We start from the raw sequence: 54777 nt of genomic DNA, 5'->3' as shown, positions 1-54777 counted from the left end.
GTCTTTGTCCGTATCGGCGCGTCGGCGCCGAGTTGTGTCCTCGCCCGAAGGCGGGCGAGGACTTGCCCCCACACAACGCCCTCCGATTTTGTCACAGCACCCCGGAAGTCAACGGCTGCGCCGTTCCCCTCCACGGACGGCCAAGCGGCCGCCCGCTCCGGTGACTGCCGGGGACCCCGCTGTGGCCAAAACCGGGGTCGTTGCGCATGGGGCGCTCGACAGTCTCAAGGAATGGTCCAATGACCCGCTTCAACACCTCATCCTCCGCCTTCACCCCGATCTCCGACTCCGCCCTGGGCAACCTGTCAGCCTCCATCGAGGAAGGCGGTCCGCTTCCGACGGAAGACGCCCTGGCCCAGCTCGGGCGCGCGCTCATGACCGAGCTTCTGGACGTGATCTCCGACACAGCCTTGGAGGACTTCCAGACGATCCTCGGAGAAGCCCTGATCGGCGCCTTCCATTCGGCCGCCGGGCGGATCGAACGCGACGCGGATAGGGCGCGCGATACGATGCGATCGCTCGACCGGGACTTCGACGGATCGGAAGCGGCCGACGTCGAACTGCAGGACGCCACGGCCAAAGCCCGGGCAGGCGATGCGGCGACGCAGGCCTGCGAACTGATCCGGGACGCGGCGTCGCAAACCTGGACGGTCGCGACCGGAGAGGTCTGGACGGCCTGGCGCGGCAGCCGGCGCGGCACGCATCTGACGGCCGCCCAGCTGGAGGCGAAACAGGCGATCCGGGCGATCCGCAACCGGCGTGCGGGGGAGGCGGATCCGGGCGGTCCGGTCATCGCCTTCAGAGGGGCTCCGACGGCGGATACCCCGGAAGACGCCGGGCGGATCTTCGACGCCCTGAACTGGGCGAAACAGGAGTGGCCCGACATGGCCCTGGCGACGACCGGGGCGAAGGGCTCCGAGAAGCTGGCGATCAAATGGGCCCAGCAGAAGGGGGTGAAGCTGATCCTCGCCCGGGCGGATTTCGACACCCACGGCAAGGCGGCTCCCTTCCGGGCGAACGACGAACTGATCGCGCTCGAGCCTGAGGTCTGCCTCACCCTGGTGCATTCGGTGGATCGGGCGCGGGCGGACCAGCGGCCGTTCGGACCGGCGCTCAACCTCGGACAGAAGGCAATGGAATCCGGGCTGCGGCATGTCCCCATCCGGGCGCGCGCGGCCTGATCGATCGAGACTGCCATCAACGACCCGCTCGGCTTCGGCCGGGCGGGTTTTTGTTTGTCGTCCGGGGCGTTCGAGCGATCGAAGACGACGCCCCAGGGACGACCAGGCGATGGACCGGCGATGCGATGATGAGGTTTGGTCCGACGTGCGAACGTATGACGGCGGTGTCCGGAAATCTGCGAAAAGGGGCTTAGGGCAAGATAAAAGAGGGTGTTGGGCGGTCCGGGTTTTTCGTAGTCTGTCAGCAGGTTAGCGGCGCGCTTGAGGGTGTTGGACGACTTGCGGTGAGTTGTCGGTCCTGGGCGGCGTCGGCGGCCTGGTGGGAGGCGTCGAATGCTGATCCGTGAAGCCATCCAGTCGCGTCTGTCGGCCGGCGCCGGTCAGGACCCGGAGGCGGTCCAGGTCCGACTTCCGCTGTCCCTCAAACCCGATCGGGTGAACGTCCGCACCGGGCTGTTGCGACGACTGGCCAGCTCGCGGGCGTTCGCGCTGGGGGATCGGTCAGGGGTGCTCAGGGCGGCGCAGGGACGCTCGGGCCGGGCCTTTCGTCTGGACGTTCGTCAGCGGGTCATCGTCAAGGCGCTGGTGTCCCGGCACATCGGCAAGGGCGCCGAGCGGGCGGCGGCCCTGGCGGCGCATGTGAGCTATCTCGGACGCTCGGGAGCCGGGGTCGAAGGCGCGCGGCCGGAGTTCTTCGACCGGGAGACGGACGATGTTCGGCCGGTGGTCGAGACCGGGGGCTGGAGCGAGGACCGGCACCATTTCCGCTTCATCATCTCGCCGGAGCACGGCGACCGGATCGGGGATCTGAAGGGCTATGCCCGCGAGGTCATGGGGCGGGTGTCGGCGGACCTGGGGGAGCCGAATCTGAAATGGGTGGCGACCTGCCATTACGACACCGACCAGCCGCACGCCCATGTGTTGGTGCGGGGTCGGCGAGGCGACGGGCGGGACCTGGTCATCCCGCGCGACTACATCGGCTACGGCTTCCGGGCGCGGGCGCAGGAGGTGGCGCAGGAGCGGCTCGGCGACCTGTCCCGGGTGGAGGCGGAACTGCGTATCTGGAAGGAGACCGGGGCGGACCGGTTCACCGGCTTCGACCGGCGGCTGCTGGCGGCGGCGGATGCGAACGGGACGGTCGAGGATGGCGTGGGCGTCAATGACGCCTGGGCGGCGCTGACCCGGGGGCGGCTGCGCCATCTGGAGGGGCTGGGTTTCGCGGTGAGGACGGGACGGCGTTACCAGCTCGACGGAGAGATGGAGACGAAGCTGCGGACGCTACAGGCGCGGCGCGACATTATCCGGACGCTGAACCAGCGACGGCTGGAGGGGGCGAGGGAGGTGCGGCCGCTCGGGACGGAGCGAGTGCGCGGGGTGGTGGTGAAGAGCGGGTTTCACGACGAGGCGGGTGCGGCGCCGTTCGTGGTGGTGAAGGATGCGGGCGGGGTCGAGCACTATGCGCGGGTGAGGGCGGGAGACGCCGCGAGGATGGGGAGCAGGATCGCGCTGGAGCCGATGGCGAACGGGTTGGCGCAGGTCGTGGCGGGACGGGGAGCGGACCTGGGTCGTTAGGGCGCTTTTTGACTCAAAGCAGTCGTCGGTTAGGACTGGTTTAGGGGTTGGACCGCGCGGTCTGGCTGGTCCCCTCTCCAACGGGCCGGCGCCAGGGCCAAGGAAGTCGCGTCATCACGGCCGTCGCGGGGGTGAGTCGGTTCAGTCCGCGATCAGCGCATAGCCCGCCTGTTGACGGTGGACCACGGTCATCAGGGCGGCGAGGTCGACGGTGACCCCGGGCGCGAGGTCCTCCTCGACCACTCGATTGCCGACCATGGCCTGACCGCAGATGCGAACTTCGACACCGGCGGCGATCAGGGCCCGGATCAAGGCGCTGTTGGGATTGGCCGTGCCCTTGCCCCGTGCGGCCCAGGCCGGGTCCGACAACACCGACAGGGTGGCCGCGCCGTGCACCACGACCACGACCTGGCGGTGGTCGGCGTCGACCCCGCCGGCGGCCAGCATGTTGATCAGACGCGCAACGCGATCGAGGCCCCGATTCGGGCCATCATCGGGGCCGCCCTGGGAGACGTCGAAAACCACCTTGTAGACCCGGTCGGGATCGGGCTGTTCGCCCGCTTCGGGCAGGGGCGTAAAGCCGCCGTATCCGGGAACGACCTGGGCGAAGGCGGGGGAGACGGTCACGGCCGCGGCAAAGGCGAGGGCGAGAAGCAGTGCTTTCATCGGGGGGCTCCGGGGCGAAGGAATATCGACTCTCAGACAATGAGAACGCTGGACGGCAGGTCGGTCTCGCCCGGCACATGATCGACGAACCATTGCTGGAGGGCGGAGACGCTATCGACGTCCAGGGTTCGCCGGTCCCGCCCATAGCGTCTGGGCACGCCTTGGCTGGTGACGAAGGCGACCGGGTAGTCAGCTTGCGGATCGACGGGGCGATCTCCGACCAGCAGCCGGTCGATGCGCGCGCCCTTCGGATTCTCAAGCTTGGCGAAGACGGTCAGGCCGCGGCATCGTTTGATGTAACCCCCCATCTGTTCAAACGGGTCCGCGGCGAAGGTGCGCTCCAGGTTGTCTTCCATCATGGCGATGAGCTCGCCGCCGGTGAGGGTGACGCGGGAGATGGACGGGTTCATGGGCACGATGTTGTAGAGGTCACCCAGGGTCACCGGTCCAGGCGCCACCGGCGCGCCGTATCGCCAGCCGTTGGAAAAGGCGATCTCCGTCCCCGCCGTCCCGGCCACCGCGGCCAGGAGCACATCGTCCATCGGCGCGCTGGCCATGGCGTAGCGATGCAGGGGGATGGCGGTGCGGCCGACCACGCGCGCCATGGCTTTGCGCTCGGGCGCCAGAGCCGCGCGGACGAGCGTTTCGAGGCTGGCGTCTGTGGGTCCGTCATCAACCGGGATCAGGTGGTGGCGGTTCAGCGAGACCCGTCCATCGGCGACGTCCAAGTCCAGCCGACCGACATAGGCTCCGTGACAACCCGACTGGATGATCAGGGTGTCGCCGACCCGCGCCGGCTCATGCAGCCGGTTGTGGGTATGGCCGCTGAGGATCACGTCGAGGCCCAGAAGCTCCGACGCCAGCTTGAGGTCCTGCGGGAGTCCCAGGTGGGACAGCAGGACCACGAGATCGACCTGCTCCCGCCGCAGGATCGCCAGCTGCTCGCGCGCCTGGGCCGCGCCCAGTTCGAAGCGCATGCCCTCCGAGAAGGCCGGCGGCATGGTCTTATCGACGATCGGACAGGCCAGGCCGATCACCCCGATCCGCAACCCGCCCCGCTCGAAGACCCGGCGGCCCTCAAACAGGAGATCGCCGGTGGCCTTGCGGAACACATTGGCAGCCAGCACGGGGTAGTCGAGCCGGCGCGCGAGGGCCTTGAAGTCCGCGGGTCCATAGGCGAACTCCCAGTGCGCCGTCATGGCGTCGATTTGGAGGGCGTTCATGATCGGGATCAGGGCCTCGCCCCGGCTGGCGACCGCCACCCGCGTGCCGTGGAAGGTGTCGCCGTTGTCGAGCGTCAGACACGGTCCTTCGGCGCGCGCCTCGGCGAACAGGCGGGCGATACGGGCGACCCCGCCGAGCCGCTCGAACCGCCAGCCACCGGCGGTCGGGACCAGTTCGGGGTGCGGCTCCAGATAGCCATGCAGATCGTTCAGCTGGAGCAGGGTCAGGCGGGCCATGGCTTACTGCGCCGGCTGGCCCGCGCGGATGCGCTGGACCAACGCCTTGAGCTGGCCGGGCGGAAGGGCGCCGGGGATTAGTTGCCCATTGATGCTGAAGGCGGGCGTGCCGCGCAGGGCCATGGCCGAGGCCTCGGCGCTGACCCGTTGCAGCACGGCGTCGATGTCGGCGGCGTGCTCGGTCAGGTCGCGTTCGAGCTGGGCCATGTCCACGCCTGCCGACAGCGCCAGGCGCTGAACGTCGGCCGCCCCGGCGATGGGCGTGGGCGATCCCATGAAGGCGTTGTGAACGGCCTCGTACTTGCCTTGGTACTGGGCGGCGATCGCCGTGCGCGAGGCCAGTTCGGACGCATCGCCGAAGATGGGCCATTCCTTGGTAAGGATCCGCACCTTGGGATCGCTCGCGACGAGAGCGGTCAGTTCGGGCTGCATCTGCTTACAGTACGGGCAGTTGTAGTCGACGAAGCTGATGATGGTGACGTCGGCTGCTTCCGAGCCGATGAACGGCACGCCTGGATCGCGCAGCAGGTCGTTGAACCCGGTTTGGACGATCAAGGGCATAGTCTGCGTCGTGCCGCCGCCGGCCGGCGGCGACGTCGTCGAATTATCGGCGTCGGCCGGTCCACAGGCCGCGAGCGCAAGAGCCGCGACGAACACGGGCGTGAGTTGGCGAAGGGTCATGGAAGTCTCCTGGGTGAAAGATTTCAGCGATCGAGGCGGCGGATTTCCGCGTCGATCTGTTCGGGCGCGATCTCGCCCATGTGCGCCTTGGCCAGGGAGCCGTCGGCGTGGAGGAACAGGGTCACCGGAATACCGGCCGTGCCGTAGTGGCGAGGAAGCGCCATGGCCTCGTCGAAGAGCACATGCTCCAGCTGCAAGTTCTCGGCGGCGAGGAAGCGGCGGACCGTATCGGGACCTTCGCCCTGATTGACGAACAGGAACCGAACGTCGGGGTGCGCCGCCTCGGCCTGCGCAAGGGCCGGCATCTCGCGGCGGCAGGGCGGGCACCAGGTAGCCCAGACGTTGATAACGGTGGGGCGATCAACGGGCTGCGCCATGTCGACCGGCGAGCCGGAGAGCGAGGCCAAGGTCAGGGGCGCGGGCGCCAAGGCGTCGGTCTGCGATGACAGCTGATAGGCCACATTCCAGACCATCGCCGCAGCGGCGACCGGCGCCACGGCCCAGACGATCAGGCGGCGGTCGCGCAGAAGCAGGACGGAGGCGAGGACCACCACCAGCAGCGTCCAGGGCCAGACAAATCCGCCTTGCCAGACCGCGAAGGCGCGCCAGGGATCGCCGCTGAAGAACTCCCAGTGGGCGATGACATGGGCCAATCGCGCGATAACCAGGCCCCCGACCACGACCGCCGTACTCCAGGCGTTGAACCGGGGGCTGACCCGGCTGGCCAGCCAGCCGGAGCCGATCATGAAGACGAGGACCCCGAGCAGGATGGCGAAGCGCTCGCCGGACAGGACCAGGGGGCCGAGCTCGATGGCGTTCATCCCGGGGCTCCCGCGCGGCCAAGGGATTCGATCACGTCGCGCGCGCCCATTTCCCCGACCAGGCGGCTTCGGTCCGGCTCGGTCGCCGTGGCGTCGAGGAAGATCATGGTGGGCGGGCCGACCACCGCGAAATCCTTGAGCAGGGCGCGGGTCTCCGGCGTGGTGCGTGTGACGTCGACCTCAATCAGCCGCGCGCCTGTCAGCGCGGCCTGGACGCCGGGATCGGCGAAGACGGTGCGGTCGATGACCTTGCAGCTGACGCACCAGTCGGCGGTGAAATAGACCAGCGACGGCGTCTGCGCCGCGCCAGCGGCCGCGACCGCTTGGGTGAGAGCGGCGGTGTCAGTCACCACGGTAGGCGCGGCGGCGTTCGTCGCAATCGCGCCGGCCCGTGCCGGTGATCCGAACACCCCCGTCAAGGGACGCCATGGGTCCTGGGCCCCGGATGCGGCGCCGACCAGCAGCAGAACGCTCCAGGCGGCGGCGGCCAGACCCCCGGCACGCGCGGCTCCGCCCCAAAGTCCGCTGCCGGCGGCCGGACGGAACAGACCCAGCAGCACCGCGATCAGCAGCATCAGCCCGGCGCCGAGCAGTAGACTGGCCTCGGCCGGCAGGACGCGCGACGATAGCCACCAGGCCGTGACGAGGAACAGGACCCCGAACGCCGCCTTGACCCGGTCCATCCAGGGCCCGGCGCGCGGCAGCACCTTCGACCCGAGGGCGCCGAAGGCGATCAGGGGCGCCCCTTTGCCCAGACCGAGTGCAAACAGGGCGGCGGCGCCGAGCAGGAGGTCTCCCGTCTGGGCGATATAGAGCAGGGCGCCGGCCAGGGGCGCGGTCACGCACGGCCCGACGATCAGGGCGGAGACAAAGCCCATCCCGGCCGCCGAGCCCAGCGAGCGGCGGCCCTGGACCTTGCCCGGGCCGGATAGACGGGAGGTCCATGACGAGGGCAGCTGCAGCTCGTAGAGCCCGAACATCGACAGGGCCAGGGCCACAAAGATCAGGCTGAGCGCGCCCACAGCCCAGGGTGACTGCAGCGCCATCTGGAGATTCTGCCCGGACCAGGCGGCCGCCACGCCCAGCAGAGCGAAGGCGACGGCGAGGCCCAGCACATAGGCCACCGACAGCTGGAAGCCCCGCCGCCCGCCGGGCGCATCGACGCCGCGACCGATCACGCCGGCCAGGATGGGGTACATGGGGAAGACGCACGGGGTGAAGGCAAGCAGGACGCCGAAGCCGAAGAAGGCCAGCAGCACCCACAGCACGCCGCCGCGGAGCGCCAGCCGCTCGACCATGCCGCCGCCGGACTGAAGCGCGATTCCGCTGGACGACGATCCGGCCGACGCCTGGGTGCTGCTCTTGCCGTCGGACGCGCTGAACGTCGCCGGGTCCGCTGGCGTCGAGGCCGATGCCTGGAGCGCCAGCGCGGAGGCGGCGACCGCGGTCTCCACGTCGGCCTCACGCGCCGCCAACGCCGTGTCGCCCGGAGCGGCCGCGGCCGCTTTCGGCAGAGCGACCGTCTCGGTCATGGGCGGGTAGCAGATCGAGTCCTCAAGACACCCCTGGTAGGTGATGTTGACGACGGTCGGCCCGCCTGCGGACTCGAGGTCGGCGGCGCTGAGCCGGGCTTCGCCGCGGCCGTGCCAGACCTCCACGTCGCCGAAAGCCGGGTCGGTCTTGGCCTCGCCCTCGGCCAGCGCCAGCGGCAAGGCGGTTTCGCCGCCCTCAAGGGTGGCCACCGTGTGCTTACGGTAGAGGTAGTGTCCGTCGGCGATGGTCCAGTCGAAGATGATGTCGCCGGCACCCGAGCGGCGGACCTCGAGCTGGAAGGCTTCCTCCGGCGGCATCGGCTGGGCCACCGCCGCGCCGGCCCAGACCGCGGTCAGGGCGAAGGTCGCCAGCAGCGCGGCGCGCAGGTAGAAGAACAGCTTGATCATGGCCGCTCCGTCGCCGGGCCACCTTAAGTCACGCTTAAGCCGAAAGGCGCACGCCGCCGCCATGCGATTGCTCGTCGTCGAAGATGATCCGGTGCTGAGGGACGGCCTGCAGGTGGGTTTGGCGGCCTGCGGCTGGACCGTGGACGTCGTCGGCCGGGTCGAGGACGCTTTGGCCGCGCTCGAGTCCTCGGCCTTCGACGCCGTTGTGCTGGACCTCGGGCTGCCGGATGGCGACGGGCTGGAGGTGCTGCGGCAGGTCCGCGCCCGCAACATGGACGTCGGCGTCCTCATCCTGTCGGCCCGCGATGCAGTGGTCGACCGCATCCAGGGTCTCGATTCCGGCGCCGACGACTATCTCGGCAAACCTTTCGATCTTGACGAGGTCAGCGCCCGCCTTCGCGCCATACGGCGACGCCTCCTCGGCCGGGCGACGCCGGCGCTGCGCCACGGTGACCTGCTCCTCGATCCCAAGGCGCGACTGGCGTGGCTGGGCGACCAGGACCTGCCCCTCTCGCGGCGCGAGTTCGCGGTCCTGGAGTTTCTGGTCGAGCGGCCGAACCAGGTCATCTCGCGCAGCCAGCTCGAGGAGCGCCTCTATGGCTGGCAGGAGGAGATCGGCAGCAACGCCGTGGAGGTGCACATCCACCACCTCAGGGCCAAGCTGGGGGCCGCGAGGATCCGCACCGTCAGAGGTCTGGGATACACCCTGTCATGAGGTCGATCCGCGTCCGCCTGTTTGTCATTCTGGCCCTGGTCACCGCCGTGGTGTGGGGAACCTCGGCCGTATGGATTCAGGTCCGGACACAGGCCGAAATCCATCGGGTTCTGGACCGAAGGCTGATGGAGTCCGCGCGCATGGTCTCCAGCCTGCTCGACCAGGGCGACTTGGCCGCTGGCGCAGGGGCGGCGCGAGTGGCCGCCGCCCCTGCGACAACAGCCGGCCCCGGCTACGAACGCCAGCTGTCGTGCCAGATCTGGTCGTTGCGGGGCGAGCTGGTCAGCCGCTCGGACGGGGCGCCACTCGAACGGCTGGCCGTCGCGGATGGTTTTTCCGAGCGGACCATCGGCGACGAACGCTGGCGCGTCTACACCGTCCACAATCGCCTGGCGGGGGTGCAGGTCATGGTCGGCGACCGGCTAGCCATGCGGGAGGGGATCGTCGGTTCAATCATCACAAGTCTGGCGGCACCGACCTTGGTCGGCTTGGCGGCCTTGGGTCTTCTGATCTGGTGGTCGGTCGGGCGGGGGCTGAGACCAATGCGCCAACTGGCCGACACGCTCGGAGCTCGCCGCGTTCAGGACCTGAGCCCCCTGACAACCCCCGGGGGCGTCGAAGAGCTACGGCCCATGCTCGACGCCCTCAATGGACTGATTGATCGACTGGCCGCGGCGCGGCGTCGCCAGGCCGAGTTCACCGCCGCCGCGGCCCACGAACTGCGCACCCCGCTGGCCGGCTTGCGCGTTCAGGCCCAGGTCGCCGCGAACGCGACCGATCCAGAGACACAGGCCCGAGCGCTCCAGCACATCGTCGCCTCCGTCGATCGTACTTCGTCGCTGGTCAGCCGACTTCTGGAAATGGCCCGCGCGGACGACGCGGCCGAGCCGGCGCTAGTAAGACGCTGGACGCCGCTCGCCCAGCTTGTCCGCACGGACATCATGGGCTGTCGGGTCCGGGTCGAAGTCAGCGAGGCGGCTTCCGCGATGGAACTCAACGTTGATCCGGATCGCGTCTCCGCCCTGTTCGGCAATGTGCTGTCCAACGCCTGCGCCCACGCCCGCAGCCTCGTCCGTATCGACCTGGATGACACCGGCCCCTCGCCAACCCTCACCATCGATGACGACGGCCCGGGCGTGCCTCAGGCCGACCTGACCAAGCTCGGCCGTCGGTTCTACCGCGGTCCAGACGCTAAGCCCGGGGGCAGCGGGCTGGGCCTTTCCATCGTCGAGGCGACGGCCACAGCGCATAGCTTGACCGTAGTCTATGGCCCATCGCCCCTCGGCGGATTGCGGGTGACGCTAGCGTTCGTTTCACCGGACACGATCCGAACCAAAACCGAAAATAAAGTCTGACCGCCCGCACAGGACTCTGTTCAATCCGCTGGCGTCCCCATGCCAAGCCCAAAGCTGATCAGGTACCGCTATCGGTTGGCTCGAACCGATTGGCCGGAATGCGGAAGAAGACGCGGCCGCTTGCCTCCGGCTCGGGCAGCCGGCCGCCGCGAATGTTCACCTGCAGGGCATAGAGCATCAGATTGGGGAGTGGCAGGGTGGCGTCGCGCCTCGCGCGCAGGGCGACGAAGTCGGCTTCGGATCGTTCTCCGCCGACGTGGATGTTGTCGGCCTTCTGCTCCGCCACCGTGCTGAAGCAAGCCGGGTCTCGGCCGCCAGGACCGTAGTCATGGCCGACGAAAACACCCGTGTCCTCCGGCAACGCGAGAATGCCTTCGATGCTTCGATATAGGGCGTGTGCGTCGCCGCCAGGGAAGTCCGCTCGCGACGTGCCCGCATCGGGCATCATCAGGGTGTCGTGGACGAAGGCGTTGGCCCCGATCACATAGGTTATGGAGGCCAGGGTGTGCCCTGGCGAGAACATCACGCGGCCCGGCAGGTCGCCGACCCGGAAGGTGTCGCCCGTCCTGAACAGCCGGTCCCACTGCCGGCCGTCGGTGGGGAAGTCGTCCGGCAGGCCATAGAGGTCTTTCCACAGCGCCTGGACCTCCGTCACCTTGTCGCCAATGGCAGTCGGCGCGCCCAGCCGCTCCTTCAGCCACGGCGCGGCCGAAAAGTGGTCGGCGTGAGGATGGGTGTCGAGGATCCATTCCACTTTGAGCGCCCGCTCCCGGACGAAGGCGAGGATGGCCTCCGCGTTGCCGGTCGAGGTCGCCGCGGCCTTCTCGTCGAAGTCCCAGACCGGATCGATGATCGCCGCCGCCTGCGTCGAGGGATCGATGACGACATACTGCCAGCTGCCGGTCTTCGCATCGTGGAAGGCGGCGATCTCGGCGCCGCCGTGGGTGTGGGTTTGCATCGTCTCGCTCCGGGGAGTTTGGAGGACGCGCGCCGTCCTCCTGCAGGAGTCATCATCGGAAGCAGTCAGCGGCGGACTGGTTCCGTGTGGGACTGGTCGAACGGTCGCTCGCGTCATGACGACTGCCCACGGCCGGCGGCTGGGCTACGGGCGCTCGCTTCTCGGTGGCCTCCGGGTCATCGTGCAGAGGGATGCGGTCTTTCCGCGGCGTCTGATGGCGCAATCCTGCACAGGGGCGTCCCTCGACGCGGTGTAATCGCCTCCTTCCGGCAGAGCCGGGGTCGACTGCGGGCTCACGGTCTGCACGACGGCTTGCAACGTCCGCGCGGCCAAACGGTTTTCAGGACGGAAGGAGTCCTGCATGGCTTATTATTACAGCAAGATCACCAAGCTCCCGTTCGCGGACGCCGTCGCCCGGACGCGGGAGGCGCTGAAGGACGAAGGCTTTGGCATCATCACCGAAATCGATGTGACCGAAACCTTCAAGCAGAAGCTCGACGTCGCATTCCGGCCCTACATCATTCTGGGGGCCTGCAATCCTAAGGCTGCCCACGAGGCGCTGCTCCATGAGGACAAGGTCGGGGTGATGCTGCCCTGTAATGTCATAGTTCAGCAAAGGGAAAACGGCGGCGGCAGCGAGATCGCCGCTGTCGACCCGGTGGCCTCGATGTCAGCCATCGACAATCCCGGCCTGAAGGCGAAGGCCGAGGAGATCGGTGGCAAACTCCGCCAGGCGCTGGATGCGATCTAGGGGAGCGGTATGCGACCGGCCGGGACGCCGTCGAAGACCCCGTCCAGCGGGTCAGCAAATCGCCGGCCGGGGCTTCGACTGGAGCCGGGCCTAGAGCGATCCTTCACGTTCCTTGACCGGGATCATCAGATACCGAACCCCGTTGGCTTCTGCGGGAGGGAGGCGACCAGCTCTCATGTTCACCTGGATCGACGGCAACAGCAGTTTGGGCGCGGACAGGGTCGCGTCGCGCGCCGTCCGCATGGCGACGAATTCGTCCTCCGTCACCCGATCGCTGACATGTACGCTGTTGAGCATCTGGTCGGCCACCGTGGACTCCCAAGCGTAGTCGTCGCGGCCCGGGGCCTTGTAGTCGTGGCACATGAACAGCCGGGTTTCCGCCGGAAGGGCGAGCAGCCGGCGGATGGACCGGTAGAGCTGACGGGCGTCGCCGCCGGGGAAGTCGGTCCGCGCCGTTCCGTAGTCGGGCATGAAAAGCGTGTCGCCGACGAAAACTGCGTCGCCGATCCTGTAACTCACGTCGGCGGGTGTGTGGCCGGGGGTATGGAGCACCTCTATCTCCAGCTCGCCCAGCGGCAGCCGGTCGCCGTCCGCGAACAGCCGATCGAAGTCCCCGCCGTCCGCCGCCAGATCAGCTGCGTTGAAGATCGGGCGGAAAATGCGCTGCACACCTGTGATGTTCTCGCCAATGCCGATCTGCGCCCCGGTCTTCGCCTTGATGTATGGGGCGCCGCTGAGGTGATCGGCATGGACGTGGGTCTCCAGCGCCCAACGGACGTTCAGCGCCAGGCGCGCAGCCTCGGCAAGCACCGCGGCCACCGACCGGGTGTCGACTTCGCCGGATGCGGGGTCGTAGTCTAGCACCGGATCAATGACGGCGGCTTGGCGGGTTTCGGGGTCGAACACCAGATAGGTGATGGTGTTAGTCGGCTCGTCGAAAAAGGGGCGAATTTCAGCGGAGAGGCTCACTGGAGGGCTCCATGTGTCAGTGGTGTTGACACATATATTAGCATTGCCTAAATTAGACAAGTCTAATAGAAAGCCCTGATGATACCTTCCACCGTCGCATCTCTGGACGCGCTCGCCGCCAAGGCCGGCGAAGCCGCTCGCCTGCTCCGCAGCCTGTCGAACGAGCATCGGCTGCTGATCCTCTGTCACCTGTCGGCGCAAACAGAGCTGTCCGTCGGCGCCTTGGTGGAAGAGGTCGGACTGAGCCAGTCGGCGCTGTCGCAGCATCTGGCGCGACTGCGGGCGGACGGACTGCTCGCCTATCGGCGGGATGCCCAGAGCCTGCACTACCGCATCGCCGACCCGGACGTTGTTCGCGTGCTCTCCGTGCTGAGCGACATCTATTGCCCCGAACTCTCCCCCGCCTCGCGCGGGCAAGCCTGAGGAACTCCCCATGACTGCCAAACCCATCACACCGGAAGCCGCCGCCCTCCTCATCACCGACGGCGCCCTCCTCGTCGACATTCGTGAAGCCCAGGAGTGCGCCGAGGTCATCGAGGGCGCGCAGAACGCCCCGATGTCATCCGGCGCCGCCGGGATCGCGGCGCGCCCCGGACAACCCGTGATCTTTCACTGCCGCACCGGCCGGCGCACCGAAATGAACGCCGAGGCGCTTGCCGCCTCCGTCCCGACCGGCGACGTCTACCTCCTGCAGGGCGGCATCGAAGGCTGGCAGGCGGCGGGCCTGCCGGTCTCCCCCGTGAACGACCGCAGCTAATCGAGCAAACAGCATGAACACCATCAGCCCTGTTGAGGCCGCGCGCCTCTGCGCCCAAGGCGGCGCCATCCTTGTCGACGTCCGCGAACCGGACGAACACGCCCGCGAGAAGATCGACGGGGCGGTGTCGCTGCCGCTCTCGTCCTGGGACAACGGCCAGCTCAGCACCGGCCCGGTCATCTTTCACTGCCGCAGCGGTGCCCGCACCGAGGTACAAGCCCCTCGGCTGAAGCAGAAGGCCGGGGACAGTGAATGGTTCATCCTCGAAGGCGGGTTGGACGGTTGGCGGGGCGCCGGCCTGCCTGTCGCCAAAGACGCCCGGCAGCCGCTTGAGCTGCAGCGCCAGGTGCAGCTTGCGGCGGGATCGATGGTGGCGCTGGGCACCTTGGCTGGCCTGCTTGTGTCGCTGTGGTTCCTTGCGGTTCCGCTGTTCGTCGGGTCCGGACTGACGTTCGCCGGCGCGAGCGGCTTCTGCGGCCTGGCCCGCCTGTTGGGTCGTGCACCGTGGAACCGGCGCCTGAGCCATGCCGGGGCAGCCTGATGGAGGCGCTGCAGGCGGCGCTGGCGCTTGGTTCCGGCTCTGTGGTGGGCTTCACCCTCGGTCTCGTCGGGGGCGGCGGGTCGGTGCTGGCCGTACCTCTGCTCGTTTATCTTGTCGGGGTGACCAATCCCCACGTGGCGATCGGCACAAGCGCTGTGGCCGTGGCGGCGAATGCGCTTCTCAACCTCGGAAACCACGCCCGGAGCGGGAACGTGAAGTGGCGCTGCGCGGCCGTGTTCACGGTCGCAGGAGTCCTCGGCGCGGTCGTGGGGGCCTGGTTCGGCCGGCAAATGGATGGAGAAAGGCTGCTCGCGCTTTTCGCGGTGCTGATGATGGTGGTCGGCGTGCTGATGCTGCGCAACCGCAAGGGGGTAGGCCTGCCGCACGTCACCCTGGGCCGCGACAACTTCCCCAAGCTCGTCGGCTTCGGCCTCGCCACCGGCCTGCTCTCCGGCTTCTTCGGCATCGGCGGCGGCTTCCTGATCGTGCCTGGACTCGTCGCCGCAACGGGCATGCCGATCATGAACGCGATGGCGTCGTCGCTGCTCGCTGTGACCGGCTTCGGCGTGGCGACGTCGGCAAGCTACGCTCTTGCAGGACTGGTCGACTGGACCATCGCCGGCCTGTTCGTGGCCGGCGGGTTCGCGGGTGGACTGCTCGGGACCCGCGTGGCCCGCCGCGTCGGACAGAGACGGGGAGCGCTGAACGTCCTGTTCGCGGGCCTGATATTCGTGGTCGCGACCTACATGCTCACCCGATCCATGCTGGCGCTCTGACAAAACCCGGCCGAGCACGGGCTTCGCCGAGGTGAAGAGCCGTTCCGTCGCGCGCGATAGCCCTCGCCGAGATGTCGAGGGTGATCAAGGCTGGCCGCTCTACTTGTAGCGGCTGTTCTCAGCGTCGCGCTGAAGCGGGTTCGACGTCTCACTCCACCCGACAAAAGCAATACATAAACTGCTGAGGCGTGCCCCAAGGGGTCTCGTGCACTTGCGTGACGCTGTCCAGGAGACGGAACTTCGGCCCGAACTCGCCGTGAAGGTGTTCGGCGTCGTAGCGGACAACGTCCAGTCCGCTGCACTTCTGCGGACCCTCGGGCCCGAACGTCGCGACGATCACATGGCCGCCAGGCCTGACCGCGGAAGCGACCTGCCGGACGTATGCGGCTCTGTCCTCCGCGGTTGTCAGGAAATGGAAGACGGCCCGGTCGTGCCAGACATCGTACCGAGCCGGTTCCAGTGCGACTGCCGTGATGTCGCCGGTGATCCAATGCGCGGCTGCGCCCGATGCACCGAGCCGAGCCTTGGCCACTTCGATCGCCGCTTGGGAAATATCGAGCACCGTGACGTCGCTGTACCCCCGTGCGACCAGATCATCGACGAGCGTCGCTTCCCCGCCGCCTACGTCAATAATCGCGCTGCCAAGGTCCGGCGCAGCGTTGGCTATGAGCCGCAGTGAAACCTCCAGGTGCGGCCGATACCAGCTCACGTCATCCACTGCCTTGGTCTGATAGACGTTTTCCCAATGCGCCTTGATCGTCATTGCGGCCGCTCCTGAGTCAGGCTCGAAAGCTAGGGATTTGCCCGTCCCAGCGCCATAGGAGACCAAGTCTCCAATCCGTCGGAGTCTGCACGGGCGGTCCCAAATAAACCGCTGTCCCGGTGTCGGCGGATGTCCGCTTCTGACGCATGGCCGCCTTGAGCAACGCGTAGAACGCCGCAATTGGAGCTTCGCAGAGATCTTGGAGAACCCGATTTCAAGCCGACAACTGATGTTCGATGTTTGCGCTAACCAGAAGCCGCCGAAGTTCCGAAGGCAAGCCAGCCGAATGCCAAGGTGATAGCGCCGAAAATGCCGGCCAAGAGCGACGCTTGGACAGGCAGTGCGCCTTGCAGAGCAGCGCGGCCGACGGTGATCGCCAATACCCCTGAAAACATCAAGTTGGCCAAACCAATCGGACGGCCGTAGATGCCGCCGACCCGACTCCTTCGGTTGAACCAGTTCAATAACGCGAAACCGAGCAGTGCGCCTCCGATGATCTGAAGGGCGGGCGCAAGCGCCGAAGAGGGCGATGTTGAGGAAAGCGACGCCAACTCATCGGAGGCGAAAAGGCTCGCAAGTCCGCAGATCGCGAAAGTCAAACCGGCGATTGAAAGAATGAGACGTGAGGACATGGCTTCTCAGTTACACCGGGTCCTGGCTTGGGCAACGTGTTGCCTCCATTGAGAGACCCAGTATCCCGCGACGAACCAAGGTCCGCTGATGGCGCTTCAGCGACAGCGGGGGGAGCTCGAGCCGACACCCAAGAGATCGCACCATCCCAATCGCGCTATGGGATACCAGCGATATGGAGGGCTTCCAATGCTGCTGTTCAGACTGGTCATTTTTCTGTTGCTGGTGTGCACCAGCCCTTCAAGGGCCCACGCGGACGTTCTTGAGGACTGGCTGAGGGTGGCGGATCGAGGCCCCAATGGCGCGCCCTTGCCTCCACCGCTTCAGGGCCGGCTGGAGCGAACAGCGCCCCCGCTCGTCTCACTCGCTATGTTCGAGGCGACCAACGCCGTTGATCCTCGCTACCGTAGCTACTTAGGCATCGCCAAGTCAGAACAGCCAGCTAGCGGAGAAGCCGCCGCCGCAGTCGCAGCGCATACTGTGCTGGTTGGGCTCTACCCTGAACGGCGCGCACAGCTGGACGGCGCACTTGCGCTATCGCTGTCGGGACTGCCTGCCGGGGCAAGGCTGGAACATGGACTCGAGGTCGGTCGGCGTGCGGGAGCCGCGGCCTTGGCGCGATCCCTTTTCGACGCACCGGCGGGCGAGCCCTATCGGCCGGCGGGTGAGATCGGCCGCTTCACGCCGCCGAATCTGCCCGCTTTCGCGCCGTGGTTCATGCGCGCCCAGCCGTTCTTCCTCACATCTTGGGACGAGGTGATGTCCCCGCCGCCGCCGCCGACCGCAGGCGAGCGCTACGCCCGAGACTTTGAGGAGGTCCGCCTGCTGGGCGGTGTCGGGCAAGCCAACGCTACCGGTGACAGCTTGCGGCGCGCCCAGTTCATGGCGCAGTTCAATGTCGACCCCACCGTCAGCCGCGAAGCTGCCCGCCGTGAGCGCTTGGTAGATAGGGCTCGACTATGGGCTCTCGTCCGGATGGCGTCTCTGGACGCGAACGCAGCCGTGGCTCAGGCGAAGATGAAGTACATGACTTGGCGACCATTGGGCGCCATCCGGAATGCTGATCGCGACGACAATCCGGCGACCGTCCGAGACCCGCTTTGGGAGCCGGTGATGGCGACCCCAAACCATCCGGAGTACCCCTGCGGCCATTGCGCCTTCTCAGGTTTGTTCGCCGCCCTGCTCGAGCCTGAAACAGCGAAGGGCCCGATCGAAGTTGCAAGCGAAAGCGCACCCCTGCCGGTCAACGTCAGATTTGCGGATTGGAGCGCCTTCCTGGACGCTACGAGCTTGGCGCGCATTCAGGGCGGCATGCACTTCCGTTTCTCCAATGAAGAAGGTCAGGCGCTCGGGCGGCGGGTGGGCCTCATCGCTCGCGAACGCTTCGCACCACCTCTAGAACCGTAACGCCATCCAGCCCGCGGAGATGAGCAGGGAATGTCTGCTCCGCGGCTGCGAGCTAATGCCCGCTTCTGGCGCTATGCTGCCAGTGGGCGCGCGAGGGCGGTCTAGACCGCAGGAGCGACTGATGTGACTGGCGGCCTTCCGAGGAAGGCAACAGTGCGGGCCAGCCGGGCTTTGAGCCAGACCTGATATTCGACCAGCAGTCCGTCCGGATCTTCCCCGCCAACGGCCAACGCCTCTTCCACCAGAAACAGGGCCTGCGGCAGGGTCAGGCCCGCGCCCCGCTCGTCGACCAAGCTCTCAGCCAATGCGCTGTCAGCCTCGCGCCGTTCTGTCTCGTTCAGCGCGGATCGGTGTTCACAATAGATCACTCGACGGCCGAAAACCTTGACGCGCGGGTCCTCAAGACGCTCGACGATTTCAACGCGGCGGCGCTTGCCCTCCTCATGGAAGTCGACCATCAGCGCCTCGTCAGAAGGGCCAGGAAAAACGCCGTTGTAGAGCTGTTGCTCGGGGTGGACCGCCGGTGGCGCCTCGGCCCACCGGTCCGTGTAGGCTGCCATCGCGCGGCCGCAGAATCCGGGGTTCTCGCGCAGCCACGCCGCGCGCCCCTCGGCGGTCACGGCGTCGATCCCGAACCAAGCGTCAGGAGCCTCCCAACTGGCGCACAGGGCGGGCGCTGCGTTGGTTCGAAGCCGTTTCACCGGTCCGCCCTTGCGCAGCACGGCCTCCGTCAGAGCATCCGCGGGTGCGTCATTGAGCAAGGCTGGATCCTCGGCCAGATCCCAGCACAGGTGGCCGTTGGCGTCGCCGGCCGAGCTGCCAAGCCGCGCCACCAGGCTGTGGTTAGCCTCCCCGCCGAAGAAGCGAGTGAGGAAAAACATCTCCTCGGCCTCGACGAAGTCGCGGACCACGGCCTTGTTGGAGAAGCGGATGAAGCGGTGCCAGACCTCTGGCGAGCCGGTGCGGATACGCCGGCATAGCTCCAGCGTCGTCGCGGCGTCCACCAAGGCGTCGTGAGCCGGACCCAGGGTCAGGCCGTTCGCCTCGGCGACGGCCGCCAGCCTGAAGGTCGTGCGGCCGGTCGGGCCGATCGGCAAGGTGAGGCAGGTTTCGGGTTCTGCGCAGGCCGCGAGCAGAAGGTTCATCGCATCAGTGCGGCCGTTGCCGGGGGCCGACGTGAGATAGGCGGGAAACAGCGACTGGAAAAAGGCGTGCCGAAGCATCTCTTCGTCGAAGCGGATCGAGTTGTAACCGATGAATATCCCCGGCCCCCACGCCGCCAACCGCCGGCGAATGGCGCAGACCATTTCGTAATGCGAGGGCTGGGACGCCTCGGTCAGGCGGGCGATCGAAATCCGGTTGGCGCGCAGCGCCGAGGGGTGGGGGATGACGTGCGGCTGGAGGCGGCAGCGGATCTCAAACCGGTCCAGTTCGACCAGGTCCGCGTCGGTTCGGATAGCCGCGAACTGCACGATCTGGTCGAAGCCCGGTTTAAGGCCTGTGGTCTCCGTATCGTAGAAAACGAAGCTCAAGCGAGCCTCCCTAGTCCCAGGAGCCGAGCCGGTAGCGCATCGCCGAGGGGCTGACCCGGAACTTGCGAGCCAGCGACTCGATCTTCTCGTCGTCGTCGACGTCCAGGGCGCGGGGGTCCACGAGATCCTCCAGGAACGACCGGGGCATCAGGAGTTCGGCGGCGAAGGCGTTCGCCTCGATCTCTTTCGGATCGATCCCGAGGGTGGTCATGGTGTCACGCCAAAGGACGCGGAACACCTTGTCCACATGGACCTCGTTGCGGATGTGCTCCGGGTGAAGTTCGTGATGGGCGAGTTCGTGCGCGGCCGTGAACCGCTGACGATTGGGGTGGTGGAGGGCGTTCACGCCTATGATGCCCACGCCGTCGCGGATGTAGGCCATGCCGGAGAGGTCGTCGGCGAGCGGCGCATACTGAAGGATGATGCCTCGCAACTTGATGATCCGCTCGATCGGCACCGGCGCCGATCGCACCCCCGCCTTGCCGAGCAACGTACGCGCCGCTTCCTGCGCATGGGCCGTATCGGCGAAGCTCACGATTTGACCCCGGCATTGGCGATTGCGTTCGCGATCAGGTCCTGGATCTGTGCGTGCGCTCTGGCGCTCACCGGATCGGAGACGGTCAGCGCCCGTTCCTCCACCGTCGGCCTGGCCTGGACCGGCAACAGATCCGTCACCTGGGAAAGACCGAGCGCCGCGGCGATGTCGCAGGCGTGGTGCAGGAGTACATTCTGCCGCCCGCGTTCGATGTTGGCGATGGAAGCACGCGAGAGTCCGACGCGGCGCGACAGCTCGGCTTGAGTCATCTTGAGTTGCTCGCGGCGCAAGGCGATCGCTTCGCCGAAAGCTGGATAACGGGGATCGGCGGCCATTTGCATTGTTTGATCCGCGCCGCGGGTCGTGTCAACGCGGCAAACATTATGTGATTATCACAAACACATTAATGTTTCCCTTGACCACAAACACGCTTTCGGGAATCATTGGTCGACGGGTCTCGACCCGCCGAGTCCCGGATGAACCCCTCTGGTGTTCACCCTCCCCACACACAGAGGTCGAAATGTCGAACAACAAGCCTGAAAAGCCCGATCATCCGGACAAGCCCGGCCGTCCCGACGAGCCCGGCGGTCCCGACCGTCCGCAGCACCCCGAGCACCCCACCCATCCGGACGTGCCCGGCGGTCCTCCGAGCCACACTCCGGGGCGGCCCGACGGCCCGCCCACGCCCAGCAACCCGCCGCCGCACCGCCCGGTCGGCTGAGATGCACGGGACAGCGCAGCTCCGGTCGGAGCCGATCGACTGGTGGCTGCGCTGGCCCGCGCTGTACCAAGCGGAACTGCGCGCCTTCGAACGCCGGGGCGCGGATGTCGCCGTCGTCCACGATAAGGCCGGCCAGCTGATCCTCGACATTTATTGGCGCGAGGGCGTCGAAGCCCGCCTTCGCGTTGGCTATTCGCCATGCCACCCGTTCGCCCGCGCCAATGTGTCCGCGCCCGAACTGACCCTCGCACGTCACCAGGATCCCTCAAGCCGCACGCTGTGCCTGCTGACGCAGGACGCGGGCCAGTGGGACCCCTGCGAGCGAGTCGCCGATCTGATCGCCGCGCAGCTGCCCAATGTGCTCAAGGCCGCGCAGGCCCACGCCGCGGCGCGGCCTACCGAGGCCGCCGCCGTGGAGGAGAATGCCCCCGATCCGCTCAGCACCTACTTCATACGCCAGGCGGAGCCGGACTCGATCATCGTCTTTGACGCCGGGCAGCCCGTGCCCGGGACGACGGCCGGGATCGCCGGTTTCAATGTGAGAGGGCGAGCGTTCGGCCCGAACCGCTTCGAAGGTCTGCTGCGCTCGATGGAGCCCCTGACGGGCCAATGGCTTGCGCCCCGGTTCACGCCGTGGGCCGGCATCGACCGCGAACCGCTCGTCCAGGGACGCTGGGTCAGGATGAAGCCGCGGCCGACCGACACCCCCGCCGAGATGCTCGCGGCAGCGGACAGAATCATAGAGCGGGCTGTCGCCGCCCAGCCCCAGGCGCGCGCTCGGATGGCCAGACTGGCTCAAGGCGATATGGCGTTGACTGTCATCGTGTTCGACGAGGAGATCGAATACGGACGTGTCGGCGTCGGCTTCCTGTTCCTCGCCAGCCGCCGGATCGGAAAGGGTCGTGAAACCGGGCTGGTCACAGGGGCCCGGTTCGCCCACGACGTCCTCGGCCGCGTTCCCGTCGCGAAAGCCCTGCGAGCGAAATCCGCGCTCCTGGTAGGGGCCGGGGCGATCGGCGGTTTCGTGGCCCAGGACCTCGTTCGCGCCGGTCTCGGCCGGCTGGCGATCGTCGATTCGGACAGCGTCGAGCCCGGCAACGGCGTCCGGTGGGCTCTCGCCCGGGAGTTCTGGGGTCTGCCCAAATCGCATGCGCTCTACCACCATCTGACACGGAACTACCCCGCCACCGAGGTCGTCCCCCATGTCGCCAAGATCGGCGTCGCCGTCTCCGATCCGGCCGCCGCAGCCGAGGCGAACCAGCATCAGATGGAATGGATCCGGGCGCGGGTGGCCGAAGCAGACGTGGTGATCGACGCGTCCGCCTCGACGGAGTGCCAGCGGTCCCTCGCTTCGGTCTGCCGCGACATGGGTAAGCCCTTCATCATGGGATACGCGACCGAAGGCGCCGCGGGCGGCGCCGTGGCGCGCTTCGCGCCCTCAGGAGGCGGGTGCCCGGCCTGCCTGGACGAACACTGGCACGACCAAACCCTGCCCCGACCGCCTGTCGATTCGTCCGGCACGATTACGCCCGTCGGTTGCAACACGCCGACCTTCACGGGCGGAGCGTTCGAGCTGCAGGAGGTTTCTCTTGAACTTGTCCGAAGCGCGATCGGGACGCTGGCTCCGGACGATTACGACGTCGGCGACTGGCCCTTGGCCGTCCTCTCGCTGAAGCACGGTCCCCGCCGGATCCTGCCGCGCTGGGAGACGGCCGCCGCGATCGGGCGCCATGACCGATGCTGGAGTTGCGGCGGCGCATGAAGGTTTGGATCGGGCGGGATGTATTCGAAGACCTTCTGGAACAGGCGAGGACGCTGGCACCGCTGGAGACTGGCGGTGTTCTCATGGGCTGGCGACGTGGGGGAGATCGCATCGTGATGGGGACGATCGGGCCGGGTCCCAAGGCTCTGCACGGTCGACACATGTTCCTGCCGGACCACGCCTGGCAGGTCGCCCGCATCAACGAGGCCTTTGCCGCCAGCGGGGGCGACCTTGACTACCTCGGGGACTGGCACACCCATCCAGAGAGTGAAGCCGAACTGAGCGGGCTGGACCGGCGCACACTGCAGAAGCTCGGTCGCAAGATTGTAGACTCGCTGATGCTCATTGCGGCGCCGGCGGGGGGCTGGCACGCCAACGCCTGGACCCAGCCACGGGGTCGGCTGTTTCACCCCGCACCGGCGGAACGGTGCGAACTTGCGGTGTTCGACGTTCCTTCGGACTGGCCACGCCTGATTTCGACACCGCGAGCTTGAGCCGAGCTGTGGTTCATAGCTCCGAGCGCGAACCGCTGTCCGATGTCCAAGACTGATCGCCGCCGACGCGGACCGCTGCACGAACAGCCACGGGGCCGAACGTCCGGTTCTGGCATCGGCCCGAGCGTCCGCTCTTGGCGCTTCCGAGACCTTGAGGCTCCGCTTCCGTTCGTGACTCGAAGCTGAACTTGGGAGGATCCGCTTCGCGCAGTGGCGCGCTAGGGAACTCCTTCGTTGGATGAACGCCGAGGCGCGCAGCGTCTCCGCGTCCATCAACATTCTGCGAGAACATTGCGCGAACTGTAGGTTTGGAGGGATGATGGCTTGGAACGATCACAAGAGGGTCCCATGCGTCCGACTGTTTGGTACGGCACCGCCGAATTGATCGCCGATGACTTTCGGGCCGGCACCGCCGATCGTGAGCGAGACGCCCTTTGGTGGGCGGCGGAGGGCGAGCCGTTCTCCGAGGTGCTCGACCGGGCGGGGCGGGCCCGCATGGCGAATGGAAAGCGACACCCCCATCAAAGGCGACTCACGCTCCGGGCCATCGATGCCTGCGTTGATGCGCTGTCCGCCATCTCAGGCGATCTGGAGAAGGCGACCAGATTCCACGAGGTGTTCGACCTAGTACAGAAGGCGTTCAAGCCCATACGTGGAGCCGGCGAGCTGGCTGTCTATGACGCTGCAGACCGAATCTGCGAGCGACTGGGCCATGTCTCAGAGCATGTGATCTATCTGCACGCGGGAGCGCGCGTGGGCGCCCGCCGCCTGTTGGGCGGCCGGCTTCCGAACGGTGATGCGTGGGGCATCATGTATCATCAGGTCCCCGACAGCTTTCGGGTGTTCTCGACCCACGAGATCGAGGACATCCTGTGCCGTTACAAGGATGATTTCTCTCTGGAGCCCGAGGCTCTTCGCGCGAAGTGGACAGCCGCGTCGACCGCAATGTGCGGGTCGGGAAAAGGCGTCCAACCGTCCTGCTAGACCTGCGCGTGGAGTGATTCAGTGCGACGTCGGCGTTATGGGCTTCGGGGTTCCCTGAACGAACGAGTGAGCGTCCGGGGATCGTAGAAGCGCATACAGCAGCTGCCGGGAAATGGGCTTGAGGCCGTCCGGTCCGGCCCCCTTTGGTTCGCCGTCTTCGACGAACCCAGCGAAGAAGAAGTACGAGCCCCAGTCGTCGCGGGGGTCGAGATACATCAAGCCGCCGACACGATCATTGGGACGTCGCCGGAAGATCCAGCAGGCTTTCACGAAGGGGACGCCGAGGGGTTCTGGCAACGGCAGGCCATCTCGCGCGAAAAGGTCTGCGATCCGCGCGGCCTTCGGTTCAGACTTCAGCACCTGGGCGATCGTGTCCTGGCAATCGGTGATCAGGACATAGAACGGAGCCAGGGCAGACGAGTATCCGACGAGGTCTGCCTTTGAGGTGGCGAACGCCTCGACGACCGCATCGATCTCGTTGGTGAGGGGAGAGGTTATCGCTCCGGATACCCGTTCCATCGGTGCAACGGGCAGGCCGAAGAAGGCCATCAGGACAGCGGCGTCCACACCTGATGCGAAGTCGAACGCGTCGTAGACTTCGCCGCTCTCGCCGACGAGACGCTGGACGGCGTCGCTCAGATCGGATCGGAAAATGCCGTCGAGCACCCGGCTCAGCATCGCGAGATCGACACCGGGCACGTGGACCGCGGTTTCCATCACGGCCTCGCGGTAAAGCTGCTCCTGGATATCCGGGGACACCGCCGCCAGGTCGGTCAAACCTCGGGCCGAAAGTCTGCGGCCAAGGGCCTCACCCGCCCGCTTCAACATCTCCTCGCCGGCCATCACAGCGAAGGCGTCGAAATCGGATTGGTCCATGCACGCTCCACAGGTTCTGCGATGTATCGATCGGTGCCCTAGTGACACCGATCCTGGTGGTTGAAACAAGTCGGACATCGAACTCAGGGGCGAACCGTCCACCGGTATCGTCGGCGCCGAGGCCGATTCCGCGAGGGACGGGAGGCGAGAGGCATGGGAGAGATCGCGATGGATGTCAGCGCTGAGCTCTTGGCGGCGATCTTACAGGCGCTTGAGACGCCCGCGCGAACGCGGTCGCCGTCAGCGGCCTCGTCACTCCTCGCAAGGGTGGTGAAGGAGGGATTTTTCGCGACCTGGCAGTTCGAGGACTACCTGCTCCTGACCGATCCGAGGCTGGCCGAGAACCTCGACACCACCCATCTCGAAGCGCTCTCGGCGGTCGCGGGGGCGCCGTTGCGCGACACCGTTCATCGGCCGAACGCTCGCAGCCTCGGCGTCGTTTACACACCTGCGTGGGCAGCGGATGACGCCGCCAGCCTGCTGATCCTCCTGGAAAGCCTCGGGTTTGAGATCGACCCCTCGCCCCTCGTCGAGCTTCTCCTTCCGCGGTTGCCCAGGCGCGGTCTGATCACGTCCTCTCAACTGGACATCTTCTGGTACGCCCGGACCCGGCGGAAAGCGAAGGTCAGCCTTTCGGCGGAGCCCAGACTGGCGCACTGCGACGTCCGCGAATGGGTCTTGCGCAATGGCTACAAGGTGGAGACTTGGGTCACGAAGGACGGTGCGCCAACCCATTGCGAGGTGACGGGGCCCGGCTTTCGCAACCGCAAGTCCCCGGTGAAGACGGTTTGCAGCGACTGCGGCCTGACTTGGTATCGCGGCGATCCTGACTCCAGCGCCTCACACCGAAAAGAACATCGGAAGCGGATGGTCTATCTGGACCCGGCGCCGGATCCGAACATGGTCGCCGCCATGGCTGCGGAAGCGGATCCCGAGCGAGTGACGTCACGATCGCCGCGGTGGAAGCAGGATGCGCTTGATGAGCGAGCTCTGCTCTTCAGGCAGGAGACCCACTACAGCTTCGTGGGTTGGGGCGCTCAGTACGAGAAGGACCATAGCGCGCGCGGCTTCCTGATGACCCGCGCCGACGGTGCCATTGTCGGCTGTGTCGTGTTCCGGTGGCGGGAGTATTCGAACGCCCCGGCGGCCTGGGCGCTGCAGTGGGTCTGGGTCTGCCCGGCTGGCCGTCGGACGGGTGTCCTCAGATCGCGCTGGGCTGCGTTTCGCGCCGAGTTCGGAGATTTCCGTGTCGAAGGCCCGGTCTCTCCAGACATGCTGGCCTTCTTGGCCGCAGTAGAGCCCGATCGACACGCGATGGAGGCCGACGACTAATGGAGACTTCCGGGCCTCACCACGAAGGCATGCGGAAGAGCCGTCCTTGCTCGCCCTCGTCGTGCAGCCGGACAATGATCTCGGCGTCGTCAAACACGGGCTCATCTTCGGTCCGCTTGGGCAGGTCGGAATCGATCAAGGTGATGATCGACTGAAGACCTCTGGCCGCGTAAGCCCGGAGCACCGTCAGAAGGAGCTCCTTCTTCCGGTCATCAAGCGATTCCAGAACGCCATCGTGATAGGCGAAGCGCGGGAAGCGGTCGCTCAGGTGCACGCGGAGAACGGCCAGGTCGAAGGCCACGCAGAGCAGCTTGCGATAGGTGAAGCCCATGTCGGCGCTGGTCGCGTTCCCGCCTTCGTCGAGGATCTCCGCGCGGAACTCCAAGTGCCCTTTGGTGTTGGGAAACACGTTCAGGAGAGCCTTGCGATCGAGCACCTCTTCAATGATCTCATTGAAGAAGAGCCTGATCTGCGAGAAGCGGGACGTCGGCTGACGGTTCTGGGCCTCGACGTCCTGTTCGATGAGTTCCTGGAGCGCGCCATGCTCGGCGACCAGGGTTCGGATGTCGTGCCGCAGTTCCTGGAGGCGGCGCAAATGTCCGCGCTGACGCTCTAGGGACGTAATGTCGGCGCGCAACGTCACCGTCTCGGCGGACATTCGCTTGTAGCGGAGGAAGGCATCCGTATCGCTCAAGGCCCGCAAGGTCTCTGACCGCCGTTTGCCAAGCGCGGTGAGCTCGGTGTTCACCGACTTGAGCTCGACGTCGATCTCACCGCGCTCTTCCTCAAGATAGCCTTGTCGCTCCTCGGTGATCGCGCGGTTGAAGCTGAGGAGCTGATCGAAATCCCGCTTGATCTGGCCTTCGAACAGCACGCCGGCCTGGGCGAACATCTCTCGCGCTTCGTCCGGGCTGAAGAGGATCTGATCCTCCTTCAGCGATTGATCGATCTTCTTGCGGTTGGCCTGCAGTGTGTAGCGTCGACCGTTGAGATGCGCGATGCGCTGATCGACTTCGTCAACGAGCGCTCGGGTCTGCGCCTTGTCGTCGGTGCGGAAATCAAAGGCGTCGAGCAGCTCCTGCTTTCGGTCGAGATCCTGCTGCTTCAACAGGAGCATGCCCTCGATCTTGCTGACATCGACGACCGTTCCGCCGAGTTCGTTCTGAATCGTCTGTTCGATCCGCACCTTTTCGGCGAGTTCGTCTTCCTTGGCATAGTGCTGGGTGACCAGATCACCGTCGAAGCCGAGAAGATGCGCGAGGAAGGGCTTCCAGTCGGCGTGGGCGTTGGCGAACCGCTTGAGCTGGAACACGTCGCGGAAATCGTCCTGGGAGCGCAGGAAATAGCCGAGGCCCTTGCGGTATCCCCACGGCTTCAACGCGCGCCAGTCTAGCAGACTGTCGAGCAAATCCTTGGCGCGGTCGAAAGGGACGTCCCAGTGATCCCAGTTTCTCTCGCCCAGCGCCGAGAAATCCTGCTGACCGACGACGGCCTTCTTGAACGCGATCCGGGTGGCGTCCGCCACGCTGCGCCGAACCGTCAGATAGCTGCCGTCCTCAAGTTCGACCTCAAGGAAGAAGACGAAGGCGCTGAACTGGGGATAGCGGAACAGGAAGAATTTGGGATCCTTTCCGGCGAGGAAGCCGAAATCCAGGAGGCGGCCGAGTGTCGATTTGCCCAGGTTGTGGGTGTCGCGCTGCTGGTTCTCGGGCAGGCGGATTTCTGCCAGCACGACATTCAGCCCGGCGACGAAATCGATCGGGGAGAAGATTTCAGGCTGATCGCTATAGAATCGGGAAAGCCTCATTGCGGCCCCAGATACTCGATCGCGTCGGTCTTGGGTCGGTACTCGACCAGACCAAGGAGGAAAAGGAAGTTCAGGGACGGTAGGAAGAGGGTGTCGCCGCCCGCCACCGCCTTCTTGGCGAATGCGCGCAGTTCGCTGTAACCCTCCAGCCGGCGCGACCGCAGCCGCGCCAAAAGCAGGATGGCGACGTTGATCACCGTTCGATCCGGGTGAGCGTGTTTGCTCGGTCTAAGCATCCGCTTCCCTGCCTATGTCGCAGTTCCAGTACATGTAGAACAGCACTGCACGGGTCAATCGCTTGTGAGGTCGCTGGCGCAGGATGGGATCCCGCCCGAACAGGAGGGCGAGCAGATGCTCCATCACCTCGTCAAAAGTTTGGTGGCCCTTGCGCTTGGCGATAATAGCCAGCTCGAACTCTTCCACCACGCTTTCATAGGCCCTCAAAATCTCCTCGTTCTCGGGCGCCGCCAGAAAGGATCGGATCTGGGCGGTGTCCTTCAGATAGCGCTTACGCAGGGCTTTGGCGTATTCGTCCGTGAGATTGTTGACGGCGTTCTTGGCCTCGTAGCTAACGCGTGGAACGGGCGGGGTGTCCACGGCGTCGCTGAAGTGATCCTTGTTGTTCGCCAGTGCGGTGACGACCTCGGCAAGCTCGTCGGGGCTCACGATGAGGGGCGAATCCACCGGGTCCAGGTTGGCTAGGTCCGCGACCCCGGGATTGGCCTTGAGGAAGAGGTCGAGGTCGTCGATGCCGAACAGCGCGATGGACGACACTGGCAGATCGCAGGCGCTGGAAAGGTGGGCGCGGATCTTGGCGGCGGCGTCCGCCGGCAGTCGGCGATTGGCGAACAGCATATAGAAGTCGAGCTCCCCGGCGGCCCGAAGCGCGATGATCCTCGGCGTCTCTTCCGCAATGACCGTGTTGGCGCCCGTGGGGGTGAAGAAATCCGACTCGCCGAAGCTCTTGTTGTAGCCGATCGTGTGCTTGGCCTGGGCGATCACCGGCCCACTCCAAGGCGAGGCCGTGCTGGGATAGAGCTGGGCCGTGCCCACGAATTTCGCATCCCGCCCACCATCCGGCCCCTTCGCGAAGCCTTGCACGCCAGCGCCCAGCAAGACCTTGCAGATCAGGACCACGAGCGTTTCGAACTGTTCGGGGCTGAGATCCTCGTAGGCGTATTTCATTCGGTGTCCGCGGAAATCGCTCTCGCTTCGTCAGAAGCCTCTGCAGCATGGTCGCTGTTGGGCTCCCGCTAGTCAAAGTTGTTCTGTCTGGCCCCGACGTGGTCGGACGTTGCACGCTCCGCTGTGTCTCGTAAGTTCTGCGAACGCCGATCGGGGTCGCCGGGCGACGCTATGCGGGGACGAGGCGCGATGACCGAGCTGGCGAAGGCGGCCTCAACCGAAACGAACGTGGACGCCTTCTTTGAAGTGTTCCAGGTTTTGCGGCTGGCCGCCCAGAAGGCGCGAGAGTGGATCAGGGCTCATGAGCCCCTGCTGACCTCGCTCGTTGAAACCTGGGCCCGCTATCATGCCCTCGATCAGAGCGGCTGGCTTCCTCATCACACCACACCTTTCCATCTTCTGGACCCCTCGGAACCGGACCCTGCTGTCGCGGGACGGTTGGTCGGCGACTACTATGATGCGGAATGGCCGATGGTTGAGGCGGCTTTTCGGTTACGTATCGAGACCTACGCTTTCGATGCGGAGACGCTCGCGACGTTCGACGAGGCTCTTGTCGCCCACCGCAACCGCTTGTTCCGTGCAACGCCGCGGACCCTGTTTCCAGACATTGAGCGCAAGGCGCGAGAAACTCTGAACGGGGCCGGTGTGACGTCGCAGGCCAGTCTTCGCGATCTGCGGAATTCGGTGGGAGCGCTGGGAACGTCGAACCTGACCCGCACGGGCGTCCTGAGCTTCAAGCTATACCGTATGTTCGCCGACCATCTGTACTCCAACGTAAAGACGCCGGAGCGGCTGGCGCAGGTCGCGGCCGATCCCGTGCCCAATCGACATGCAACGCTTCACGGGCTGGTGGTCTATGCCAGCTCGCAGTCCAGCCTGAATGCCCTGATCATGGCGGAATACGCTCACCTCTCCATTCTGGCGGTCGCTCAGACGCTGGCGGACCGTGCTGATCCGCAAACACACCGGCTCCCCGCCGCCTGAAGGTTCAAATGACTACGCTGACGCTAGACGATCTCCGGACGGCAACTGAGGCGCTGCAATCCGCGCTTGAACGCCAGGACGCCTATGACGGCAACAATCCCAACAAACATCAGACCGCAGTGCGTCTGGCCCGCGAGCGTCTCGATGAAGTGACGCAATCCCTTAAGGCTGTCGGGCTTTTGGTTCGAACAGAGCACGAGACACTCGAGGCGAAACTCGATCTGGCGTTTCCCAACACCGTCAGCAAGACAGCCGTCGAATACGAGGGTGCCCGATATGAGCGTTGGTATAGCCCCGCAACCCGATCGCTTTCGGGGCACCCTATGACGTGGGCCAAGGGCTGGACGCGGCTGGAGCCGTAGGTGACGAACGCGCAAACGTGTCCGCTGAATGTCAACTTGCGGACTACCAGCCAACGACCGCTTCTGGCGCGTCCCGGATATTATCGGTACGAGCAGGAAGACCTAGTCAGGGCAATCGGAATCCCGCTCGTCTCTGGCGTGTCACGAGCATTGCGGTACGCTTAGCCGGGTGCGTTCCGCGATGCGAAAGCAGCTTTTCTGCTAGGGTGCCCCCCTTGCGAGATTGTGACCGGGGAACTTCAGCCCTCCCGGTGGACGATATATTTACGAGGCGTCCAGCCGGTGATCACGGCGTCCTGGCCGTACTGGTAGACTTCCACCTTGACCCAGTCGCCGCGCTCGTCTGTGACCCGGATCAGTTCGTCGGGGTAGACGGTCGTGATCGCCGGAGCATCACGGTCGGGAGCCGTCCTGGCCGTGCACGGCTCAGTGACGCGGCGCAGGCTGCGGGCGTCGTTCTGAAGAGCGTCCCGCGTCTTTTGTTGCTCCTCGCGCAGGACCGCATCGGAATCCTTCATCACCGTTTCAAGCTGGGCGGCCGTTGGACCCGACATGGCGATTTGAACGGCCATACCGGTCCCGACAACACCGGCCAGGCCTAGCGCGCAGGCGACCACCGCAACGAGACCGGCATTGCGGAGCTCCTCGGTCAGGCCTTCTCTCAGGGCAAGGAACTGGTCCCAGATGGTTTCTACGACTGCGACAAGTTCCTCTGGTGTCGTCTCTTGCGACCCTTCCGATGCATCGATCTGGTGAGCGATGGCGACGGCTGCGACGAGCAGTTCGTTCTCCAGGTCCTCCGCCTCGTCGTAGGTCGCCAGCACAGCGCGGGCGGCGGGCCGGGCGTCGTCGTGCGCCATGCCGATCGCGGCCGTGGCCTGCCAGCCGGGCCGCATGAAGGCGCTCAGCTCCGGCGGATGGTTCAGCGGCGAAGCCTGTATGGACGCCGCGGCGGCGAGTATCTGGGCCGTCAATCCAAGTCCGAGAACGGCGTTGATATCTTTCAGCCAGTCCGCCGGCCTCGGGATCGAGGCGAGGGCACCGGAAGCCGACAAATCCCGTAACGCGCCGCCGAGCAGTTGGTTATAGACGCCGCCCTGGGCGAGACCGAGCATCCCCTTCTGGGGTGCGGCCAGCAGGCCGGCGCTTCTGAGGATGCTTTCCTTCTGTTGCAGTGCGCCGAGCGCGCCACTCCGAAGATAGGCCGGGATCACGTCAGACCGGATGCCTGTCAGAAGTCCGGGACGCTGGACGAGCGCACCGATACCACTCGTCTGGCTGATCAGGCCCTTCAGCCGGTTGGACGGGAGATCCGCGATCATGTTGTTCAACTGGCCAAGACTCGTTAGGCCGCTGAGGCTCCGTGCCTGGGCGAGGATCGAGGGTGTCAAACCAATGCGTGCGGCTTTGGAGACCTCAGCTGCAGCCTTGGCGGTCCGGTTTCGGCGGCCCAGCCTGGCGTCTTCGGCCGCCAAGGCGAGAACCCGGGCGAGCCGCTGGAGTTCGTCTTCGTCAGGTCCGGCCGTGATGTCCGCGACTTCGGCCGCGGTTCGTTCGCGGACCCCGCCGGGGTTTGACGGGGCCGGGTCCCGAATCCAGCGCGGCCTAAGGTGCGGTTCTGCAGCGGCGAGGAAGGCCGAGGCGCCCTCATGGACGGCCGTCATTCCGAGCCCGGCGACTACCTCCGGATCGAGTGGAGTGTTTTCTCCGGCGCGGCGGCCATGGTCGCGCAGCATCGACCGAAAGACCCCGGCACCGTCGGTGACGGTCAGACCGGAGAACCAGTCCGCAAAGCGCGTCGACCATAGTTCGATCTCGACATCGCCGACGGTGGGAACGTTGAAGAGGACGGAAGAGGAGGGCAGGGTCATGGCCTCGTCGTTATCGACTGACGCGAGCGCGGGGAAGCCGGGTTTGGTCCCGGTCCACTTCCGACGGCGGTATCCTTGCGCGCATCACGTCATTCAGGCGCTGGCGACAGGGCTGGTGTCTGGTTTGAGGCTCAGGGAACGTCTGATTTGCAGGCGGCCGCCAATGTCTGCTCATGGCGCATATGAGCCGCGAGCCGAGCCCGGCATGCCATAGGTGCCTAGGGAGCGAGGAGTTTCAGAGGATCCACACCTAACGCAATCGCGATGCGTTCCACCACTTTGAGGGTTGGGTTACGGCGACCGCGTTCCAGTTCCCCAACGTAGCTGTACGACAGCCCAACATCGTGAGCGAAAGCTTCCAGGGTGATCCCGGCGGCCTGCCGTCGCTCACGCACATTCCGTCCGAAATCTGCCGCTAGACCCATCCCGGCTAACACAGCCAGATCGGCAATTTGGGCCAGTTACTATAGTAACTTCGCTCGCGAACGTGGTGTGGGAAGGGAAGACACCGCACATGTGCGATGTGCCCGATAGCCTTATTGGGCCTCCAATGGCCGCAGAAGCAGATGCGGCTCCACCGCCAAGCTAACCGCGAGTCTTTCGATGACTGCCAAGGTTGGGTTTCTCAGCCCTCGCTCGATCTCGCCGAGGTAACTGTAAGACAGGCCAGCGTCCTCGGCCAATGCTTCGATCGTGATCTCTCGCCAGAGCCGAGCTCGCCGAACGTTCTGACCAAATTGAGCCCGCAACTCCATCGCCATAGGCGCACGGATTTGAGCGCATCGGGCCAGTCACTATAGTAACCATTCTGGCTGTCCGCTAGATTCTCGAACGGCCAGTTGAAGTGACTCGCCGATACGCTGTTAGGCGGAGACATCCGTGTCCCACGGCTCTGATCGACTAGGTGATCCCGGACGGGGGGGCATATCGGCCTTTTACGATCGTTACGCCGCTTGGCTGAAGGCTCGGCTGGTAAGGCGATACGGCGTTCAGGATGCGGAGGATTTGTTTCAGGAAACTTGGTTGCGGGTCGGCCCGTATCAAGCCGCTCAGGCCGTTCGGCATCCCAAAGCGCTCTTGCTGCGCATCGCTTCAAATCTGGCGGCGGACCTTTATGCCGGACGAGATCGTCGGGCTCGTTGCGCCCGAGAAGTTGGTCAACTGGACGGGTGGGGCTTTGAAATGCCTGCTCAGACCGATGAGGTGCTGGCGAAGCAGCTTGTTCTCAGCTTGCCTGTGCCCCTACGCGATGTCTTTGTGCTATCCCGGTTCGGCGGTCTGACGAACACTCAGATCGGAGAGCAGCTCGGGATTTCTCCCAAAACCGTTGAGTGGCGCATGACCAAGGCCCTGGCTCACTGCGCAGCCCAGCTTCGGCGCTAGAGATGGGGCGCATCATGACCAGCCCGACGGTCCGGGTTGAAACCACGGAGACGGAGGCGGCCGCCTGGCACGCCCGGCTGGGCGCGCGTAACGTAAGCACTGGCACGATCGAGGAATTCTTCGCCTGGCGCGCGGTGCCGGCGAACGCTGAGGCCTACCGCCGTGTCGAGAAGGTCTGGGCCGATACGGGCAAGCTGGCGGACGACCCCGCCATCCTGGAGGCCCTTGATGCGGCGATGTCGCGCAAGACCGGCAGCGGTCGCTCCCGTGCGGTGCCGCGCGGTCTTCTGGGCTTGGCTGCGGTCGGCGCGGCGGCGGCGCTGGCGATCGGCGGATGGTCCTGGATGCAGAGCAGGACCGTTTTCGTCACGGCCGTGGGCGAACAGCGCGTGGTGCAGTTGGCGGACGGTTCGTCGATCCGGCTGGATACGGCCTCGCGGGTCAGGGTTCGGTTCGCGGGTGATCAACGCCTTGTGGATCTGGAGCATGGACAGGCGCTATTTACCGTGGCGCACGACCGGACGAGGCCGTTCGTCGTCCAGGCGGGCGGGACGCAGGTAACGGCGGTCGGCACGGTCTTCGATGTTCGCCGCGACGGTGCCGCCGTCAGCGTGACCCTGGTGTCCGGCGTGGTCGATGTGGCGCCGGCGGGGGAGGGCAGGGCAGTGCAGCGGTTGGCGGCCGGCCAGCATGCCCGCGTAAGCGCTGGAGAGGTCGCCCTCCGTTCTGTCGATGTGCGGGCCGAGACCAGCTGGACGGACGGGCGGATCGTCTTCCGCGATACGCCGCTGCGTCTGGCCGTGGCCGAAGTGAACCGGTATCTGACGGCAAAGATCGAACTGGACGCCACTTCGCTGGACGCGGTCCCGGTCAACGGGGTGTTCAAAGCGGGGGACCGGGACGCCTTCGTCTCCACGGCCTCGCAGGTGTTCGAACTTGAAGTCTCTCCGGGGCCGGATGGAGCCGTCCGCCTCTCGGAGCGAAAAAATAATTGAGAAACCTCTCCGGGGTTACCCGGGGTCTGAACCGTCTCTTCTCTGACGCCATGTGGCGGGGAGGGGAGCCAAGAATATGAGTCGCTCGAGTCTTTTGTCCTGCAGTGCGCTGGTCGCCTGCGTTCTCGCCGTCGGGACGACGGCCTGCGCCCAGGAGGCGCGCGAGTTCAACATCCCGGCCGGGTCGCTGGGAGACGCGTTGAACCTGTTCGCGACCCAGTCGGACCAGCAGATATTTTTCACCGGGGATCTGGTCGCCGGCCTGCGGACGCCGGGGTTGAGGGGGCGGTATGCGCCGCAGGAGGCGTTGAACACCCTGCTACGAGGATCGGGACTGTCGTGGTCCCAGACGCGTCCGGGGGTCATTTTTCTGCGGCGAGGGGAGGGCGGTGCCCAGGCCGCGGAAGGCGCGGTCTTGCTCGACGAGGTGGTAGTCACAGGGACGCTGTTGAAATCCTCGGGCGATCTTGCCTCGCCGGTCGTGATGCTGGACCGCGACGCGTTGGATCGGCGGGGTTTCGGAACCGTCGCTGAGGCTCTGACGGACCTGCCCCAAAACTACGCCGGGTCGGCGACGCCTGTGGTTCAGCTGGCCGGATCTGATCGGGGAGGCTCGAATTCCGTCTATGCGACGGGGGTTAATCTCCGGGGGCTCGGACCTGCGTCGACCCTGGTGCTCGTCAACGGCCGCCGGTTGGCCGGAACGGGGTTCCGAGGCGAATTCGGGGATGTGTCCGCCCTGCCGTCGGCGGCGGTCGAGCGGGTTGACGTGCTGCTGGATGGAGCCTCGGCGCTCTATGGAGCCGACGCCGTCGCCGGGGTGGTCAATGTGATCATGCGCCCGTCGTTCGAGGGACAGGAAAGCCGGGTGCGGGTCGCCGCGGCGGAAGGCGGTGCCGAGGACGTCATGGCCTCGCATGTGGCGGGCCGGGCCTGGTCGTCGGGCTCCGCCTATATCTCCTACGAGTACCAGACGACCAATGCCCTGAACTCGCGCGATCGACCCTACACCGCCGACGGCGACCTGCGCCCGTTCGGCGGAACCGATCGCCGGGGGCTGTCCAGTTCACCAGGCAATATTCTCTCTTTTGACGCTGCGGCCGGAGCCTTTGTGTCGCGCTTCGCCATCCGTCCGAATGCAAGCGGCACCGCGCAGACGCCTGCGGATTTCATCGCGGGAAGCGCCAACCTTCAGTCTTCCATGCTGGGCGCGGACCTCGTCCCGGCCCTGGAACGACACAGCGTCTACGGCCGCGTGCGGCAATCCTTCGGCGAACGGTTCGAGACCACGGCCGACCTCCGCTACAGCCGACGGGCGTATGAGGTTGCGGGCGTGGCAAACGCGGGCGTTTTCACCGTGACCCAAGCCAATCCGTTCTTCGTCTCGCCCACGGGCGCAGCGTCGCACACCATCGGCTATTCCTTCCTCGGCGACCTCGGTCCGACACGCCAAGAAGGGACCTCGGAAAGCGTCGGCGCGACCCTGGGCGCGCGCTATGCGTTCGACGCCGACTGGTCCCTCGACGGTTATCTGGCGTTTGCACAGGAACGCGGTTTGGCCGGGGTCTACAATCGGGTGAACAGCCGCCTGTTGAACGAAGCGCTGGGCACGATCGCCGATGATCCGACGACATCGTTTCGCGCAAGCGTCGATGGCTACGCCAATCTTTTCGGAAGCGGGTCCGCGAACTCGCGCGCCGTTCTTGATTTCATCAGCGCCGGGTTCTCCGAGGCTCGCGACCGAAGTCGCGCGTCATCGGCCAATTTTCTAATCCAGGGCCCTTTGCTGACCTTGCCCGGCGGCTCGTTGCGGTTTGCTCTCGGTGCCCAGTTCCGCAAGGAGACGTTCGACACCGAGGTGACGTCGTTCCTTTCGACCGCCGCGCCCAGGTTCAGCCCCAGCCCCCAACGTGAAAGGTCCATCAGCGCCGTCTTCGCCGAAGCGCGTATCCCTTTGATCGGGCCGGATAACGCCAGACCCGGGGTACGCAGTCTGGAAGTCTCCCTGGCCGGCCGCTACGAGGAGTACGATGACTTCGGTTCGACGACCAATCCGAAGGTCGGGGTGGTCTGGTCACCGATCCAGAATCTGGGCCTTCGCGCCTCGTGGGGAACCTCCTTTCGAGCGGCGTCCCTGCCGCAGATCTATGATGCCGCCGGCGCATTCGGAACCTTCCTGACCCGCGCCGATGGCAGCTCCGCGCTGGCCCTCTTCCTGGTCGGCGGCAATGCTGACCTGGAGCCGGAGACCGCCGAGACGCTCACGCTTGGTTTCGACTATCGACCCCGAGGACGGCTCAATCTGAGCGCCAACTATTTCGACACAAGGTTTACAGACCGGATCGCCCAGCCCGTCGCCGAGAATCTCTTCGGCGTGCTCAGCGACGCGGCCTTGGCGCCGTTCGTGACCCTCGTGAACCCGGGGACGAACGCCGCCGACCTGGCGCTGGTCCAGAGCTATTCAAGCCTGCCGGGCTTTTCTCCTCTCTTTCCGGTCGCGTCTTATGCCGCCATCGTTGACGCGCGCTGGGTCAACACCGGCGACGTCAGGGTGAAAGGCTTTGACCTGTCCGGGGCTTACCCACTCCAGGTCGGCGACAGTCTGGTCACGTTCGATGCCTCCGCCTCCTATATTCTCGACTATGAGACGCGGCCCACGCCTGCAGCGGCGGTCCGACAGGTCGCGGGCCTGATTGGCTATCCGGTTCGCCTTCGAGCCCGCGTCGGTGCCGTGTGGTCGCGCGGTGACTTCAGCCTCGGCCTCCACGCAAACCACGTTGACGACTACGAGGATCGCGTCGGCACCACGATCGAACGCTGGAACACAGTCGACGCCCAGGCGAACTGGATTCCGTCGTCGAGCCGGCTTGAGGGTCTGCGTCTGACCCTCAGCGTTCAGAATCTGTTTGACGAGGATCCGCCCTTCCACGACGCGCCGTCCGGATACGGATTCGATCCGGGACAGGGCGGACTTCTCGGACGTGTCGTCTCGCTTCAACTCACCCGGCGCTGGTGAGGGCGAGCCATGTTCAGTTCCCTTCACCGCCTTGTCTGGGCGGTCATGGCGCTCGCGTGTCTGGCGTCGTCATCCTTCGCCCAGTCGCGGCCCCTTGGGGTCGATGATGTTGTGACGCTCGAAGGATTCGGCCGAGCCTCCATCGCGCCGGACGGCGCATGGGCTGTCTACGAGAAGCGCGGTGCCTATGACACCACCCCGCGGTTCGACTTTGGAGGCCGCTCCACCTGGGCGATCACAGACCTCTGGCTTGCTGACCTGACGAGGCCCGCGGCTCCATCGGAGCGTCTGCTGCCGAACGAACCTGCAGGGCTGTTGCGCGGGGCCTGGTCGCCGTCCGGGACCCGAATGCTGGTCTACAGTTTTCGGGACGCCCGTCTGCAGATCGGGATCGTCACGCTCGCAGACAGGTCGGTTGAATGGACAGGTCTAACGCCGGAAATCCCGCTGACCGGCGCGGCGGCGGAATGGATATCCGACGATGAGATCGCGCTGACTGTCCGGCCCGATGGGAGCCTTCCTGCCATCCTGCGGTACTACGGCGGGAGCCAGGCTCGGGCGACCCAAGCCTGGGAGCGCACCGCGCTCGGCCGAGAGGCATCCCGCACGGTCGTCGAGACCCAAGGCGGCGTGGCGACGGCGGAAACCCCGGACGCCGTCCAGGCTCTGATTGTTCTCGATCTTCGGACTGGCGGGCGCCGGACGCTGGCTGAGGGCCGAATTGCTGATTTCGCGGTGTCACCGGATGCGCGGCGGGTCGCCGTGATCCTGGGCGAAGAGCGCATGGCCATCCGGCCCGAGTCCATCGTTCAGGCGGAGGGTTCGACCCGCCAGCGGCTTGCGATCATCAATCTGGTTGACGACGCAGTCGCCAGGCCGATGGACGCGTTCGATGTCGCGCCCCACCTCCTGCGATGGTCTTCGGATTCCAGCAGCCTTCTCGTATGGGCGCGTCAGGACGGAACGGACTGGACTGACGGCAGGCTGATGCACGTCGATCAGGCCGGCGCAGCCATGGTCCCGCTCGACGGGCTGACGCCCGGCGGAAGCGCCGACATTCTGAGGGGCGTCCGGGCGGAGTGGCTGGGTGGGACCCCGGTTGTATATGCGCGCCCGAAGGACGGAGAGCGTTTTGACTGGTACGCGCTTGCGGCGGGTGGACGACCGGCCCCGATGACCGGCGAATTGACATCCGTTCCCTCCCAGATTGCCGCCGTCGCCGGGGATGCGATTTTTCTGATCGCCGATGGCGGTTTGTGGACTGTGGGGTCGAAGGGCCTTCAACGCGTGGGACCGCCGGATCTGCTGGTGCGGAAGGTTGAGATCAGCGATATCGAGAAGCCGTTTCGGCTCAAGGTGAATGACGCGCCGCGTCAGAATTGGGTCGCCATGCTCGGACCAGAAGGCGAAAGCCTCGTCCTGACAGGCGCGGGCGCGGTGCGACGGATCGGTCCCGGTGTTGGTGAGGGAGGCCGGGTGGTTGCTGTGTCCTCGGAAATGGCGCTGGTTCTGGACCGCGTCGAACTCGTCGAAACCCTGCGCCTCAGGACGCCCACGGGCGTTTCCGACCTGGATCGGGTGAACGCGGGGCTGGCCGACGTCACCCTCGTGAAGCCGGTGGCGGTGGATCATCTGGACGCGCGGGGCCGCCACACGCGGAGCTGGCTATTCCTGCCCCCGTTGAGCGGGTCCGAAACGATCAAGGGCCTCGTGGTCCAAGTCTATCCCGGGTCTGTGGATGCCGGCGACTGGTCCGGACCGCAGACACTCACCTATGGCCTTCGGGCGGTGGTGATGGCGGGCGCAGGGTATGCGGTGCTGACGCCGTCGATTCCGATAGGCGAGGAGGGGACGACCGCAGTCGACTTCCTTGTCCGAAGTGTCGATGCGGCGGTTGATGCGACCCTGGCCGCCCATCCCGAACTGCCGCGCAACCGCATCGCCATTCAAGGCCACAGCTTTGGGGGCTACACCGCCTTGGCCGTCGCCACGCGATCGGCGCGCTACCAGTCCTATATCGCCTCATCCGGAATGTCGGACTGGTTCGGCGAATGGGGGGAGTTCATCCCCGCGACCCGAGTGATGCCTGAGGACGGCTTCATGATGATGAACCAGCAAGGCTATGTGGAGGTTGGGCAGGGCGAGCTTGCCGAGCCGCCCTGGGCCAACCCGGGAGCCTATATCGAACACAGTCCCTATCTTGCGGCGGACCGGATCACCGCACCGGTCATGCTGATCACGGCGGACAGGGACTTCATCCCGATGTCGCAGTCCGAACGGATGTTCAGCGCCCTTTACCGACAAGGGGGAACGGCGCGGCTCGTCACATACTGGGGAGAGCACCACCACGTTCTCAGCCCGGCCAACCTGCGCGACCTCTACGGTCAGGTGTTCGACTGGCTGGATCGGACCCTGCCGGGGTCGCCGATCATCAGTCCGGAGGCTTCAGACGTCGTTCCCATGCCCGGACCCAGCCCTCAAACGCCGCAGCCACAATGATGGTGGAATAGGCACCGCGCCATATCAGGCTCTCGCGAGTCAGAAGCTGATCGGCGGCGCTGCGGTCGAGGACACCGAGCGCCGCCAGCCGCCCGTCCAGAAGCCAGGGCCGCAATACGGCGAGATTGTCCAGGATCATCATGGCGTAGATCCGCGTCATGTCGCCTTTCGACCGGCGCTCGATGATCGCCCTCGGCAGTCGATCCCTGAAGGCGTACCTCGCCAGCCCTCGGTCGCGACCACCGAAAGTCAGGAGCGGGGTCGGAATCGCGAGGCACGCCTCGATCACGGGCTGGGCGCACATCGGGTGCCGCACATCGACGGTTTCGGTAAGCATCGAGGGCCCGTGTCGCGATACGCTGTCCAGGACGCCCGCGATCTGAAGTGTCTTGGCGGGACCGAACCCGTCGCAGTCGGCGAGCCAGGGATGCGCTACGGGTTGTTGGTGCGGGACAAGAATGCCCTCGTCTCGCACCGGAAGGCGCTGGCCCTCTCGGCCGTGGCGACGGGCCTCGCGGATCATCGACCAGACAGAAATTTCGTTTTCCGCAGCCAGGCGCGGGACATCGGGCGCAAAGAGGGCGCGCCAGCCCCGCGCCAGCCAGAGATCGGTGAAGACGTCGCTGGTGGAGCTTTGCAGAAGGATCGAATCCCCACCCTTGCCGGTCATCAACGCCGTCGCGCCGACGTCGTGCAGCCGGGCGGCCCAGTCCATGTCGTGAGGACGGTCGAGGGCATTGAGTCCGGGGCGAAGCCCTTGGGACGTGCGCTCTAGCCACGCTTCCGTCATGGCACCCGTGCGATGCGGCACGCATGTTGGGACGATCCCCAAGCCCTCGCCAAGCGCGGCAACATAGGCGCGTTCATCTGCTTCCGGTGTCGCGCCATAGGCGTTGAGCCAGAGGCTGACGTCGATAGAGGGGCTGCGTGTCAGGCTGGAAGCCACGAGGCTGGAGTCCAGTCCACCTGACACTTCCGCGGCAACGGGCCCTGAAACACTCGCCAGCCCCGCAACCGCTTCGTCTATGGCGGCGCGGATCGAAGCGGCAGCGTCCTCAAGCGAGGGCGGCGGGCCCAGGCTGCGATGCGCGACGTCGGCCGGGTGCCAGAGGGATCGGGCAGGAATGGACAAGGGGAGGGGCTGCACCGTTCCGGGGGCAACCGCGATGGGACCGTCCAGAAGCAGGGGGCCCGATGAGAGGAAGGGGTCCAGCAGAGCCTGCGATAGCCTGTCGACATTGATGCGCCAGGGCGGCTGGAGCTTCTCCACCAGCCAGTCCGGTGCATCCGAGGCGACGATCGTCAGGCCTTCGTGCGCCCAGGCGACGCATTCGAGCGCGCCGGAGGGATCCCGTAGGACCGACGCCAGTTGGGATTGGGCACCGAAGCGCACCCCGACGTACCGGCCCCAGAAGCGGGCGAACAGCTTGCGTTCATAGTCGTCTGGATCGTCTGCCCGGGTGGGGAGGACGGGTTGCCGCCGGTTGAACACGTCGCCGACCAGGGTCCATGGGCCGACCGCCAGGGTTCTCGGCGTATTTGGCCCTTTGACCCCAAGCCACGCGCGACCGTTGAGATCGGACACCACGAGGCCCTTGGACCGTGCGAGCTGTGCGAGTTCAGCGGAAAGGATTTTCGCCTCGGGATCGTCCGGACGTCGGACCACGATGAGGTAGTCGCCCACCGTCAGGCGACCATTATTGGCGTGTACCGATCCACGCGTTCGAGGGTGTCAGCGATGACGAGGTCGCCGATCTGCAGCCAGCAGTGTGCAGCGAACGGCCAGGTCCGCACCCCGAAGATCCAGTCGGTGTGGATGCCTTTGCCGGCCAGGACGCGTCTGAGCTGGAAGGCTCTCTGCAGGCATTCCCCTTCGAAAGGGACCCAAGGGAGCGCACCTCGAAAGGCAGCGACGGACCTGTCCAGACGAGCGTCGCCAACGGGTCCGCGCCGGGCAGAGGACGGAGCCGAAGTTTCGATGATCTGACGAAGCGTTCTATCCCGGAAGGCCATCGTCGCAGTGGCGAGCGCAAATCCGGTGTGGAAAAGGGTCCATTTGGGGGGGGACGACGCTGGCACCAACTCCCGTTGAGCCGCCTCTGGTGTGCGTCGTGGCGGCCCAGGGCGTTCACCAACGGCGATGCCGGCGGACAGCAGTTCAGTTGCAGCGGCCCTGTCGGGCACCACGACGGAACCGCTCTTGTCGACCACAATCCATTCCGCCGCATCCAGAAGGCAGTGGTACTGGTCGGCGTTCACATCCAGCATCACGATGTCTTCACGAACCTGCGCCAGGAACACGCCGTCAGCGCACCAGAGTTGAACCGTCATTTGTCTGTCCACCGCGCGTTGCGGACGATCGCCGTCGGCGACCGTCCGCTTTCGCTCAGGCCGGCTTGCGGCTGTCGAAGACGTTGATCTCCATATACTGGCCGCCCGTCAGGTCACGGGTCAGGGCCCTGGCGCTGCCGAGGGTGACGAGGCGCAGTTTGGGGGTGGGGGTTGTCATCACAGTCTCCTTGGGTTGGTCGCCACGGATGTGGCCTAAGGAGTGAGCGCGCGGCTCGACCGTCTGAAAAGCTATATCTGGAGTATATTGAGGGGTCAGCGTCCCGGTTTGGGGCGTTTGGAGAGCAACTCGGCCGCGCCCGTCTGTAACCAGGCCTGGGCCTGCTCGCTCGTCTCGTCGCCGTCCAGCAGGGTGTCGAACATCCCGGTGATCGCGGTGATCAGGGTGCGGGCGTCCAGGTCCATGAGACGATCCTGGATGGCCTGGTCGAACCGCTGGATCGCCACGGTGAGGATGGTCGCCATCTTGTTGTCGGCGCAGCGCCGGGCCAGCTCGGACGACCCGATCACGACCGAGAGAATGAGGGCATAGGGATCGCTGTTGGTCGCCGCGGCGAACCGGTGGATATGGTCGAGGTTCAGGCGGGTGGCACCCGACTCGAAGCGTTCATAGGTTCTGAGCGCCATGTTCATGGCGCTGGCGACCTCGGCCGTGGTCATGCCGCGATGTTTGCGGACCGCCTTGACCGCCGCGGAAAGCAACTCGCCGTCACGGGGCAGTTCAGGCGGCACTCCACTCATCGGCGAAAACTCTCAAACACGGGATGGTGCGACGGGACGCTTCAGTGGGCAACGCTCATCCTTTCGTTTCCGTACACAACCGGCGTTCGTCCGCCACAAAGCGGCGGGAGAACCGATGGCTCCCGGCGGATATCTCGACGTTTTATGGCGAAATTCGTGATTAGGGTATGCAACCGGTTGGCGAACCGGCCGGCCGCCGCCATCAATCCCGTGTTCCACTTCCGGAGACGGCCGTGACCCGAAAGCGCGATCCCTTCTTCCTTGCCCTGGAGAGCATTCGCCATCTGTCCGAGCAGGGCAACTATGCGCCCGGGACGCCCATCGTGATCATCGAGGAGGCCCGACGCCTGCGGCTGTCGACCACGCCGGTGCGCGAGGCCCTCGCCTGGCTGTGCGGCGAGGGCTTGGTCGAACGCGCGCCCTTCGGCGGCTATCTGGCCTCGCGGATCGACGCGGCCCTGGTTCGGGACCGGTTCGCCTTCCGGCTCCATTGCCTGACGACAAGTCTGAACCTGGCCGAAGCCGTGCAGGACCGTGATGAACCCGTTCCCTCGTCCGCCGCACCGGAAAAGCGGCTGGCCGAACGTCTCGGCCGCATCGTCCGGGGCGCGGGCAATCAGGTCCTGGCCAAAGCCTTCGAGCGGGTGGGCCGCCAGCTCCTGCCGCTGGCGCAGGCGGAACGGCGGATCCTGCATGATCGTGAAGCCGAGGCCGTCTCGATCCTTCAGCTAGCCGACTCCGCCTCGATGCCGGCGCTCCGACAGGCGCTGGTCGCCTATCACCAGCGCCGGATGGATGCCGCGCCGCTGCTGGTCCTCGATGTCTCCGGAGAGCGGCGGGATCCTCCCGGTGAGGCGGGCTAGGTGCCGGCGCGGCTGGCATGCCTCGGTCTGGGTCTGCTGCTGGGATTGCAGGCGGCGACCCAGCTGTTCGCCTGGACCTATCACTGGGCCGCGGCGCTTGGCCCGGCGATGCGGCTTCATCCCGACCTGGCGCTCTATCCGCCCTGGGCGATCCTGGCCTGGCGCGGGGAGTTCGGCGACGAGGCCCGGACAGCGGTCTCACGCAGCGCGCCGCTGATCCTGTTGGGTGCGGCGAGCGGCCTGGGGCTGGGATCGCTAGTCAGCGGCGATCGAACGGCGCGTCGGATCCGGGGATGGGGCGGCTGGGCCGAGGCTCGCCGCGCGGGCCTGCTCAGTCCCGCCGGCGCGGTCCTGGGCGTATTCAGGGGGCGGCTGCTGGCGACGGCCGATCTTCGGCCGACCCTCGTGACCGGCGGGACCCGCAGCGGCAAGGGGCGGGGCCATGTGACCCCGACCCTGTTGTCGTGGACCCCGAGCGTCCTGGTGCATGATCCCAAGCGCGAACTGTGGCGGATCACGGCCGGCTGGCGTTCGCGGTTCTCGCATGCCTCCTATTTCGCGCCGCGGGATCCGGCGTCCGCGCGCTGGAATCCGCTGGCGGAGATCCAGCCGGGACCGGGCGAGCTGGCGCAGGTCCAGCGTCTGGTGGCCATACTGTCCGATCCCGGGGGCGCAAGGGACGATGAGGCGATCTGGGACAAGGCCGCTTCGGAAATCCTCGAAGCCGTGATCCTGCATGTCCTCTACACCGCCGAGGACGCCGACAAGACCCTGCTCAAGGTGCGGGAGCTTCTGGCCGATCTCGACGATGCGGCCGACGGGATGATGAAGACCCTTCACCGGTCGGGGGCGGACGGGAAGCCCGAGACCCATCCGTTCATCCGGACGGCGGTGAAGGGCTATGCCGCCATGCACGACCGGTTCCGGACATCGGTGCAGGGGACGGCGCGGTCCTACCTGAAATGGCTGGCCGGCGAGGATGTGGAGCGGGCGCTGTCGGCGTCCGACTTCGCCATGGGCGATCTGATGTGCGCCGAAGCGCCGGTGTCGCTCTATGTCCAGGTGGCCCCGGCGGACGCCGCCGCGCTGCGGCCGCTCGTGCGATTGATGTTCTATGCGGCCGCCCAGGCCCTCACGGCGGAGGAGACCAGGGACGCGACCGGCCGGGAGAAACGCCACAAGCTTCTGATGGTCATGGACGAGTTTCCGCTCCTGGGGCGGCTGGCCTTCTTCGAGAAGTCGCTGCGTCTGATGAGTGGTTACGGGGTCAAGGCGATGTTCGTGGCCCAGTCGCTCAATGACATCGTCGAGACCTATGGTCAGCACAACACCATTCTCGACAACTGCGCGGTCTATACGGCCTTCTCGGCCCTGGATCCGTTGACCCAGGACAAGGTCTCCAGGCTGACCGGCTCGGTGACCGAAACCCGCACCAGCCGGAGCGGCCCCGCGGGACTGGGAACAGGCCGCAGCTCGGTGTCCCGCGCGGAGATCGAACGGCCCTTGCTGGAGCCGGGCGAGATTCGGTCGCTGCCGGACGATCAGCAGCTGGTGTTCGTGGCGGGGCATCGGCCGCTGCGAACCGAAAAGCTGCTCTATGACCGGCGCGAACCATTCCGGAGCCGCGCGGGGGAAACCCCGCCCGATCAGGGCCGGCAGCTCGACGTTCCGCCCCGCGCCCCTCATCCGTGGGCGGGACGCCGCAGCCTCGGGGAGGACGCGCAGGCCAGTCTGCCGCTGTTCAAGGAGGTGGCGGCGGCCATGGACGACAAGAAGGTCGCCGCCCGGGCGGCCGATATCTACGGGCGGGTGGCGCAGGAGATGGCCGCGCAACAGGCGGTCCTCGATCAGTTGCAAGGACCAGGAAATGCCCAGGACTAACCCCCAGACCGCCCGCGTGCAGGTCTATCTCACCGATCCCAAGCTCGCGACGGCGCTTAATCGCGAGGCGCGGGCAGGCCGGATGCCGCTCAGCCAGGCCGCCGGGCGGGCGATCTCGCGGGGGCTGCAGAAATCGCCTCATGCTGATCCCGAGGATCGGCTGCTGCAGCTCGAACGCTCGCTGAGGGACCACATGCGGTCGACGGCGAGAGACATGCAGATCGTCCAGGAGCTTCTGATCGAGGTGGCGCGGGCTTTCTTCCTGCGGCTGCCGGACGCCGTGGTCGATCAGGACCCGACGGTCCAGGCGGCCGTGGACCGGCGGATCGAACGGCTGCTCGACGCCACGGCCGCACGGATCGTCGCGGGCCGAACCGCGACCGACACGGTCGCCGGCGAACCCCGCTCCTTTGACCCCTCGACCTGATGGCGGTCCATCCAATCGTCGCGGAACGCAAGCTGGAGGCCTTGCGGCACGCGCTGGGGCCGACGGTTCTCGCCGCCCTGGAGGAGCCCGCCGTCGTCGAGATACTCGCCAACCCGGACGGGCGGCTGGTGCTCGACCGGAGCGGGGAGGGCCGTCGCGACGCCGGCGAGACCCTGTCGCCGGAGGCGCGCGAGCGCGCCATCAAGCTCATCGCCGACTATGTCGGAGAGACGGTGGCGCGCGAGGATCCGCGTCTGTCCGGCGTCCTGCCGGGGACGGGCGAACGGTTCCAGGGATTGCTGCCGCCGATCGTTGCGGCGCCGGCCTTCTCGATCCGCAAACGCCCCGCAGTGATCTGGGGGCTGGCCGACTATGTCCGCGACGGCGTGATGACGGAGGCCCAGGCGGACGCGCTGCGACAGGCGGCGGCCGAACGCCGCAACATCCTCATCTCCGGCGGGACCGGCTCGGGCAAGACCACCTTGGCCAATGCGGTGCTGGCCGAACCCGCCTTCGCGCGGGACCGGGTGATCCTGATCGAGGATACGCCGGAATTGCAGTGCTCGGCCTGGGACGTGGTCGCGGTGCTGACCCGGCGCGCGCCGGTCGCCATCGGCGTGGTCGATCTCGTGCGCGACGCGCTGCGGATGCGGCCGGACCGGATCGTGGTCGGGGAGATGCGCGACGGCGCCGCCGCGCTCGAGACCCTGAAGAGCTGGAACACCGGCCACCCTGGAGGACTGTCGACGATACATGCGAACTCCGCCGAAGACGTCCTGCGGCGCGTCGAGGACCTGCTTACTGAAGTGGTCGCCCAGCCGCCCCGGCGCGCGATCGCCCAGGCGGTCGACCGGATCGTCCATATCCGGCGCACGGCCGAGGGACGACGGGTGGAGGCCGTGCTCGCCGTCGAGGGTCTTGAGGCGGATCGTTACCTGCTGACGCCGCTCGCGTGAGGACAGAGCGCGCCGGCGCTATGCTGCTTCCTGGTGTGTCGCTGGCATCGCGACGCCTGGAGAAGCGCTTCGCCGCCGCGGCCCGTTGATGCGGGCGCGGCCGGCGGCGCGGCCACGCGCAGGTCCGGTCAGTCCGGTCAGGAAGGCGACGTCCGGGCGTGGTCGTTCCGGTTGCGGCGCCGCTTTACGACGGCCAGACGGCGCGCAGCCCTTCCACCAGGCGGTCGCGCCGGCCGGGCCCGAGCTGGTCCAGATTTCGTTGCTTCCAGCGTACCGCCGGCAGGTCGGCGATGCCCGGCAGGCCGACGAGAGACCAATCCGGTTCGCCGCTTTTGAAGCCGATCAGGAATTCGCGATGCTCGGTCGGCATATCATCGACGATGATCGTGATGAGGGCTTCGCGCGCGGCGATCAGTTCGACGAGGCTGACCGGCTCCGGCGTCATGCCGACGAAGCCCTGCCGAAACTCAGATAGGCGATGTTGGCTTTTCCAGACCCGCTGTTTGAGCACCCGGAGTGTTCAAACTCCCGTATTGCCAAACGACCAGCCTTGGAACCTTGGCCGGGTCTGGGGAGAAGGGATGAAGACAAAAGTCCAATCATGCCGGCGCAAGGCGGCGTCGCCGTCAGCTGGCCTGATCCCGCGCGGCGACCCGGCCCCGCGTCCGTGATCGCTAGGCGTAGAGGCGTGGAAACAGGACGTCGAGCGTATCGGCCGGGAAGCGAAGCGAGACGGGTCCTTTCGGCGTATCGGACACGAGGAGCTGGCGTTCCGTCAGTTCCTTGAGGATGCGCCGGGCGCTGCGTTCGGGAAGGCGGGTCACGCGCTCGGCCTCGCCGCGGTCGAGTTCCCCCCGGATCAGGGTTTCCTGAAGCAGGGCATTGGCCTCCGCCGGGAGACCCGAGATCAGAACATATTTCGTGAGGCGGTCGGACAGGCCGTTCAGTTCGAACAACTCTCCCATGTACCGGACCTGCTCGAGACAAACCTCCAGGAACCAGGCGGTGAAGGACTCGAGTTGAGTCAGGGACAGATGCCCCCTCCCGTCACGGTCCCCGCGGCGGACCTCGTCGGCTCGCGCCATGTGACGCTTGTACTCGGTCCGTCCTTCCGGTCCCGGATCAAGGCCCCGAGCCAGTCCCCGCGAGATCGACCACAGTCCGTGAGCTCCGATTCCGGCTTCATGCGCCATGGCGTGACTCATCAGCCGTCCAACGCGGCCGTTGCCGTCGGGAAACGGATGGATCCAGGCAAACCTGTGGTGGGCGGTGGCCATCGCGACGATCCGGCTGGACCGGCCCGGGCCCACGCTGATCAGCTCCTCTCCGGGCGCCGGCTGGAAGGCGAACCGGCGATGGAAATGGGCCATGAACGCCGGCACCTGCTCGGAGGCGGGCGGGAGATGATCGCCCACCTCGACATCCTGGTCGGCGCCACGGCGCCATTCTCCGGGCGTCATGAGGAAGGTGTGGCGAGCCCCCTTGATGGTCAGCATGGCCTCGGACGCATCCGCATAGAAGTCTCGGTGAAGACGCTGCAGGAATGCGGGATCTGCGGGATCGGGGAGCATGTGATCGGCGGCCAGGCGATCGATCTCCTGCTGAACGCGATAGTGGGCGACCGCCTCCGCCTGGAGATCCCGCTTGTCCGCATCGGAGACCCCGGCCAGCGCCCTTTCGATATCCCGGGGACGGGTGTTATGGCCCTCGATCAGGTTGCTGTAATAGGTGTTCATGATCCGGACGAGATCGGCCAGGTGACGCGCGGTCTTCGGATGGAGGCCCACGCCGAGCTCCGCCGACCGCGCGGCGAGGTCGGCGACGAGATCGGCGATCCTCGCCGGGAGCGTTTCGAGACGAGCGGGCTCGATACGGGTTGGAGACTCGGGAACTTCTGGCATTTTGGCCGATCTTTCCACGCGGAGTGATCCGCCACCCTTATCCCGGCAGTGTCTATAATGTAAGGCGTTTGAGGCTACAGAAGGTTCCGCCTTGCCAGTTTGGCCGATCTTCTGGCCTATCTTCTGGCCGATCTTCTGGCCGATCATTGACGCGGTCGACAGGGTTAAGGCGATCAATCGGAACGTCTGCAGACGGCCGTCCACGGCTTTGGGCAATGGATCGCCGGGACCGGGCTCGTTCTGGGCCGGCCGTCGCCAGGCCCAGCCGGGGAATATGGCGCGCGCAGCCCTGCGTGTTCCCCCGCGCCCCGAACTGCCGCTTCCGAACGCCGGGAGGACCAGGCGCACGGTCAGGGCTGCGCCCAACGCCATCGACAACAGGGAGGCCCGCGAATCGACACCGTGGTTCGCGCCTCTGTGAAGCGCGCGGATCCGAAGGCGGGGTCCCCGTTGAAGGGACGGCCCGATCGCCGGGACCGGCTGTTCTGAACCGTCGATATCGGAAGGGAGGCCGGCCAAAGTCCGGCTCTGCCGAGGTTTGGTCAAACGTCGCCGAAAGTCGTCGGACGGGTCGGGAAAGGTCATGGCCACGACCCTGGCAAAGTCGTTTGCCGAGTTAAACCAAGTCGTCAGCAAGTCGCATACAAGTCGTTGAAATTATTTGATCAAATGACGTTGACAGGCGGGGATTTTATCTGCTTGCAATGAGTCGCGGCGCGGTGACCTGCGCTGAAACAAAGGAAGCAGATCATGCAATGGAGACTGGGGCGCCGCCTGTTCGGCGCAGCGATGACGTGCGGCCTGATGCTGGCCGGACCGGCCCTGGCGGGAGGCTCCGGCATGCCGTGGGAAGGGCCGCTGCAGCAGGTGGTGCAGTCGATCACCGGACCGGTGGTCCAGGCCGCCGCCGTCGTGGCCGTGGTCGTCTTCGGCGCCGGCATCGCCATGAGCGAGAACGGCTCCTCGATGCGGCGCGGCCTGGGCATCATGTTCGGCCTGTCGATCGCTTTCGCGGCCTCGACCTTCTTCCTCGACTTCTTCGGCTTCGCCGGCGGCGCGGAGATCGGGTGATGGACCCGCGGCCGGACGGGTGGGAGCTGCCGGTGGCCCAGGCCCTGGCCGAACCGGTGCTGATGGCCGGCATGCCGCGCGACTACGCGATCGCCATGGGCACGATCGCCCTGGTGCTGGGCCTGGCGCTGCGGATCTGGTGGCTGGGCCTGCTGTGGTGGGCTGTCGCCCATGCGATCGGCCTGTGGGCGGCGCGGTCCGACCGGCGGTTCTTCGATGTTCTGCGCCGGCATCTGGCGATGCCCGGTCATCTGGACGGGTGAGGGCGCGATGCGGTTCCTCGACGAACATCGCCGCCGTCCCGCCGCCCTGGCCGACCACCTGCCCTGGGCCGCGCTGGTCGCGCCCGGGGTGGTCCTGAACAAGGACGGGTCCTTCTTGGCCGCCTTCCGGTTTCGCGGGCCCGACCTGGAGTCCTCGACCGAGGACGAGCTGATGGCGGTGCGCGCCCGGCTCAACAACGCCCTGAAGCGGCTGGGATCGGGCTGGTGTCTGCATATGGAGGCGCGCCGCCGTCCCGCGACGGCCTATCCGGAGAGCGCCTTCGACCTCGAGGTCGCCTGGCTGCTCGACGCGGAACGACGCAGCCGCTTCGAGACCGCCGATCCCGCCTTCGAGACGGACTTCCGGCTGGCCCTGACCTGGTTGCCGCCCGCCGACGAAACCCGCCGCATGGAGCGCTGGCTGTTCGACGGTCTGGCCAGGGGCGGCCACGACTGGCGGCTGTCGCTGGCGGCTTTCGGCCGCGAAGCCGATACGACGCTCGACCTGTTGTCCGACGCCCTGCCGGAGATCGAACGGCTTGATGACGCGGACCTTCTGACCTGGCTGCATGACAGCGTCTCGCCCCGGGCCTTCGCGGTCCGGCCGCTGGAGACGCCGATGTTCCTCGACGCCTGGCTCGCCGACGCCGGCCTGACGGGCGGGGTCGCGCCCCGTCTCGGCGATCGCTGGCTCAAGGTGGTCTCGGTGCGGGGCCTGCCGTCGGCGACCCGGCCCGGACTGCTCGATGCGCTCGGCGCCCTGCCGTTCGAATACCGCTGGACGGCGCGATGGATCGGCCTCGACAAGCCCGAGGCCGAGCGGGAGATCGTCAAGCTGAGGAAGCGCTGGTTCGCCAAGCGCAAGGGCGTCGGCGTCCTGTTGCGCGAGGCCATCACCAAGGAGGAGGTGCCGCTTCTCGATACGGATGCGGCGTCCAAGACCGAAGAGTGCGACGGCGCCCTCGCGGCGCTCGGCGCGGAGTCCTGCGCCTTCGGCTATCTGACTTTGACGGTCACCGTTCTGGACGCCAGCGAGGCGGGGGCGGCGGCCAAGGCCCGCGCGATCGAGGCGGCGCTGAACGCGCAGGGGCTGGTGGCCCGGATCGAGGATCTCAATGCGGTGGAGGCCTGGCTGGGCTCTCTGCCCGGGGAGCCTTATGCCGACGTGCGTCGGCCCCTGGTCTCGACTCTGAACCTGGCCGATCTGCTGCCGGTTTCCGCCGTCTGGGCGGGGCCGGCCGGGGACGCCAACCTGGACGGGCCGCCGCTGGCGACGGCGCGCACGACCGGCGCGACGCCGTTCCGGCTGGTGCTGCATGTCGGCGACGTCGGCCACGCCATGGTCGTCGGGCCGACCGGATCGGGCAAGAGCGCCCTGCTGTCCTTCCTGGCGCTGCAATGGTTCCGCTATCGGGACGCCCGGGTGGTCTTCTTCGACAAGGGCCGGTCGGCGCGCGCGGCGACGCTCGCGGCCGGCGGCCGCTGGCGGGCGCTGGAGCCCGGGGCGCGGTTTTCGCTCCAGCCGCTGGCCCGGATCGACCGGGAGGACGAACGGGCCTGGGCCGCGGAATGGATCGCCGAGACCGTGCGCCTGGCGGGGCTGGAGCCGGTCCCCCGGGTGAGGGAAGAGATCTGGGTGGCGCTGTCGGCGCTCTCTGAGGCGCCGGTCGCGCAGCGGACGCTGACGGTGTTCTGCGCCCTGGTTCAGGACAAGGCGGTCGCCGCCGCCCTGGAGCCCTTGACCCTGAAGGGCCCGCACGGCGCGCTGCTGGACGGGGCGGGGGAGACCCTGGCGCCCACCCGGTTCGACGCCTTCGAGCTGGAGACCCTGATGGGGACCCCGTCGGCCGTGGCGCCGGTGCTCTCGGCCCTCTTCCACCATCTCGAACAGGGCTTCGACGGCCGGCCGACCCTGTTGGTCCTCGACGAAGCCTGGTTGTTCCTCGGCGAGACCGCCTTCGCGGCCCGGATACGGGAATGGCTGAAGACACTGCGCAAGAAGCGGGTCTGCGTGGTGTTCGCCACCCAGAGCCTGGACGACGTGGCGGCCTCCTCGATCGCGGCCAGTCTGATCGAGAGCTGCCCGACCCAGGTCTTCCTGCCCAATCCCCGCGCCCTGGAGCCGTCGTCCGCCGAACTCTACCGGGGCTTCGGCCTGAACCGGCGCCAGCTTGAGCTGATCGCCTTCGCCACGCCCAAGCGGGCCTACTACTGGCGCCAGCCGCGCGGCCGGCGGCTGTTCGATCTGCGTCTGACCGGCGTGGCCCTCGCCCTGTGCGGCTCGAGCGCGCCGGAAGACCAGACCCTGATCGACTCCCTCCTGGAGCGATCGGGACCTGACGACGGTCGACCGGGCGGCTTCGCCCGCGATTTCCTCAAAGCCAAGGGAGTGCAAAATGTGGATTCCGTTTTCGACGCCTTCGCCGGCCCGCTCGCGGCCGAATAGGTCCATCCAGATCGTCGCCGTCGGCCTCGTCGCCGTCAGCCTGCTGGGCGCCACGCCGGCGCCGGCCCAGCAGGTGGTGTTCGACCCGCGCAATCACATCGAAAATGCGCTGCAGGCGGCGCGTCAGCTCGAGAGCCTCGCCAACGAGGCGCGCAGTCTGGCGGCCTCGCCCTACAGCCACCTGACGCAATCCAGCCAGTCGCTGCGGGACATGGCCGAGCTGGCGCGGACGGCGCGCGGGATCGCCAGCTCGGTCAGCGGTCTGGAGCAGCAGTTCCGGAGTTTGTACCCCGACGATCTGTCCGGCTCGGACATGCTGAGCCTGCTGGAGCAGGGCGAGGCGCGCACGGCCAACGCCCGGCGCACCGCCGAGGACGTGGCGCGGACGGCCGCCGAGCTGGAACGGCTGGGGCAGGGCCGGTCGCAGAGGCTGGCCGGGGCGCTCTCCGCCAGCCAGGCGGCGACCGGCCAGACGGCGGCGGTCCAGTCGTCCAACCAGCTTCTGGCCGTGCTGGCCGAAGACCTGGCGGCGCTGCGCACCATCATGCTGGCCCAGTCCCGGCTGATGGCCGAGGCCACGGCGCGCGACGCGGCGGACCGCGCCTCCGGAGACGCCGCCCGGCGCCAGCGGTGGGGCCGTCAGGCCGACGCGCCGGCCGCGCCGCGCTTCGATCCCTTGTCTCACGCGAACGACTGAGGGAGCGGGGCGATGACGGTCGGAGTGGAAACGCCCAACGAGCTGATGGTGGTGTTTTCCGACACCATCTCGGCCGGGTTCGACGCCCTCCAGGGTTCGGTCAACGGCGTGTTCGGCCTCCTCATCGTCCTGGTCGTCGCCCTGACCGGCATCCAGTGGGCGCTGTCCTCCAACCGGGAGGTGCTGGCCTCGGGCTTCGGCAAGGTGCTGCTGATCGGCGCCTTCGCCTGGCTGATCAACGACTGGCAGCGGCTGTCCGAGACCCTCTATGCCGGCTTTCTGGAGCTGGGGCTGACGGCTGGCGGCGGCTCCCTGAGCCGGCAAGAGTTCCTCAACCCGGGGGCTATCCTCGCCCAGGGCTGGGAGATCGTGAAGGCGCTCGGGGAGACGCCCGCGCCGGTCGACAATCCGCTCGACGTCGTCGGCAACATGGCGGACGCCCTGATCCTGGGCCTGGCCATGATCGGCATCATGCTGGCCTTCGCCGTGCTGGCCCTGCAGATCATAGTCTCCCTGCTGGAGTTCAAGATCGTCACCCTGGGCGGCTTCGTGCTCCTGCCGTTCGGGATCTGGAACAAGTCCGCCTTCCTCGCCGAACGGCCGCTGGGCTATGTCGTCTCGTCCGGGTTGAAGGTCCTGGCCCTGGCGATCGTCGTTTCCGGCGCGCGGACGATCTTCGATCAGCTCCAGCCCTCGGCCAATCCCGATATCTACGAAGCCCTGACCATCCTGGTGGCGGCCATCCTGCTGGCCATGCTGGCTCTGTTCATCCCCAACCTGGCCTCGGCCCTGGTGACCGGAGGACCGGCGCTGGGCGCCGGCGCGGCGCTCACCGGAGCGCTGGCCGTCGGCGGGGCCGGCGCCCTGGCCGGGGCAGGGATCGCCGGCGCCGGCGCCATGG

The 54777-nt window shown here is 66.6% G+C and carries 55 protein-coding genes; 30 read left to right on the top strand and 25 right to left on the bottom strand.

All coding sequences use genetic code 11. The annotated features are described in order from the left end of the window. The first annotated feature begins 239 nt into the window (after positions 1-239). Entirely contained in the window at positions 240-1181 is a 942-nt protein-coding gene (locus tag B2742_RS01650; protein ID WP_292062228.1) for a DUF2493 domain-containing protein, read from the top strand. Positions 1182-1514: 333 nt separating this feature from the next. Further along, positions 1515-2753 carry a DUF3363 domain-containing protein gene (locus B2742_RS01645; RefSeq protein ID WP_292062226.1) on the top strand — a complete coding sequence of 413 codons (1239 nt, stop codon included), beginning with the start codon at positions 1515-1517 and terminating at the stop codon, positions 2751-2753. A gap of 141 nt (positions 2754-2894) precedes the next feature. On the opposite strand, the gene B2742_RS01640 is transcribed toward B2742_RS01645, so the two are convergent. From B2742_RS01640 to dsbD, 5 genes are read right to left on the bottom strand one after another with little or no spacing between them, the layout of a single operon-like run. Beyond that, positions 2895-3419 (bottom strand): DsrE family protein, encoded by a 525-nt coding sequence (locus tag B2742_RS01640; RefSeq protein WP_292062225.1) that lies wholly within the window; start codon positions 3417-3419, stop codon positions 2895-2897. A 32-nt stretch (positions 3420-3451) separates the two neighbouring features. Then, entirely contained in the window at positions 3452-4879 is a 1428-nt protein-coding gene (locus tag B2742_RS01635) for a bifunctional metallophosphatase/5'-nucleotidase (RefSeq protein WP_292062224.1), read from the bottom strand. Between the two features lie 3 nt (positions 4880-4882). Beyond that, positions 4883-5560 (bottom strand): DsbA family protein, encoded by a 678-nt coding sequence (locus B2742_RS01630; RefSeq protein ID WP_292062223.1) that lies wholly within the window; start codon positions 5558-5560, stop codon positions 4883-4885. A gap of 23 nt (positions 5561-5583) precedes the next feature. Next, a complete protein-coding gene (locus B2742_RS01625; protein WP_292062222.1) occupies positions 5584-6381 on the bottom strand; it encodes a TlpA disulfide reductase family protein in 798 nt (265 codons plus the stop codon). Then, the gene (gene dsbD, locus B2742_RS01620; protein ID WP_292062220.1) at positions 6378-8321 is read right to left on the bottom strand and encodes a protein-disulfide reductase DsbD; all 1944 of its coding nucleotides are present in this window, start codon (positions 8319-8321) and stop codon (positions 6378-6380) included. The genes B2742_RS01625 and dsbD overlap by 4 nt, the downstream gene beginning before the upstream one ends. A gap of 61 nt (positions 8322-8382) precedes the next feature. Here dsbD and B2742_RS01615 point away from each other — a divergent pair, with 61 nt between their 5' ends. After that, positions 8383-9036 carry a response regulator gene (locus tag B2742_RS01615; protein ID WP_292062219.1) on the top strand — a complete coding sequence of 218 codons (654 nt, stop codon included), beginning with the start codon at positions 8383-8385 and terminating at the stop codon, positions 9034-9036. Next, complete coding sequence (locus B2742_RS01610; protein ID WP_292062215.1) at positions 9033-10391, top strand: ATP-binding protein; 1359 nt, start codon at positions 9033-9035, stop codon at positions 10389-10391. The genes B2742_RS01615 and B2742_RS01610 overlap by 4 nt, the downstream gene beginning before the upstream one ends. A 58-nt stretch (positions 10392-10449) precedes the next feature. On the opposite strand, the gene B2742_RS01605 is transcribed toward B2742_RS01610, so the two are convergent. Further along, the gene (locus B2742_RS01605) at positions 10450-11349 is read right to left on the bottom strand and encodes an MBL fold metallo-hydrolase (RefSeq protein WP_292062214.1); all 900 of its coding nucleotides are present in this window, start codon (positions 11347-11349) and stop codon (positions 10450-10452) included. A 361-nt stretch (positions 11350-11710) separates the two neighbouring features. On the opposite strand from B2742_RS01605, the gene B2742_RS01600 reads away from it, so the two are divergent. Then, positions 11711-12100: a DUF302 domain-containing protein gene (locus B2742_RS01600; protein WP_292062212.1), complete on the top strand. Its 390-nt coding sequence runs from the start codon at positions 11711-11713 to the stop codon at positions 12098-12100. Between the two features lie 90 nt (positions 12101-12190). On the opposite strand, the gene B2742_RS01595 is transcribed toward B2742_RS01600, so the two are convergent. Continuing rightward, positions 12191-13069, bottom strand: coding sequence for an MBL fold metallo-hydrolase (locus tag B2742_RS01595; RefSeq protein ID WP_292062210.1), 879 nt, complete (start codon positions 13067-13069; stop codon positions 12191-12193). 78 nt (positions 13070-13147) lie between these two features. On the opposite strand from B2742_RS01595, the gene B2742_RS01590 reads away from it, so the two are divergent. Genes B2742_RS01590 through B2742_RS01575 form a run of 4 tightly spaced genes read left to right on the top strand, consistent with a single transcriptional unit; the run spans position 13148 to position 15143 of the window. Beyond that, positions 13148-13492 (top strand): ArsR/SmtB family transcription factor, encoded by a 345-nt coding sequence (locus B2742_RS01590; RefSeq protein WP_292062209.1) that lies wholly within the window; start codon positions 13148-13150, stop codon positions 13490-13492. A 10-nt stretch (positions 13493-13502) separates the two neighbouring features. Beyond that, entirely contained in the window at positions 13503-13826 is a 324-nt protein-coding gene (locus B2742_RS01585; protein ID WP_292062207.1) for a rhodanese-like domain-containing protein, read from the top strand. Between the two features lie 13 nt (positions 13827-13839). Continuing rightward, positions 13840-14367: a rhodanese family protein gene (locus tag B2742_RS01580; protein WP_292062205.1), complete on the top strand. Its 528-nt coding sequence runs from the start codon at positions 13840-13842 to the stop codon at positions 14365-14367. After that, positions 14367-15143, top strand: a complete 777-nt coding sequence (locus tag B2742_RS01575) for a sulfite exporter TauE/SafE family protein (RefSeq protein ID WP_292062203.1) — start codon at positions 14367-14369, stop codon at positions 15141-15143. Before B2742_RS01580 ends, B2742_RS01575 begins: the two co-directional genes overlap by 1 nt. A gap of 148 nt (positions 15144-15291) precedes the next feature. On the opposite strand, the gene B2742_RS01570 is transcribed toward B2742_RS01575, so the two are convergent. Continuing rightward, positions 15292-15906 carry a class I SAM-dependent methyltransferase gene (locus B2742_RS01570; protein ID WP_292062200.1) on the bottom strand — a complete coding sequence of 205 codons (615 nt, stop codon included), beginning with the start codon at positions 15904-15906 and terminating at the stop codon, positions 15292-15294. A gap of 245 nt (positions 15907-16151) precedes the next feature. Then, positions 16152-16538 (bottom strand): hypothetical protein, encoded by a 387-nt coding sequence (locus B2742_RS01565; protein ID WP_292062199.1) that lies wholly within the window; start codon positions 16536-16538, stop codon positions 16152-16154. Between the two features lie 187 nt (positions 16539-16725). Here B2742_RS01565 and B2742_RS01560 point away from each other — a divergent pair, with 187 nt between their 5' ends. Then, positions 16726-17943: a vanadium-dependent haloperoxidase gene (locus B2742_RS01560; RefSeq protein WP_292062197.1), complete on the top strand. Its 1218-nt coding sequence runs from the start codon at positions 16726-16728 to the stop codon at positions 17941-17943. Positions 17944-18044: 101 nt separating this feature from the next. Here the strand turns inward: B2742_RS01560 and B2742_RS01555 are convergent, their stop codons facing one another. From B2742_RS01555 to B2742_RS01545, 3 genes are read right to left on the bottom strand one after another with little or no spacing between them, the layout of a single operon-like run. Next, complete coding sequence (locus B2742_RS01555; RefSeq protein WP_292062195.1) at positions 18045-19475, bottom strand: exonuclease domain-containing protein; 1431 nt, start codon at positions 19473-19475, stop codon at positions 18045-18047. Between the two features lie 10 nt (positions 19476-19485). After that, positions 19486-20010, bottom strand: coding sequence for an ImmA/IrrE family metallo-endopeptidase (locus B2742_RS01550; RefSeq protein ID WP_292062192.1), 525 nt, complete (start codon positions 20008-20010; stop codon positions 19486-19488). Further along, entirely contained in the window at positions 20007-20351 is a 345-nt protein-coding gene (locus B2742_RS01545) for a helix-turn-helix transcriptional regulator (RefSeq protein ID WP_292062190.1), read from the bottom strand. The genes B2742_RS01550 and B2742_RS01545 overlap by 4 nt, the downstream gene beginning before the upstream one ends. Positions 20352-20530: 179 nt before the next feature. Between B2742_RS01545 and B2742_RS01540 the strand changes: the two genes are divergently transcribed. The 4 genes from B2742_RS01540 (at position 20531) to B2742_RS01525 (ending at position 23971) form a co-directional block, all read left to right on the top strand. Next, complete coding sequence (locus B2742_RS01540; protein ID WP_292062188.1) at positions 20531-20731, top strand: hypothetical protein; 201 nt, start codon at positions 20531-20533, stop codon at positions 20729-20731. A gap of 1 nt (position 20732) precedes the next feature. After that, a complete protein-coding gene (locus B2742_RS01535; RefSeq protein ID WP_292062187.1) occupies positions 20733-22493 on the top strand; it encodes a HesA/MoeB/ThiF family protein in 1761 nt (586 codons plus the stop codon). Then, entirely contained in the window at positions 22490-22987 is a 498-nt protein-coding gene (locus B2742_RS01530) for a Mov34/MPN/PAD-1 family protein (protein WP_292062185.1), read from the top strand. Before B2742_RS01535 ends, B2742_RS01530 begins: the two co-directional genes overlap by 4 nt. Positions 22988-23335: 348 nt before the next feature. Continuing rightward, entirely contained in the window at positions 23336-23971 is a 636-nt protein-coding gene (locus B2742_RS01525; RefSeq protein WP_292062183.1) for a hypothetical protein, read from the top strand. Positions 23972-23989: 18 nt separating this feature from the next. On the opposite strand, the gene B2742_RS01520 is transcribed toward B2742_RS01525, so the two are convergent. After that, positions 23990-24847, bottom strand: a complete 858-nt coding sequence (locus B2742_RS01520) for a hypothetical protein (RefSeq protein WP_292062181.1) — start codon at positions 24845-24847, stop codon at positions 23990-23992. A 153-nt stretch (positions 24848-25000) separates the two neighbouring features. Here B2742_RS01520 and B2742_RS01515 point away from each other — a divergent pair, with 153 nt between their 5' ends. After that, complete coding sequence (locus B2742_RS01515) at positions 25001-26179, top strand: hypothetical protein (RefSeq protein ID WP_292062178.1); 1179 nt, start codon at positions 25001-25003, stop codon at positions 26177-26179. 16 nt (positions 26180-26195) lie between these two features. On the opposite strand, the gene B2742_RS01510 is transcribed toward B2742_RS01515, so the two are convergent. Genes B2742_RS01510 through B2742_RS01500 form a run of 3 tightly spaced genes read right to left on the bottom strand, consistent with a single transcriptional unit; the run spans position 26196 to position 29171 of the window. Next, positions 26196-27986 carry a DUF2326 domain-containing protein gene (locus B2742_RS01510; RefSeq protein WP_292062176.1) on the bottom strand — a complete coding sequence of 597 codons (1791 nt, stop codon included), beginning with the start codon at positions 27984-27986 and terminating at the stop codon, positions 26196-26198. Further along, entirely contained in the window at positions 27983-28183 is a 201-nt protein-coding gene (locus B2742_RS01505; protein ID WP_292062174.1) for an ABC-three component system middle component 8, read from the bottom strand. Before B2742_RS01505 ends, B2742_RS01510 begins: the two co-directional genes overlap by 4 nt. 31 nt (positions 28184-28214) lie before the next feature. Further along, entirely contained in the window at positions 28215-29171 is a 957-nt protein-coding gene (locus B2742_RS01500) for an ABC-three component system protein (RefSeq protein ID WP_292062172.1), read from the bottom strand. Positions 29172-29360: 189 nt separating this feature from the next. Here B2742_RS01500 and B2742_RS01495 point away from each other — a divergent pair, with 189 nt between their 5' ends. Both B2742_RS01495 and B2742_RS01490 read left to right on the top strand, forming a co-directional pair. Next, entirely contained in the window at positions 29361-30155 is a 795-nt protein-coding gene (locus tag B2742_RS01495) for a hypothetical protein (RefSeq protein WP_292062170.1), read from the top strand. A gap of 8 nt (positions 30156-30163) precedes the next feature. Continuing rightward, positions 30164-30517, top strand: coding sequence for a hypothetical protein (locus B2742_RS01490; protein WP_292062169.1), 354 nt, complete (start codon positions 30164-30166; stop codon positions 30515-30517). Between the two features lie 239 nt (positions 30518-30756). Here B2742_RS01490 and B2742_RS01485 read toward each other — a convergent pair whose 3' ends face one another. The 3 genes from B2742_RS01485 to B2742_RS01475 form a co-directional block, all read right to left on the bottom strand. After that, positions 30757-32388 (bottom strand): SH3 domain-containing protein, encoded by a 1632-nt coding sequence (locus B2742_RS01485; RefSeq protein WP_292062166.1) that lies wholly within the window; start codon positions 32386-32388, stop codon positions 30757-30759. A 218-nt stretch (positions 32389-32606) separates the two neighbouring features. Further along, positions 32607-32813, bottom strand: a complete 207-nt coding sequence (locus tag B2742_RS01480) for a helix-turn-helix domain-containing protein (protein ID WP_292062164.1) — start codon at positions 32811-32813, stop codon at positions 32607-32609. Between the two features lie 111 nt (positions 32814-32924). Next, on the bottom strand, positions 32925-33143 hold the full coding sequence (locus B2742_RS01475; RefSeq protein WP_292062272.1) for a helix-turn-helix domain-containing protein: 219 nt from the start codon (positions 33141-33143) through the stop codon (positions 32925-32927). Between the two features lie 124 nt (positions 33144-33267). Between B2742_RS01475 and B2742_RS01470 the strand changes: the two genes are divergently transcribed. The 4 genes from B2742_RS01470 to B2742_RS01455 all read left to right on the top strand — a co-directional run bounded on the left by B2742_RS01470 (position 33268) and on the right by B2742_RS01455 (position 40281). Beyond that, positions 33268-33771, top strand: coding sequence for an RNA polymerase sigma factor (locus B2742_RS01470; protein ID WP_292062162.1), 504 nt, complete (start codon positions 33268-33270; stop codon positions 33769-33771). 14 nt (positions 33772-33785) lie between these two features. Next, a complete protein-coding gene (locus B2742_RS01465) occupies positions 33786-34766 on the top strand; it encodes a FecR family protein (protein WP_292062160.1) in 981 nt (326 codons plus the stop codon). Positions 34767-34842: 76 nt separating this feature from the next. Then, entirely contained in the window at positions 34843-37782 is a 2940-nt protein-coding gene (locus B2742_RS01460) for a TonB-dependent receptor (protein ID WP_292062158.1), read from the top strand. Positions 37783-37791: 9 nt separating this feature from the next. After that, positions 37792-40281: an alpha/beta hydrolase family protein gene (locus B2742_RS01455; RefSeq protein WP_292062156.1), complete on the top strand. Its 2490-nt coding sequence runs from the start codon at positions 37792-37794 to the stop codon at positions 40279-40281. On the opposite strand, the gene B2742_RS01450 is transcribed toward B2742_RS01455, so the two are convergent. The 4 genes from B2742_RS01450 to B2742_RS01435 form a co-directional block, all read right to left on the bottom strand. Continuing rightward, on the bottom strand, positions 40214-41965 hold the full coding sequence (locus tag B2742_RS01450; protein ID WP_292062153.1) for an asparagine synthetase B family protein: 1752 nt from the start codon (positions 41963-41965) through the stop codon (positions 40214-40216). The two genes, B2742_RS01455 and B2742_RS01450, sit on opposite strands and share 68 nt — an antisense overlap. A 2-nt stretch (positions 41966-41967) precedes the next feature. After that, positions 41968-42612: a lasso peptide biosynthesis B2 protein gene (locus tag B2742_RS01445; RefSeq protein ID WP_292062150.1), complete on the bottom strand. Its 645-nt coding sequence runs from the start codon at positions 42610-42612 to the stop codon at positions 41968-41970. 55 nt (positions 42613-42667) lie between these two features. Next, positions 42668-42790, bottom strand: coding sequence for a hypothetical protein (locus tag B2742_RS01440; protein ID WP_292062148.1), 123 nt, complete (start codon positions 42788-42790; stop codon positions 42668-42670). 95 nt (positions 42791-42885) lie between these two features. Further along, positions 42886-43371, bottom strand: coding sequence for a helix-turn-helix domain-containing protein (locus B2742_RS01435; RefSeq protein ID WP_292062147.1), 486 nt, complete (start codon positions 43369-43371; stop codon positions 42886-42888). A gap of 233 nt (positions 43372-43604) precedes the next feature. Here B2742_RS01435 and B2742_RS01430 point away from each other — a divergent pair, with 233 nt between their 5' ends. The 4 genes from B2742_RS01430 to trbB are packed head-to-tail and all read left to right on the top strand — an operon-like array spanning position 43605 to position 47498. Continuing rightward, entirely contained in the window at positions 43605-44234 is a 630-nt protein-coding gene (locus B2742_RS01430; RefSeq protein ID WP_292062145.1) for a GntR family transcriptional regulator, read from the top strand. After that, positions 44235-46115: a type IV secretory system conjugative DNA transfer family protein gene (locus B2742_RS01425; RefSeq protein WP_292062141.1), complete on the top strand. Its 1881-nt coding sequence runs from the start codon at positions 44235-44237 to the stop codon at positions 46113-46115. Then, positions 46102-46542, top strand: a complete 441-nt coding sequence (locus B2742_RS01420) for a hypothetical protein (RefSeq protein WP_292062138.1) — start codon at positions 46102-46104, stop codon at positions 46540-46542. The genes B2742_RS01425 and B2742_RS01420 overlap by 14 nt, the downstream gene beginning before the upstream one ends. Then, positions 46542-47498, top strand: a complete 957-nt coding sequence (gene trbB, locus B2742_RS01415; protein WP_292062136.1) for a P-type conjugative transfer ATPase TrbB — start codon at positions 46542-46544, stop codon at positions 47496-47498. The genes B2742_RS01420 and trbB overlap by 1 nt, the downstream gene beginning before the upstream one ends. Positions 47499-47682: 184 nt before the next feature. Here the strand turns inward: trbB and B2742_RS01410 are convergent, their stop codons facing one another. Both B2742_RS01410 and B2742_RS01405 read right to left on the bottom strand, forming a co-directional pair. After that, complete coding sequence (locus B2742_RS01410) at positions 47683-48009, bottom strand: hypothetical protein (RefSeq protein ID WP_292062134.1); 327 nt, start codon at positions 48007-48009, stop codon at positions 47683-47685. Positions 48010-48172: 163 nt separating this feature from the next. After that, positions 48173-49984, bottom strand: a complete 1812-nt coding sequence (locus tag B2742_RS01405) for a Fic family protein (protein ID WP_292062132.1) — start codon at positions 49982-49984, stop codon at positions 48173-48175. 165 nt (positions 49985-50149) lie between these two features. Here B2742_RS01405 and B2742_RS01400 point away from each other — a divergent pair, with 165 nt between their 5' ends. The 5 genes from B2742_RS01400 to trbL form a co-directional block, all read left to right on the top strand. Next, complete coding sequence (locus tag B2742_RS01400) at positions 50150-50470, top strand: TrbC/VirB2 family protein (RefSeq protein WP_292062131.1); 321 nt, start codon at positions 50150-50152, stop codon at positions 50468-50470. Continuing rightward, positions 50470-50733 (top strand): VirB3 family type IV secretion system protein, encoded by a 264-nt coding sequence (locus tag B2742_RS01395; protein WP_292062128.1) that lies wholly within the window; start codon positions 50470-50472, stop codon positions 50731-50733. Before B2742_RS01400 ends, B2742_RS01395 begins: the two co-directional genes overlap by 1 nt. A 7-nt stretch (positions 50734-50740) precedes the next feature. Further along, complete coding sequence (gene trbE, locus B2742_RS01390) at positions 50741-53179, top strand: conjugal transfer protein TrbE (protein WP_292062127.1); 2439 nt, start codon at positions 50741-50743, stop codon at positions 53177-53179. After that, positions 53130-53876 (top strand): conjugal transfer protein TrbJ, encoded by a 747-nt coding sequence (locus B2742_RS01385; RefSeq protein ID WP_292062125.1) that lies wholly within the window; start codon positions 53130-53132, stop codon positions 53874-53876. The genes trbE and B2742_RS01385 overlap by 50 nt, the downstream gene beginning before the upstream one ends. A gap of 12 nt (positions 53877-53888) precedes the next feature. Next, positions 53889-54777: P-type conjugative transfer protein TrbL (trbL, locus tag B2742_RS01380; RefSeq protein WP_292062123.1), on the top strand; the 889-nt coding region annotated here is incomplete at its 3' end.

It is taken from the genome of Brevundimonas sp. UBA7664 (genome assembly GCF_002483305.1).
Classification (GTDB): Bacteria; Pseudomonadota; Alphaproteobacteria; order Caulobacterales; family Caulobacteraceae; genus Brevundimonas.
This window is presented reverse-complemented; position numbering and strand designations above follow the sequence as displayed.

What these genes read in the sequence shown, in the direction of transcription:
- B2742_RS01650 (WP_292062228.1), top strand. Translation starts at nt 240, where the DNA reads ATGACCCGCTTCAACACCTCATCCTCCGCCTTCACCCCGATCTCCGAC.
- B2742_RS01645 (WP_292062226.1), top strand. Translation starts at nt 1,515, where the DNA reads ATGCTGATCCGTGAAGCCATCCAGTCGCGTCTGTCGGCCGGCGCCGGT.
- B2742_RS01640 (WP_292062225.1), bottom strand. Translation starts at nt 3,419, where the DNA reads ATGAAAGCACTGCTTCTCGCCCTCGCCTTTGCCGCGGCCGTGACCGTC.
- B2742_RS01635 (WP_292062224.1), bottom strand. Translation starts at nt 4,879, where the DNA reads ATGGCCCGCCTGACCCTGCTCCAGCTGAACGATCTGCATGGCTATCTG.
- B2742_RS01630 (WP_292062223.1), bottom strand. Translation starts at nt 5,560, where the DNA reads ATGACCCTTCGCCAACTCACGCCCGTGTTCGTCGCGGCTCTTGCGCTC.
- B2742_RS01625 (WP_292062222.1), bottom strand. Translation starts at nt 6,381, where the DNA reads ATGAACGCCATCGAGCTCGGCCCCCTGGTCCTGTCCGGCGAGCGCTTC.
- dsbD (WP_292062220.1), bottom strand. Translation starts at nt 8,321, where the DNA reads ATGATCAAGCTGTTCTTCTACCTGCGCGCCGCGCTGCTGGCGACCTTC.
- B2742_RS01615 (WP_292062219.1), top strand. Translation starts at nt 8,383, where the DNA reads ATGCGATTGCTCGTCGTCGAAGATGATCCGGTGCTGAGGGACGGCCTG.
- B2742_RS01610 (WP_292062215.1), top strand. Translation starts at nt 9,033, where the DNA reads ATGAGGTCGATCCGCGTCCGCCTGTTTGTCATTCTGGCCCTGGTCACC.
- B2742_RS01605 (WP_292062214.1), bottom strand. Translation starts at nt 11,349, where the DNA reads ATGCAAACCCACACCCACGGCGGCGCCGAGATCGCCGCCTTCCACGAT.
- B2742_RS01600 (WP_292062212.1), top strand. Translation starts at nt 11,711, where the DNA reads ATGGCTTATTATTACAGCAAGATCACCAAGCTCCCGTTCGCGGACGCC.
- B2742_RS01590 (WP_292062209.1), top strand. Translation starts at nt 13,148, where the DNA reads ATGATACCTTCCACCGTCGCATCTCTGGACGCGCTCGCCGCCAAGGCC.
- B2742_RS01585 (WP_292062207.1), top strand. Translation starts at nt 13,503, where the DNA reads ATGACTGCCAAACCCATCACACCGGAAGCCGCCGCCCTCCTCATCACC.
- B2742_RS01580 (WP_292062205.1), top strand. Translation starts at nt 13,840, where the DNA reads ATGAACACCATCAGCCCTGTTGAGGCCGCGCGCCTCTGCGCCCAAGGC.
- B2742_RS01575 (WP_292062203.1), top strand. Translation starts at nt 14,367, where the DNA reads ATGGAGGCGCTGCAGGCGGCGCTGGCGCTTGGTTCCGGCTCTGTGGTG.
- B2742_RS01570 (WP_292062200.1), bottom strand. Translation starts at nt 15,906, where the DNA reads ATGACGATCAAGGCGCATTGGGAAAACGTCTATCAGACCAAGGCAGTG.
- B2742_RS01565 (WP_292062199.1), bottom strand. Translation starts at nt 16,538, where the DNA reads ATGTCCTCACGTCTCATTCTTTCAATCGCCGGTTTGACTTTCGCGATC.
- B2742_RS01560 (WP_292062197.1), top strand. Translation starts at nt 16,726, where the DNA reads ATGCTGCTGTTCAGACTGGTCATTTTTCTGTTGCTGGTGTGCACCAGC.
- B2742_RS01545 (WP_292062190.1), bottom strand. Translation starts at nt 20,351, where the DNA reads ATGCAAATGGCCGCCGATCCCCGTTATCCAGCTTTCGGCGAAGCGATC.
- B2742_RS01540 (WP_292062188.1), top strand. Translation starts at nt 20,531, where the DNA reads ATGTCGAACAACAAGCCTGAAAAGCCCGATCATCCGGACAAGCCCGGC.
- B2742_RS01535 (WP_292062187.1), top strand. Translation starts at nt 20,733, where the DNA reads ATGCACGGGACAGCGCAGCTCCGGTCGGAGCCGATCGACTGGTGGCTG.
- B2742_RS01530 (WP_292062185.1), top strand. Translation starts at nt 22,490, where the DNA reads ATGAAGGTTTGGATCGGGCGGGATGTATTCGAAGACCTTCTGGAACAG.
- B2742_RS01525 (WP_292062183.1), top strand. Translation starts at nt 23,336, where the DNA reads ATGCGTCCGACTGTTTGGTACGGCACCGCCGAATTGATCGCCGATGAC.
- B2742_RS01520 (WP_292062181.1), bottom strand. Translation starts at nt 24,847, where the DNA reads ATGGACCAATCCGATTTCGACGCCTTCGCTGTGATGGCCGGCGAGGAG.
- B2742_RS01515 (WP_292062178.1), top strand. Translation starts at nt 25,001, where the DNA reads ATGGGAGAGATCGCGATGGATGTCAGCGCTGAGCTCTTGGCGGCGATC.
- B2742_RS01510 (WP_292062176.1), bottom strand. Translation starts at nt 27,986, where the DNA reads ATGAGGCTTTCCCGATTCTATAGCGATCAGCCTGAAATCTTCTCCCCG.
- B2742_RS01500 (WP_292062172.1), bottom strand. Translation starts at nt 29,171, where the DNA reads ATGAAATACGCCTACGAGGATCTCAGCCCCGAACAGTTCGAAACGCTC.
- B2742_RS01495 (WP_292062170.1), top strand. Translation starts at nt 29,361, where the DNA reads ATGACCGAGCTGGCGAAGGCGGCCTCAACCGAAACGAACGTGGACGCC.
- B2742_RS01490 (WP_292062169.1), top strand. Translation starts at nt 30,164, where the DNA reads ATGACTACGCTGACGCTAGACGATCTCCGGACGGCAACTGAGGCGCTG.
- B2742_RS01485 (WP_292062166.1), bottom strand. Translation starts at nt 32,388, where the DNA reads ATGACCCTGCCCTCCTCTTCCGTCCTCTTCAACGTTCCCACCGTCGGC.
- B2742_RS01480 (WP_292062164.1), bottom strand. Translation starts at nt 32,813, where the DNA reads ATGGGTCTAGCGGCAGATTTCGGACGGAATGTGCGTGAGCGACGGCAG.
- B2742_RS01475 (WP_292062272.1), bottom strand. Translation starts at nt 33,143, where the DNA reads ATGGAGTTGCGGGCTCAATTTGGTCAGAACGTTCGGCGAGCTCGGCTC.
- B2742_RS01465 (WP_292062160.1), top strand. Translation starts at nt 33,786, where the DNA reads ATGACCAGCCCGACGGTCCGGGTTGAAACCACGGAGACGGAGGCGGCC.
- B2742_RS01460 (WP_292062158.1), top strand. Translation starts at nt 34,843, where the DNA reads ATGAGTCGCTCGAGTCTTTTGTCCTGCAGTGCGCTGGTCGCCTGCGTT.
- B2742_RS01455 (WP_292062156.1), top strand. Translation starts at nt 37,792, where the DNA reads ATGTTCAGTTCCCTTCACCGCCTTGTCTGGGCGGTCATGGCGCTCGCG.
- B2742_RS01445 (WP_292062150.1), bottom strand. Translation starts at nt 42,612, where the DNA reads ATGACGGTTCAACTCTGGTGCGCTGACGGCGTGTTCCTGGCGCAGGTT.
- B2742_RS01440 (WP_292062148.1), bottom strand. Translation starts at nt 42,790, where the DNA reads ATGACAACCCCCACCCCCAAACTGCGCCTCGTCACCCTCGGCAGCGCC.
- B2742_RS01435 (WP_292062147.1), bottom strand. Translation starts at nt 43,371, where the DNA reads ATGAGTGGAGTGCCGCCTGAACTGCCCCGTGACGGCGAGTTGCTTTCC.
- B2742_RS01420 (WP_292062138.1), top strand. Translation starts at nt 46,102, where the DNA reads ATGCCCAGGACTAACCCCCAGACCGCCCGCGTGCAGGTCTATCTCACC.
- trbB (WP_292062136.1), top strand. Translation starts at nt 46,542, where the DNA reads ATGGCGGTCCATCCAATCGTCGCGGAACGCAAGCTGGAGGCCTTGCGG.
- B2742_RS01405 (WP_292062132.1), bottom strand. Translation starts at nt 49,984, where the DNA reads ATGACCTTTCCCGACCCGTCCGACGACTTTCGGCGACGTTTGACCAAA.
- B2742_RS01400 (WP_292062131.1), top strand. Translation starts at nt 50,150, where the DNA reads ATGCAATGGAGACTGGGGCGCCGCCTGTTCGGCGCAGCGATGACGTGC.
- B2742_RS01395 (WP_292062128.1), top strand. Translation starts at nt 50,470, where the DNA reads ATGGACCCGCGGCCGGACGGGTGGGAGCTGCCGGTGGCCCAGGCCCTG.
- trbE (WP_292062127.1), top strand. Translation starts at nt 50,741, where the DNA reads ATGCGGTTCCTCGACGAACATCGCCGCCGTCCCGCCGCCCTGGCCGAC.
- B2742_RS01385 (WP_292062125.1), top strand. Translation starts at nt 53,130, where the DNA reads ATGTGGATTCCGTTTTCGACGCCTTCGCCGGCCCGCTCGCGGCCGAAT.